We start from the raw sequence: 57,012 nt of genomic DNA on the forward strand, positions 1-57,012 counted from the left end.
TTCGCAGTCAGGTCAGCGCCTTGAAACAACGGCGCGACGACGTAAGCGAGGAAAAAGAAAATCAGGGTGATGGCCGCGAGCACCGCCAGGCCGCCGACGAGGACGTACCAACGGGTGAAGCGATCCTTGAGCGCACGAATACGGCGCTTGCGTTGCAGCTCAGGCGTATTGAAATCAATGCGCTTGGGAGGGGAAGTCGTAGTCATTGGGGAATTGGCCAGATCATTCATGCGCACACCCTAGCGATCCTGTATGACAGAAAGATGACAATGCAGTGACGCAGCAAATCCGCCAGCCGGAAGTCCGGCAGCGGAGTCGAAAATTTGGTGGTTGCAGGAGCGCGTCTGTTCGCCAAAGCGTCGGGTCAGCCACATTTATGCTGCATGTGACCACCCCTTCGCGAGCAGGCTCGCTCCCACAGGAGTCCGGCTTCAGGCCGGCCTCAGGGTGTTACTTCTTGGCGACTGCGCCGCCTTCCTGCAGACCGAGGTCAGCCAGTGCTTTGGCAGCAACCTTGGCTGGCAGCGGGATGTAGCCGTCTTTCACTACCACTTCCTGACCCTGTTTCGACAGCACCAGCTTCACGAACTCGGCTTCCAGCGGGGCCAGAGGCTTGTTCGGGGCTTTGTTGACGTAAACGTAGAGGAAGCGCGACAGCGGATACTTGCCGTTCAGGGCGTTTTCTTCGGTGTCTTCGATGAAGTCAGTGCTGCCTTTCTTGGCCAGCGGTACGGTTTTCACGCTGGCGGTCTTGTAACCGATGCCCGAGTAACCGATGCCGTTGAGCGAGGAGCTGATCGACTGCACTACCGACGCCGAACCTGGTTGTTCGTTGACGTTAGGCTTGTAGTCGCCTTTGCACAGGGCTTCTTCCTTGAAGTAGCCGTAGGTGCCGGATACCGAGTTGCGGCCGAACAGTTGCACTGGCTTGTTGGCCAGATCGCCGGTCACACCCAGGTCGCCCCAGGTTTTCACGTCGGCCTTGGCGCCGCACAGACGGGTCGACGAGAAGATCGCATCAACCTGTTCCATGGTCAGGTGCTGGATCGGGTTGTCCTTGTGCACGAACACGGCCAGGGCATCCACGGCAACCGGAATGGCGGTTGGCTTGTAGCCGTATTTCTGCTCGAAGGCCGCCAGTTCGGTGTCCTTCATCTTGCGGCTCATCGGGCCCAGGTTAGAGGTGCCTTCGGTCAGCGCAGGTGGCGCGGTAGCCGAACCTGCAGCCTGAATCTGGATGTTGACGTTCGGGTATTCTTTTTTGTAGTTCTCAGCCCACAGGGTCATGAGGTTGGCCAGGGTATCGGAACCGACGCTGGACAGGTTGCCCGACACACCAGTGGTCTTGGTGTAGCTCGGGATAGCAGGGTCAACAGCGGCGAACGCGTTGGCAGTCGCAACGCCAGCAGCGACAAAAGTCATTGCCGCCATCAAACGCTTCAGTTTCATGCCTTACTCCTAGCAGATAGGGTGTGTTAAGTCGGGGCCAAGTATCAGCAGGCCATGTGAACACTCTATGGCTGAAATATGACAATTGGATGAAAGGCCAGCATCCGGTTTTGCTGGATGATTTGTGATGTCCCCATTCGCGAGCAGGCTCGCTCCCACAAATGAAATGCATTCCAACTGTGGGAGCGAGCCTGCTCGCGAAGAGGCCGGTATTGGTGGAGCAGATCCTGGGCTTTAGCGCCCCTTCTTCCAGAGCCAGGCGCCTACCACAATCCCCATCCCGCACAACACCGCCACATAGTAAGCCGGTCCCATTGCGCTTTCCTTCAGCAGCAGGCTCACCACCATCGGCGTCAAGCCACCAAAGATCGCGTAAGCGACGTTGTACGAGAACGACAAGCCACTGAAGCGAACCACCGGCGGGAATGCTTTGACCATCACGTACGGCACCGCGCCGATGGTGCCGACCAGCAAACCGGTCAGTGCGTACAGGGGGAACAGCCAGTCCGGGTGGTCGGCGAGGCTGTGGTAGAAGGTCCAGGAGCTGATCAGCAGGCCCAGGCAGCCAAAGACGAAGACGCGACCGGCGCCAAAACGATCGGCGAGCGCGCCGGCACCAATGCAGCCGAGGCTGAGGAACACGATGGCCAGGCTGTTGGCTTGCAGCGCCGTGGTTGGCGAGAAGTGGTAGACGGTTTGCAGCACGGTCGGCGTCATCAGAATCACCACGACAACACCGGCCGACAGCAACCAGGTCAGCAGCATCGAAATGGCAATGGCGCCGCGATGATCACGCAGCACTGCGCGCAGCGGCACTTCTTCGGCCAGTGCCTTGCGCAGTTGCAGCTCAGCGAACACCGGTGTCTCGTGCAGCCAGCGGCGCAGGTACACCGAGAACAGGCCGAACACGCCGCCGAGGAGGAACGGGATCCGCCAGGCGTAATCCGCCACTTCGGCTGGCGTATAAATGCTGTTGATCGCCGTGGCGACCAGCGAGCCGAGGAGGATGCCGGCAGTCAGGCCGCTGGTGAGCGTGCCGCAGGCATAACCGATGTGCTTTTGCGGTACGTGTTCGGAAACGAAGACCCACGCCCCCGGCACCTCACCGCCAATCGCCGCGCCCTGGATCACCCGCATGAGCAGCAACAGGATCGGCGCCCAGATGCCGATCTGCGCGTAGGTGGGCAGCAGGCCCATGATCAGCGTCGGCACGGCCATCATGAAAATGCTCAGGGTGAACATTTTCTTGCGCCCCAGCAGGTCACCGAAGTGCGCCATGACGATGCCGCCCAACGGCCGCGCCAGATAGCCGGCGGCAAAGATGCCGAAGGTTTGCATCAAGCGCAGCCACTCGGGCATGTCGGCAGGAAAGAACAGTTTGCCGACGACGGTGGCGAAAAAGACGAAGATGATGAAATCGTAGAACTCCAGCGCCCCGCCGAGGGCGGACAGCGACAGAGTCTTGTAGTCATTGCGGGTCAACGGTCGTGCGGGTTGCTCGGGCTGCGCGAGGCTCGAAGGCGCTGTGGTCATGGCAAGGGCTTCTCTTATAGTCGAATCTGTCGCCACAACAACGCTGGCGGTGGCTTGGACAGGTTCGGCACCATAGCAAATTGTTCGAAAAAGCACATAGAGGCGCGTAATTGACGGTCGAAATCAGAACCGGGTGGTCGTCGCGGGGTCTATCGACCGATATACTCGCCACCTGCGCAGGATTTGTAAGAGGTTACTGTGCGAAAACGTTGTTGGCCCGTCCTTTGCTCGGGATTTAGCCTTTTTCGCAGAGTTTCCCTTTAGGCGCCTGATGGAAAACGTGACGAACGCAGTGTGTTCGGTGTTGAATCGTTTTTCTTGAAGACGGCTACCACCCGCAATACCCACGAAGAGTCACGGGTCAGAGGCCCCTCGGCATGATAGAGCTCGAACAAGAAGATCCGATCCCACAGGGCGACCTGGCCCTGCAAATCACCGCCCTTCCGCGCGAAACCAACGGCTTTGGCGATATTTTCGGCGGCTGGCTGGTCGCGCAAATGGATCTGGCCGGCACCGCGATGGCCAGCCGCGTTGCCGGCGGTCGCGTCGCCACTGTCGCCATTGACCGCATGGCGTTTCTCGTCCCGGTCGCGGTCGGCGCGCAGCTGTCCTTTTATACCCAGACCCTGGAAATCGGCCGCAGCTCGATCCAGATGATGGTCGAAGTGTGGAGCGATGACCCACTGTCCAGCGAATGGCGCAAGGTCACCGAAGCGGTTTTCGTCTTCGTCGCCATCGACGGCAGCGGTCGCACCCGTTCGCTGCCGCCACGCGCGCGTTAAACCTCGCCGCCGTTTTGCGGTCGATAGTCGTCCCCAGTGTCTGATCGAGAGTTGCCCATGAACACGCCCAACGTTGAAGCCGTCAAACAGGATGAACTGAACTGCTGGCGCATCCGCCACGGCAAGGCCGAAGTGCTGGTGGCCCAGCAAGGCGCGCACATCCTCAGTTATCAGATCGACGGCCAGCCGCCGATCATCTGGCTCAACGACAAGGCCGAGTTCAAGACCGGCAAAAGCATCCGCGCCGGTGTGCCGGTGTGCTGGCCGTGGTTCGGCAAGTTCGAACGCAACCCGCACAGCGTGCAGGCCATGTACACCGGCGAGCAGCCGGCTCCCGCGCACGGTCTGGTGCGGGCGATGGACTGGGAGTTGGGCAACATCGAATCAGAGGCTGACGGCATCAAGGTCGAGTTCAAGCTGCCCTACCCGGAAGGTGGCCTGCCGGGCTGGCCCCACGAGGTCGATCTGACCCTGACCCTGCATCTGGCGGAGCAACTGCATTACAGCCTGACCAGCCATAACCGGGGCACTGACAGCGTCACGCTGAGTCAGGCGCTGCACACCTATTTCGCCGTGAGTGACGTGCGTAATGTGCATGTCGACGGTGTGGGCGGGCTCAACTACATCGAGACCCTGGATGACTGGAACACGGCCAGCCAGAGCGGCGATCTGCATTTCGCCGGCGAGACCGACCGCATCTACCTCGACGTTCCGCCGCAATTGAACATCGTTGATCCGACGTGGGAACGACGCATTGTGCTGACCTCCACCGGCTCGCGCACGGCGGTGATCTGGAACCCATGGATCGACCGCGCCGCCGCCCTGCCGGACATGGACGACGACGGCTGGCAGCGCATGCTATGCATCGAGACGGCGAATGTGATGGATGACCTGGTCACACTGGCGCCGGGGGCGAGCCATACCATGGGTGTCAGCGTAGCTGCTACGCCGCTCTAAGCTCTAGCACCATACAAAAGGGCAAAGAGCCCTGTGGCGAGGGGATTTATCCCCGCTGGGTCGCGCAGCGGCCCCCGCTTTTTCTAAATCAAAAGCTGGGGCCTGCTGCGCAGTCCAGCGGGGATAAATCCCCTCGCCACAGATAAATCCCTTCACCACAGATAAATCCCCTCACCAAAAAGGCTCGCTCCTAAATTTATGTGCGGCGCGCTTTAGAGGTCAGCCTCCTGCACCACCCGCACTTTCTCCGCCTCCAGCGCATACGCCGCATCCGCCAGGTCATTGCTGACCTTCTCGATCTTCAGCGTGCCGGTCACCCACAGCGGTGTGTAGATATCGTCCAGCTTCAAACCCTTGGGATATCGCACCAGCACCAATTGATTGGGCGGCGGTGGCGGTACGTGGATGCAGGCGCCCGGATACGGCACGAGGAAGAACAACGTGCTGCGGCCCTTGGCATCGGACTCCAGCGGCACCGGGTAACCGCCGATGCGGATGTGTTTGTCGTTCATCGACGCCACGGTTTTTGTCGAATACATCACCGCTGGCAGACCTTTGGCCTGCTTCATCCCGCCCTTCTCGGTGAAGGTGCCGGTGGCTTCGGGCGAGTTGTGATCGATTTCAGGCATGGCCTCAAGGGCCTTTTGATCCGACTTGGGCATCAGTTCCAGCCAGTCGGTTTCCGGCAGTTCGCCGGCGTGGGCGAGATAGCTGCCCAGCAAGAGGAGAGTCAACAGAAGACGGCGCATGAAGGTGCTCGGCAGGCAAAGGAATGGACGGTGAGTCGCCGCGCATTCTAGCCCTCCCGACCGCGATGGCCGAGAGGGCTTTGTCGCTTTCGATCAGTTCTTTTTGATCAGACCGTAGATCACCAGCAACACGATCGCGCCGACCAGTGCGCCAAGGAAACCTGCACCCTCGCCCGCCTGATAGATGCCCAGAGCCTGGCCGCCGTAGGTGGCTGCCAGCGAACCGCCGATACCGAGCAGGATGGTCATGATCCAGCCCATGCTGTCATCGCCCGGTTTCAGGAACCGAGCCAGCAGGCCGACGATCAAGCCGATAAAGATGGTTCCGATAATTCCCATGGCAATTCCCTCTTGATGATAGATATGCGAAGCCTAGTCAGACTTTGGCATCCTGCCATGAGAGAACGGCGGCCCCTGAATGGTTCCGCCGCTGCCACATGAAACTGTTTTACTCGGCGATCAGCGCTTCGACCTTGATGATCTGCGCCTGCAGCGTGGCCATGTCGGCGCAGCGCAGGTTGGCGTGGCCGACCTTGCGTCCGGCCTTGAACGCTTTGCCGTAGTGATGCAAATGGCAGTCTTCGATGGCGATGACTTTCTCAACCGGCGGTACCACGCCGATGAAGTTGAGCATCGCGCTCTCGCCGACCTTCGCGGTCGAACCCAGCGGCAGGCCGGCCACGGCACGCAGGTGGTTTTCGAATTGACTGCACTCGGCGCCTTCGGTGGTCCAGTGCCCGGAGTTGTGCACGCGCGGGGCGATTTCGTTGGCCTTCAGGCCACCGTCGACTTCGAAGAACTCGAAAGCCATCACGCCGACGTAGTCGAGGTGCTTGAGCACACGGCTGGAATAATCCTCTGCCAGCGCCTGCAACGGGTGATCGGTGCTGGCTACCGACAGCTTGAGAATGCCGCTGTCGTGGGTGTTGTGCACCAGTGGGTAGAACTTCGTTTCGCCATCGCGGGCACGCACGGCGATCAGCGACACTTCACCGGTGAACGGCACGAAGCCTTCCAACAGGCAGGCAACGCTGCCCAGCTCGGCGAACGTACCGGCAACCTCTTCCGGCTTGCGCAGGACTTTCTGGCCCTTGCCGTCATAACCCAGGGTACGGGTTTTCAGCACGGCCGGCAGGCCGATGGAAGCGACGGCCGCGTCCAGGTCAGCTTGCGACTGGATGTCGGCGAAGGCCGGGGTCGGAATGCCGAGGTCCTTGAACATACTCTTTTCGAACCAGCGATCGCGGGCGATGCGCAGGGCTTCGGCGCTCGGGTACACCGGCACGAATTGCGAGAGAAACGCCACGGTTTCGGCCGGGACGCTTTCGAATTCGAAGGTCACCAGATCGACTTCATCGGCCAACTGACGCAGATGATCCTGATCGCCGTAATCGGCCCGCAGGTGTTCGCCCAGCGCGGCCGCACAGGCGTCCGGCGCAGGGTCGAGAAAAGCGAAGTTCATCCCCAGCGGAGTGCCCGCCAGGGCCAACATGCGACCCAACTGGCCGCCACCGATTACACCGATCTTCATCTCAACAACCTCAGGCAATACGTGGGTCTGGATTGTCCAGGACGCTGTCTGTCTGCTCGGCACGGAAGGTTTTCAGTACCGCGTGAAATTGCGGGTGCTTGGCGCCGAGGATGCTCGCCGAGAGCAGCGCGGCGTTGATCGCGCCGGCCTTGCCGATGGCCAGGGTGGCGACCGGAATGCCTGCCGGCATCTGTACGATCGACAGCAGCGAATCGACGCCCGAGAGCATGGCCGACTGAACCGGCACGCCCAGCACCGGCAGGTGGGTCTTCGCCGCACACATGCCTGGCAAGTGGGCTGCGCCACCGGCACCGGCGATGATCACCTCGATGCCGCGGCTTTCAGCCTCTTCGGCGTACTGGAACAGCAGATCCGGGGTGCGGTGAGCGGAAACCACCTTGACCTCGTACGGGATGCCGAGCTTTTCCAGCATATCGGCGGTGTGGCTAAGGGTGGACCAATCGGACTTGGAGCCCATGATCACGCCAACCAGTGCACTCATCGTCGCGCCTCTTCTCTCTGGAGCGCCCGCAGGCGCGTCATAAAACAACAAGCCACGCAGGTTGCGTGGCTTGATTGTACGAAAAATGGCCGGACGTGCCGGCCGAAGGCCGCGCAGTATACCGCAAAGAAAGCAATAAACAGCCCCCGAAACGACCATCTGTCAAATGAGCGAAACGCCCGGTTTTATTGACTTGAAGGTCAGCGAAACAACACTGCAAAAACTCCCACCTGTGGGAGCGAGCCTGCTCGCGAAAGCGGTGTATCAGTCGCCATCAAAATTACTGACACGACGCCTTCGCGAGCAGGCTCGCTCCCACATTTGATCTTTATAAGCTTCAGGTGCTTTGTGCAGCACCGCCCTCAAGCTTGCGCCACAGCAAGCGCACGTTGGCCTTGCGCACCAATGCGCAGCGGTACAGGCGGATCTCCAGCGGCACATGCCACTGCGGGCCGCCGCACACCACCAGCTCACCGCGGGCCAGTTCGGCGCGCACGCTCAGTTGCGGTACCCAGGCAATGCCGAGGCCTTCCAGCGCCATGCTTTTCAGGCTGTCGGCCATGGCGGTTTCGTAGATCGTGGTGAAGCGCAACTGGCGCTGGCGCAGCAGGCCGTTGACCGAACGGCCGAGAAACGCCCCGGCGCTGTAAGCCAGCAAAGGCACGCTCGCCTCGCCTTCCAGATCGAACAGCGGTTTGCCATCCAGATCCGCCGCGCACACTGGCAGCATTTCCGTCTGGCCGAGATGCAGCGACGGGAAGATTTCCGGGTCCATCTGCATCGCCGAATCCGGGTCGTAGAACGCCAGCATCAGATCACAGCCACCTTCGCGCAGTGCATGCACGGCGTCGCCAACGTTGGTGGCCACCAGCCGCGTGGCGATGTTCAGCCCTTCGTTGCGCAACTGGGCGATCCAGCGCGGGAAAAAGCCCAAAGCCAAAGAGTGCGCCGCAGCAACTTGCATCACTTCGCCCTGCCCGCCTTCCAGATGATGCAGATGGCGCAGCACTTCACCGAGTTGTTCGACCACGGTGCGCGCGGTCACCAGAAACAACTGCCCCGCCGCCGTCAGTTCGACCGGCGTGCGCGAGCGGTTGACCAGGGTCAGCCCCAGCGCCGCTTCGAGGCTGCGGATCCGCCGACTGAACGCCGGTTGGGTCACGAAGCGCCGTTCGGCCGCCTGCGAGAAGCTGCGGGTGGCGGCCAGGGCACTGAAGTCCTCGAGCCATTTGCTTTCCAGATTCATCACGTCCTCCCGGACACGCACCAAAACAGGTCACACGTCTGCCGCACAGGCGGCGTCACATGGGCATTATGCCGAATGTGCATAGGGCAGCGCTTAACAGCATTGGCCCAAAAATCCCCACAAGCCTAGCATTCGCAGCGTTCCGGCACAGACCGGGTCCTTATCGAGATGATTTCTATCATGTCCTCCGCTGCATCTTTCCGCACAGAAACCGACCTGCTTGGCGCCCTTGAAGTACCGGCCCATGCGTATTACGGCATCCAGACCCTGCGAGCGGTGAACAACTTCCGCCTCTCGGGCGTTCCGATTTCGCATTACCCGAAACTGGTTGTGGGCCTGGCGATGGTCAAACAGGCCGCCGCTGACGCCAACCGCGAGTTGGGTCACCTGAGCGAAGCCAAGCACGCTGCCATCAGCGAAGCCTGTGCCCGATTGATCCGCGGCGATTACCACGAAGAGTTCGTGGTCGACATGATTCAAGGTGGCGCCGGCACGTCCACCAACATGAACGCCAACGAAGTGATCGCCAACATTGCTCTGGAAGCGATGGGCCACGAGAAAGGCGAATACCAGTACCTGCACCCGAACGACGATGTGAACATGGCGCAGTCGACCAACGACGCTTACCCGACGGCGATCCGTCTGGGTCTGCTGCTCGGTCACGACGCGCTGCTGGCCAGTCTCGACAGCCTGATCCAGGCCTTCGCGGCCAAGGGCAAAGAGTTCGACCACGTGCTCAAAATGGGCCGGACCCAACTGCAAGACGCCGTGCCGATGACCCTAGGCCAGGAATTCCGCGCGTTCGCCACTACCATGGGCGAAGATTTGGCGCGTCTGAAGACGCTGGCCCCGGAACTGCTGACCGAAGTCAACCTGGGCGGCACCGCGATCGGCACTGGCATCAACGCCGACCCGCGTTATCAGGCACTGGCCGTTCAGCGTCTGGCACTGATCAGCGGCCAACCGCTGGTACCGGCTGCCGACCTGATCGAAGCGACCTCCGACATGGGCGCGTTCGTGCTGTTCTCCGGCATGCTCAAGCGCACCGCGGTCAAGCTGTCGAAGATCTGCAACGACCTGCGCTTGCTGTCCAGCGGCCCACGTACCGGCATAAATGAAATCAACCTGCCGGCGCGTCAGCCAGGCAGCTCGATCATGCCCGGCAAGGTCAACCCGGTGATCCCGGAAGCCGTGAACCAGGTCGCGTTCCAGGTCATCGGTAACGATCTGGCGCTGACCATGGCAGCCGAAGGCGGCCAATTGCAGCTGAACGTGATGGAGCCGCTGATCGCTTTCAAGATCCTCGACTCGATCCGCCTGCTGCAGCGCGCCATGGACATGCTGCGCGAGCACTGCATCGTCGGCATCACCGCCAACGAAGCGCGCTGCCGTGAACTGGTCGAACATTCGATCGGTCTGGTTACCGCACTGAACCCGTACATCGGCTACAAGAACGCCACCCGCATCGCCCGTATCGCCCTCGAAAGCGGCCGCGGCGTGCTGGAACTGGTGCGCGAAGAAGGTCTGCTCGACGAAGCCATGCTCGCCGACATCCTGCGCCCGGAAAACATGATCGCCCCGCGTCTGGTTCCGCTCAAAGCCTGAGCCGACGCGAACTTGCAGCACCGCTCACCAGGTCGAGGGACTAGACACCTCTCACCTTTTGAGGGCTTGGGGATTTTGTCCCCGAGCCCTTTTTTTTAACTGTTTGATCCTGAGACCCGAATGTAGGGGGACTGAACAATATGGAGGTGAGCCCTTGTGGCAAGGGGATTTATCCCCGTTGGGCTGCGAAGCGGCCCCGATACCAACAATAAGGATGTACCAGAAACACCGCGTGCAATGGTTTACGACTGCTTCGCAGCCGAACGGGGATAAATCCCCTCGCCACAAACGCCAAGTGTTTCAAAGCTTCGTTTCGTCGCTTGCACCACTACCGTGCAGACGGGCGCGCCACTGATCGGTATAGTGCCGCCCCTCTTCGCGTGAGCGGTCGTCGGTAACGAGGCCATAACCCATGCGAAACCCGAACTAATAACAAAACCCGCGATATGGATCCGGGACGAAACCTTCGCCTCGCCCGTCGTGCCGCGTGCATGCCGGTGTAACACGATGTTTCTCCGATCCAGCATTTGCACCCACAAAAAACAGCGAGGATAAATCCATGCTCGAAGTCATCAACGACTTCCTCTCAGGGAAAGTACTGATCGTGCTCATTGTCGGGCTCGGTAGCTACTTCACGATTCGCTCGCGTTTCGTTCAACTGCGTCACTTCTTCCACATGTTCGCGGTGTTCCGCGACAGCCTCAAAGGCAGCGCCGGGCAACTCAGCTCGTTCCAGGCCTTGATGCTCAGCCTCGCCGGCCGCGTCGGTGCAGGCAACATTGCCGGTGTCGGCATCGCCGTGACCCTCGGTGGTCCGGGTGCGGTGTTCTGGATGTGGGTGACCGCACTGGTCGGCATGTCCAGCAGCTTCTTCGAGTGCACCCTGGCCCAGGTCTACAAGCGCGCCGATGGCGACGGCCTGTACCGTGGTGGCCCGGCCTACTACATCCAGCACGGGCTCAAGCTCAAAGGCATGGCGATCGTTTTCTCTGTTCTGCTGCTGGTCACCTACGGCTTCGCCTTCATTGGCCTGCAGTCCTACACCGTGACCCATTCGCTGCAGAACGCCTTTGACTTCAACCCACAACACACCGGGATTGTCCTCGCGGTGCTGCTGGCCATCACCTTTATCGGCGGGATCAAGCGCATCGCCTCGGTCTCCGACCTGCTGGTACCGATCAAGACCCTGGCCTACATCGGCGTGACGCTGTACGTGATCGGTACCCAGATCGAACACGTGCCAGCCATGCTGGAAACCATCTTCAAAAGCGCCTTCGGCCTCGACCCGGCCTTTGCCGGTCTGCTCGGCAGTGCCATTGTCATGGGCGTGAAGCGTGGCGTGTTCGCCAACGAAGCGGGCCTGGGCAGTGCGCCGAACGTCGCCGCTGTGGCTGCCGTCAAGCACCCGGGCGCGCAGGGCGTGGTTCAGGCTTTCAGTGTGTTCCTCGATACCTTCGTAATCTGCACCTGCACCGCGCTGCTGATCCTTCTCTCAGGCTTCTACACCCCGGGCTTCGAGGGTGACGGTATCGTTCTGACCCAGAACTCGCTGGCTGCCGTGGTCGGTGACTGGGGTCGCATGTTCGTCAGCGTCGCACTGTCGCTCTTCGTCTTCACCTGCATCCTCTACAACTACTACCTGGGCGAAAACAGCCTGCAGTTCCTCAGCCGCAACCGCGCTTTGCTGATGCTGTTCCGTGGCTTGGTGCTGGCGTTGGTGGTCTGGGGTTCGATGCAGGACCTGACGACCGTGTTCGCCTTCGCCGACATCACCATGACCTGCCTGGCCTTCGTCAACCTGGTGGCCCTGGCCATGCTGTTCAAGGTCGGCCTGCGGGTGATGCGCGACTACGACGAGCAGCGCCGCGCCGGCGTCAAACAGCCAGTGTTTGATTCGAGCAAGTTCGCCGACCTGGACCTGGATCGCAACGCCTGGCCGGCCAACCCGCCAGCAGCAGCGGGCCAGACTGAAACTGCGCCGCAAGGCGTACCTGCAGCGCAACGCTGACAGGTGAATGACGGGCGCATCCCCTGCGCCCGTCAGTTATTGTGATGCAATAACTTGTAGGAGCGAGCCTGCTCGCGATGGCGGACTTTCAGCCAACATCATTGTTGAATGACACACCGCTTTCGCGAGCAGGCTCGCTCCCACAGGACCCTCATCGTTTCGGAGAATCCTATGAGCTCGTCGACCTATCCCGCCGCTCAACACGTCATGGTGCTCTACACCGGTGGCACCATCGGCATGCAGGCCAGCGCCAACGGTCTGGCCCCGGCGTCCGGTTTCGAAGCGCGGATGCGCGACTACCTGCACAGCCAGCCTGAGCTGGTGGTGCCGCAGTGGCGATTCCGCGAAATGTCGCCGCTGATCGACAGCGCCAACATGACCCCGGCCTATTGGCAGCAACTGCGCGAAGCGGTGGTGGATGCGGTCGATGTGCAAGGCTGCGACAGCGTGCTGATTCTGCACGGCACCGACACGCTGGCGTACAGCGCGGCGGCGATGAGTTTTCAGTTGCTCGGCCTGCAGGCGCGCGTGTGTTTCACCGGTTCGATGCTGCCGGCGGGCGTGACCGACAGCGATGCCTGGGAAAACCTCGGCGGCGCGCTGGGCGCCCTCGGCCAGGGCCTGGCGCCGGGCGTGCATCTGTACTTCCACGGCGAACTGCTGGCACCGACCCGCTGCGCGAAAGTGCGCAGCTTCGGGCGGCATCCGTTCAAGCGCCTGGAGCGTCAGGGCGGCGGCGTCAAAGCCACTTCAATTCCAGCGTCGCTGAACTATAACCAGCCGAAGCAATTGGCCAAGGTCGCCGTACTGCCGCTTTTCCCGGGCGTCAGCGCAGAAGTGCTGAACGGTCTCCTCGACAGCGGCATTCAAGGTCTGGTGCTGGAGTGCTACGGCAGCGGTACAGGGCCGAGCGACAACCCCGAGTTCCTCGCCAGCCTTGGCCGCGCACGGGATAACGGCGTGGTAGTGGTTGCAGTGACGCAATGCCATGAAGGCGGGGTGGAGCTGGATGTCTACGAGGCGGGAAGCCGCTTGCGGGGCGTGGGCGTGTTGTCCGGTGGCGGCATGACCCGCGAGGCGGCGTTCGGCAAATTGCATGGCTTGCTGGGGGCCGGGCTGGAAACGGCGGAAGTGCGACGATTGATCGAACTGGATCTCTGCGGCGAACTGAGCTGATCTGTCATAACGCAAATCCCCCTGTGGGAGCGAGCCTGCTCGCGAAAGCCATGACACATTCGGCATTCGTGTGGCTGACACACCGCTTTCGCGAGCAGGCTCGCTCCCACAAGGGATTTTTGTACGGCATATAAATTGCTGCGTCCCAGCCACCTCCAGGCTGGAAGACCCCATGCTCCACTCCCACCTCACCACCCTCAATGCGGTCTCGCTGATCCTCAACACATTCAAGGCCCAAGGTCTGTCGAGCGAAGCCTTGCTGGCTGGCAGCGGCATCGTGGCGGCGGATTTGCAGCGAGCCGATACGCGCATCACCACCCATCAGGAGATGCAGGTCTGCACCAATGCGGTCGCGCTCAAGCGTGACATCGGCCTCGAATTGGGCCGGCGCATGCACGTGTCCTGTTACGGCATGCTCGGTTACGCCCTGCTGACCTGTGCCACCTTCGGTGACGCTTTGCGGCTGGCGATCCGTTATCCGGCGCTGTTGGGCACGTTGTTCGAACTGAGCCTGGAAGACGATGGCGAGCAGGTCTGGTTCGTCGCTGCTGATTACCGTGAAAGCGCGGCGATGGCGGTGTTCAACGCCGAATTCTGTCTGGTGTCGCTGAAAGTCATCTGCGACGACTTGCTCGGCCACCCGTTGCCGCTGCGCGCCACGCGCTTCGAACATGCCGCACCGGACTACCGCGCCAGCTACGCTGAGCCCTTCAACTCGCCGCTGCACTTTTCGGCCAAGGACAACGCCTTCGCCTTCGACCGCCACTGGCTCGATCAGCCGCTGCCGCTGGCCGACGCCATTACCCATCAAGCGATGGCCGAGCGCTGCCGCAAGCAGAATCTGGAGTTCACCGGACGTCAGGCCTGGCTGGGGCGGATTCGGCAGTTGCTCAGCGCGCAATTGAATGCCGCGCCGGGCCTGGAGGGGCTGGCGCAGCAGATGAAGTGCTCACCGCGTACCTTGCGCCGGCACCTGAAAGACATGGGCAGCAGCTATCAGGAACTGCTCGATGAGCTGCGCTTCGAGCGGGCCAAGCAGATGTTGTGTGAGGATCAGTTGCCGATCTATCGGATCGCCGAGACGCTGGGCTTCAGCGAGACCGCGAGTTTCCGGCATGCATTCGTGCGCTGGAGCGGCGTGGCGCCGAGTCAGTTCCGGCCGCATTGATGCTCCCTGTAGGAGTGAGCCTGCTCGCGATGGCTATTTATCATCCAACACATTCTTTGCCTGACAGACCGCTATCGCGAGCAGGATCACTCCTACAAAGGTTCGTATTTCACCCTTGAGCCAGCGTTATCAAGGGGCGAATTTCGGTCAGAGGTTTTGGCCATATCGATCCCCTTTTGGCCGCTCCCGACGTTCTCCGATTCAAGTTGCGCCGCAACACTGAAGACCACCGAATCAGCCTTGCGGAGAACAACAAATGCTGACGATCTACTCAGACGATCACCACCTGCACCATGGCCGCTGCGAACTCATCGATGGCCAGCTCAAGCCGTGCTTCGAGATGCCGTCGCGTGCCGACCACGTACTGCAACGCGTGCACAAGCAAAACCTCGGGGCGGTCGAAGCTCCGAAGGATTTCGGCCTGGAGCCGATCGCGCGCATTCACAGCCGTGACTATCTGGAATTTTTCAAAGGTGCGTGGGATCGCTGGACCGAGTTCAACACCGACGGCGACTTGCTGCCCTACACCTGGCCGGCGCGCACGCTGCGTGCGATCAAACCGACCAGCCTGCACGGCCAGCTCGGTTATTACAGCTTCGATGGCGGCGCGCCCATTACCGCCGGCACCTGGCAAGCGGCCTACAGCGCGGCGCAAGTGGCGCTTACCGCGCAGGCAGAAATCCAGCGTGGCGCCCGCGCGGCCTTCGCCCTGTGCCGCCCGCCGGGACATCACGCCGCCAGCGATTTGATGGGCGGTTATTGCTACCTCAATAACGCCGCCATTGCAGCGCAAGCGTTCCTCGACCAGGGGCACCAGAAAGTCGCGATCCTCGACGTCGATTACCACCACGGCAACGGCACTCAGTCGATTTTCTATGAACGCAGCGACGTCCTGTTCACTTCGATCCACGGCCACCCGGAAGCGGAGTTTCCGTTCTTCCTCGGCTACGACGACGAACGCGGCGAAGGCGCCGGTGAAGGTTTCAATTTCAACTATCCGCTGCCGGCCGGTTCTGGCTGGGATGTCTGGAGCGCGGCGCTGGATCAGGCCTGCGACGAGATCGATCGCTATGGCGCGGACATCATCGTCGTCTCCCTCGGGGTCGACACGTTCAAGGACGATCCGATCTCGCAGTTCAAACTCGACAGCCCGGATTACCTGGCCATGGGCAAGCGCATTGCCGCCCTCGGCAAGCCGACCTTGTTCGTCATGGAAGGTGGCTACGCGGTAGAGGAAATCGGCATCAACGCAGTGAACGTGCTGGAAGGTTTTGAACAATGAAAAAGCGACTGATCGCCTCGGCGCTGTGCGCGGCCCTGCTGAGTGCTGGCGCCCACGCCGAAGAACGCACGCTGCGCGTCTACAACTGGTTCGATTACATCACGCCCAAGGCGCTGGACGACTTCAAGGCCCAGAACAGCCAGACCAAACTGATCTACGACATCTTTGACACCAACGAAGCACTCGAGGCCAAGCTGCTCACCGGCAACTCAGGCTATGACGTGGTAGTGCCGTCAAACGTGTTCCTCGCCAAACAGATCGAGGCCGGAGTATTCCAGCCGCTGGATCGCAGCAAGCTGCCGAACTGGAATCACCTCGATCCGAAACTGATGAAGCTGATCGAGGCCAATGACCCGGGTAACAAATTTGCCGTGCCGTACATGTACGGCACCATCCTGATCGGCTTCAACCCGGCCAGGATCAAAGCAGCGCTGGGCGATAACGCGCCAGTGGACAGTTGGGACCTGATCTTCAAGGAAGAGAACATCAGCAAGCTCAAGCAGTGCGGCGTCGCCCTGCTCGACTCGCCGTCGGAGATTCTGCCGCTGGCCCTGCAACACCTCGGCCTCGACCCCAATAGCAAGAAGCCGGCGGATTACGCCAGGGCCGAAGCGCTGCTGATGAAGATCCGCCCTTACGTGACCTACTTCCATTCGTCCAAATACATGGCTGATATCGCCAACGGCGACATCTGCGTGGCCGTCGGTTATTCCGGCAGCTTCTCGCAAGCAGCCAACCGCGCCAAGGAGGCGAAGAATGGTGTGGTAGTAGACATGCGCTTGCCAAAAGAAGGGGCGCCGATCTGGTTCGATATGCTCGCGATTCCCAAAGGTGCGAAGAACACCGAGGACGCTTACACCTTCATCAACTATCTGCTGCAACCGGCGGTGATTGCCCCGGTCAGCGATTTTGTCGGCTATCCAAACCCGAACAAGGACGCCACTGGCCTGGTCGATCCGGCGATACGCAACAACCCGAACCTGTACCCGACCGACGCTGCCATGAACACGCTGTACACCTTGCAACCGCTGCCTCGGGATGCCGAACGCGCGCGGACGCGGGCGTGGACCAAAATCAAATCCGGGACCTGATTCCCGCGCCGCATCCAGGACCCGCACACGCGGGTCTTTTTTTGCCTGGCAGATCTATGTACCGCACGCGCGAACGTAGCGCCTTTTACCTTGCCCTGATCCGCCGGCTTTCGGCGCCCGACAGAGCAGGAATCACTGATGCCCGAACTCCCCACACCCAGTGCCGTCGATATCGTGACCCAACTGGTCACCGGCCCTTCACTCCACGAAGTGGCCCCGAAAACGCTGGCCCCGGCACTGAAGACGCTGTATCCCGACCTCGAGATCGATCCGCAACTGGCCATGGTCGTAGAGCCGACGTGGGAGATCGACAATGATCAGGTCTTCGCCGGTCGGTCCAATGTTGAAACGCTGACGGATGCGCTCGTACGCCTCGGCATGACCGGCAAAACCGTGACGTACCTGGACGGCGAGCACTATCTGACCCAGCAGCCCGCGTGGCCTGCCCCCGTTCAACTGCCAGTTAAAATCGAAGCGATCAGCCTGCTGCTCAATGAACTCGCCCCCCTGTTGTTCATCGCTTACAAAGAACAGCACGTCAAATACTGGGATGAGTTCACCTACCCCGGGCAGCCGCGCTGGCAGCAATTGTCGCAAGCGTTGCGCAATTTATGGAAAGCCGATGCCAGCCTTGGCCGGGATGCCACTCAAACCGCCGTCGCCGAGGCGGTTTTCCGGGAGCCCGACAAACTGCAGCGCATGGCCACCGACAAATACACCACCCGCGCCTGCCTGATCGACCTCGACCGGGAGGGCGCCGGACAGAACGCACACATGACCCTGCTCGATATGGCGGTGCTGATTGGTACGGATGCACAACGTACCGTGATTCTCACCCACGCGGTCACCCGGGGTTTCCAGTCCTTCGATTCGCTGCAAGCGCTTGGCGAAGACCTGCAGCAACGCTTCGGCGCAACCCCCGCAGATCCGAAACTCACGTGGCGGCTGGTCGAACCGCAGGGCAACTTTTTCGACCATCAGGCCTGCACCTTGATTTCGCTCGAGGCCGACGCCCTGGGCAGAATCAATTTTTTTGCTGACCGGCCGCTCAACCGCGCCTATCCGCACACCGGTACCCAGGGCCAGAGCGCCGAACCAACCCCGCGCCTTGAGGAACATTTCGAACGTCTGCGACCGATGCTGCCGCCGTGGCTGAACGATGCGTCGGCCGTCGATCAGGCGCGCTACAGCCGGCATCTGCTGGACCTGACCACGGTGCAACATGAACACAACGGCAAAACGTTTCAAAGCGAGGTCATCGGCCTGCACGCATACACTCGTGATGCCCTGATGGAGCAGATGTCGAAGGACCAGCCGAGTGCCAAGGACATCAAGCTCGATGACATCGAGATTACGATCACCAGCCTCGTGGTCTGGGGAACGTTCGTATTGCCCGGCAATACCAGCACCCAGACCCTGACGTTGCCGGAACTGGCCCTGCAGAACCTTGCCGGCCTGCCATTGGGCAACAAGACCGTGAACTACAAAGCTGCCAGCTCAGCGCCTGACTGGATGACTGTGGCCTATCTGGAAAAACTGGTCAGCGCCGTGGATATCGGCAGGACCTATCCGGCGTACCTGAAGGCGCGCCTGATAGACGACGCCGATCAGGCGTCAGCCTTGAAAGCGTTATACACCGGCCAGCTACGCATCGAGCTGCCATTGCTGGCGTTGCAACACAAGATCCAGGGCAGAGCAGACATTGATGATGCGGGGTACCGCTACGTTGCAGCAGCACTGGCGGCGACCGACGCAGAACGATACGTCGATGGTCAGGAAATCGTGGTCCGTCCACTGGCCTTCGTTGCACACCGCAGCAGCTGCGCAGCCGACAGCGTGGCCAATATGTACGTCATCGGCCCGCGCGAGGCGAACAAAGGTCCCTGCCTGCTTTACCGTCCGCTCTTCGAGATGACGTTGATGCAATTCCCCGGATACGCCAACCTCCTCTACGCGATCCAGCATTCGCGACATCTGCGCGATTCGGTGCTGGCGTGGCTGGCCGATGATGTACGTTTCAACTACAGCCAGTTCGTCTTTACCGCCAGGCTGCCATCGATATGGACAATCCCGCAGATGCTGGTCAATCCGACGACGGCTCTGGACATGTCCGGCCCGGTCGCATTGGGCACACAAGCGCTGACCGGCAATGTGCTGGACACGCTGCATGAACGCAACGTGAAGGCCCTGCTCACCCAAGCCGACCGCCAATCGGTGTCCAACGCCGAGGCACGCTGGGCCACCCTGAAGCAGGGCGGCTGGCTGATGTTCAATGCCGCTCTGCCGTTCCTGGGACGCAGCGTCGGCACGGCGGCATGGATCTGGCAAATCATGGACGATCTGCAAGAGGTTACCGATGTCGCCAACCAGCCGTCGGGCAAGGTTGCATGGACCGCAATTGCCGACATCCTCCTGGCCTTGGGCATGGTGCTCGCACATCGAGCGGCCGTTGGCGAAGCACCGCCACGTGAACGGGTGGCCCAGGCAGAAGAAGAAACAAAGCCCATCAAAGCGGCCGCCAAAGTCGCCAAAGCACTGCAATTGCCAGATATCACCAGCGCTGAACTGCCCGGCGCCCACACTACCTCCATCGACATCATCACCGCACTGAAACGGTCGCCGCAGGCACTGGCCAAGCTCCTCGACGGATTCACCGTCGACCCTCCCAAAGGTCTCGGCGCCGCTGCAAGCAAAGGCACGCACCAAGGCCTCTACGCCCACGGTAAGACCTGGTACGCCCAGGTCGGTCGGCGCTGGTTCGAAGTGATGCGCAACGCGCTCGGCAACGTACAGATTATCGACTCGCGCCAACAACCACACCGCATCGGTCCGACGCTGGCCTATTCCGCCAGGGGCGAGTGGGTGATCGATTTGCGCCTGCGTCTGCGCGGCGGCGGCCTGGACTCGGCACTGCAAAAATCCCGGGACAGCAGGCAGGCCGTCGCGAAAGCGCTCTGCGAGAAAATTGCCAAGTTCGATACAACACTGCATACCAAGGAGACCCGCCTGAACGCCGATCGAGATGCCTTGCGCGATGCTCTGCCGCAGGCCCGTGCACAGGCACGCACCGAATATCTCGCCACACTGGATGCACAACATCAGGAGTACGCGGCGAACATTCAACAGATCAAAGAGTTGAACCTCAACCAGACTATTCCCAATTACCGCACCGTCATGACCGAGCGCTTGCAGATGCAGTTGTTTTTGGGCCAGGAGTGGCTCAGCGAGCACTCTTCTCAGTTTCAACAGAGTGTCGAGGGTATGCAGACGATGATCGCGGATGGGGCGAACGCCGATCCAGAGGCATTCAGTCTGGCGGCCGTGAGCCTGAATGACGTCACTCAAAGCATCATCGAGAAAATGGAGGCCGCACAAGCCTGCTTCGAAGAAATGAAGCTGTTGGGAAAAGACGCTGTGGAGGCAATGCGTGTGTATCAGAACGCCCTGCCTGATTACCAGTTGGATGACCTCAAGGTGCTGCAAATCAGCCTCGCCGAGCGAATATGTATCAAGCCTGGCGACACCGCGGATCATGCCAGCGCTCAACAGGCGTTGGCCGATCTGGTCGAAGACGCTGCACTGAATATCCAGAGCTCGCTGGACCTGAGCGCCGATGAAGGCCTGGGCGATCTGCGCGGACGCATTGACGCCTTGAGCAACGTTGCACAACAGTTCGACTCGGTAGACCAGCGCTTCAACGATCTGGCCAGCGAATACTCCGACCAGCTCCACACTGACCGACTCAAACATGTACAAACGCGGGTGATTGCATTCAAAGCGGCCGCCGACAAACGCCTCGCCGACCTGCTGCGCTACCGGCATTTGCTGGTGCCGCAGGCCGGAACGTCAACGTCATCCGCGTCTGCCTCGAATCGACAGATTTTCCAGACACGATCAAAAGGCACCGTGGTCGGCGAACGCAAGAAAAGCGTCGGTGATAACACGACCGACCTGATGGAAGTTCGCGCTCCTCTGACGGGTGTCATTGCCACTTTTCACGAAGAGTCGCCCGGTGTCTGGGTCGAACAGCGAACGCCGCCTGCACCGACACCAACATCCGCAGCCGACTTGAAAAAAAGCGTTCGCGACGGCCAGACGCTGATCGATGGTCTGGCGGCATTCCATCGGCGCATCGAGGCGCGCCTCAAACGCGGCGCGCGGATCCCGGTGGAGGTCGAGGAGGAATACCACCAGCACGCCGCACTTCTACGCACGGCCATTGCGGCGATCGACGAAGCCCTGACCGCCAAGAACCTTACCGCCGGCCAGCATGAACCCTCCGAAACGCTCAATCACGCGCTCGACAAGGCGGCGAAAAACCTGGAAGAGAAAGGCACCAGCACGCGCATTCGTCTGGTCAAACAGCAGCTACCCACGGCGGCGGGCGTGCAGTGGCTGAAGGAAAAGGGGGAAATAACCATCGATAAAACCGTGACCCGGCGGCCCATCCGACACCGCCAGCATGATTTCCTCGACGAGTACCGGATTCGTGATGCTCACAATGACAAGGTCCTGTGCTACGCCCATTTTCACTACAGCAGCGCCGACGCGCCTGATCCATCGTTCATTCGCGGGCACATGAAAACCGTCGCCCAACAACGGATGGGCGGCGCCTACGAGCCCAGCCAGCAAAGCAACCAGCAACTGATTGAAATCCATCGCAGCGAAATTTCCAGTCGCTCCGCCGAAGCGTTGTTCTTCAACCTCGCCAAACCTGTCGCAAGCGCGCCAGTGCCGCTGTGATCGCAGACTCCGGCACAGCGGCAAAACCCAGCACCAGGCCGGCGCGCTGGGCCATCGGTGTAGTCGAGTCCGGCAACCAGTAACTGCTCAAGCCGTTGATTTCGACATCGACCTCAGCGGCCTGGGCGATCAATTGTTGCTCGCGCTCAATGCTGTCGACAGCGACGGTCAGGTGCAGCCCGGCCGGCACGGCGGGCAGTTGACCGACGCCGGCGACCGTCGGCCAGCCTTCGAGCAGGCAGTTGCGTCGGCTCAGCGCAGCCCGGCGCATGCGGCGGATATGCCGCTGGAAATGCCCGGCGGCCATGAATTCGGCCATCACCGCTTGCGTGCTGACCTCCGAGTGCCGCACATCGACGGCGCGGCGTTGCGCGAACGCCTCGACCAGCGCGGGCGGCAGCACCAGATAGCCCAGGCGCAACGCCGGAAAAGCGACCTTGCCAAACGTGCCGACGTAGAGCACACGCCCCTGACGATCAAGTGCCGCTAACGGCGCCAGCGGTGCGCCGGTGTAGCGATACTCGCCGTCATAATCATCCTCGACGATCCAGCCGCCGACACGTTCGGCCCAGGCGAGCAGCTCCAGACGCCGGGCCAGGCTCATCACCACGCCGGTCGGGTACTGATGAGACGGCGTCACGTAAGCCACTCGACAATCGCTGAGCTGAGCCATGGCGCTGCAATCGATGCCGTCGCTGTCTACCGCCACCCCATGCAATTTCGCCCCCGCTACAGCGAAGGCATGCCCGGCGGCGCGATAGCCCGGATTCTCGATCGCCACACCGTCCCCTGGCTCGACCAGCAGCTGTGCACAAAGGCTGATGCCCTGCTGCGCGCCACTGGTGATCACAATTTGCTCAGCCGTGCACTGCATGCCCCGCGAGCTGCGCAAATAGGCAGCAATCATGCCGCGCAGCCGCGCGTCACCGGCCGGATCGCCGTAACACAGCTGCTGCAGATCCGGTTTGCGCCAGAAAGCCGCGTTGAGCTTGGCCCAGACCTCGAACGGAAACAGATCGAATGCAGGCACACCCACCCGAAAAGCACGCGGCGGACCGCTCGGTGGTCGCGGCAAATGATGCTTTTCAATGCGGGAAAATCCGTCGCTGTGGATAACTTTGCTGGATGGATTCACAGGTAAATCCAGCCAATTTGTGGATAAGGCTGTGGGTAAGCCTGTTGACAAGCCTGTGGATGAATTTGTGGATAGTTTTTTCTCAGGCGTGGATGCCTGAGCCAATTGCGCCACGTAAGTGCCGTCGCCCACGCGCCCTTCGATAAAGCCCTCGGCATACAACTGATCGTAAGCGCGCACCACGCTGTTGCGGGAAATCCCCAGCGCCGAGGCCAGATCTCGGCTGGCCGGCAATCGCGTGCCACTGGCCAGACGTCCATCCAGCACCCTCAGGCGTAACGCCTGATAGAGCTGGCGGCTCAGGCCCTGACGGCGATCTAGCTCGATACCGGCCGGGTTGAAGGGCATCGACAAGGGTGGCAGATCAGGCATGGCGAATGGACCTATGAAATGGCTCAGCAATGGCTCTTACAACGGACCAATAGCCTGCCTAGGATGCAGGCATTCGCCAAGGAAAATCTGTCCATGTACACGCCACGCGCCTTTGCCATCGAAGACTTGTCCCAACTGCACGAACTGATCCTCGCCACGCGCCTGGCCATTCTGGTCAGCCACGGCGAAAGCGGCCTGCAAGCCAGCCACGTGCCGGTGCTGCTGCATCGCGAACAGGGCGAATACGGCACGCTCTACGGCCATCTGGCCAAGGCCAATCCGCAGTGGAAAGACCTGCGTGACGGCGCCGAGGCCATGCTGATCTTTGCCGGCCCGGACGCCTACGTCAGCCCAAGCTTGTATCCGAGCAAGGCCGAGCACGGCAAGGTCGTGCCGACCTGGAACTACATCGCCGTGCACGCCTACGGCCAGGCTGAGACCTTCAGCGATGGCGGCCGCTTGCTCGACATTGTCAGCACCCTCACCGACCGTCACGAGGCAGGCCGTGCCCAGCCGTGGTCGGTGGACGATGCGCCAGCCGATTACATCGACACCATGCTCAAAGCCATCGTCGGTTTTGCCATTCCCATCGACCGCCTCGAGGGCAAACGCAAGCTCAGCCAGAACCGCAGCGCCGAAGATATTGCCGGGGTGCGCGAAGGCCTTGCCGCCAGCCCCGATGCCAACGATCAAACCCTCGCCAGCCTGATGCGCTAAGGAAATCCGCATGACTCAGATCGACATTCGCCCGGTCAGCGCCAACGACCACGCCGCTTGGCTGCCGCTGTGGCAGGCGTACCTGCGGTTCTACAACACCGAACTGCCGGACGCTGTCACCCAAAGCACTTGGCAGCGTTTTCTCGACCCGAATGAACCGACCCACGCCGCCCTCGCCTGGGCTGAAGGCAAAGCGCTGGGCATGGTGCATTACATCTATCATCGCTCGAACTGGAGCATCGAGAATTCCTGCTATCTGCAGGATCTGCTGGTGGTGCCGGAAGCCCGTGGCACCGGTGTCGGTCGGCTGTTGATCGAGCATGTCTACGCTACCGCCAAGGCTGATGGTTGCTGCAAAGTCCACTGGCTGACCCATGAAACCAACGCCACCGCGATCCAGCTCTACGAGCGCATTGCCGAACGTCCGGGATTCATCCAGTTTCGTAAAGCCCTTTAAGGAGACGCGCACATGACCGCTTCACTCGCTGACTGGAAAGGCGTCCCCGCCCCCTCCGCCACCCTGCTCGAAGGCCGTTTCATCCGCTTGGAAAAGCTAGACCCGGCGCGGCATGCCGAGCAGCTTTACGCCGCCCTCGAAGGGCCCGGTGCCGATCCGAAGCTCTGGGATTACTTGCCTTACGGTCCGTTTCCCGAGCGCAGCGCGTTCAACGACTGGCTGAACAATCATGCGGCCAACAGCGACCCGTATTTCTTCAGCGTCATCGACCGCGCGACTGGTCAGGTGCAAGGCATCCTCAGCCTGATGTCGATCGTCCCGGCGCAGGGCCGCATCGAAATCGGCCACGTCACTTTCGGTGCGCCGATGCAGCGCTCGCCGAAAAGCACCGAGGCGGTGTACCTGCTGGCCAAGTATTCGTTCGAGCTGGGTTACCGGCGCCTGGAATGGAAGTGCAACAACGGCAACGCCCGCTCCAAATACGCGGCCGAGCGTCTGGGCTTCAGTTTCGAAGGCGTGTTTCGCCAGCACATGGTGGTCAAGGGGCACAACCGCGACACCGCGTGGTATTCGATTCTGGATGGGGAATGGCCAGCGATTGGTGCTGGGTTCGAGCGCTGGCTGAGCGATGAAAACCAGACGCCTGATGGCCAGGTGAAAGGCTTGGCCGAGTGCCGTAGCTGATCGTCACAAAGCCCCTGTGGGAGCGAGCCTGCTCGCGAAGGCGCTGTGTCAGTCACTGAAATATTGACTGACTGACCGCTTTCGCGAGCAGGCTCGCTCCCACAATTGGCGGGGCTTTTCTTAACGACGCAGTTCTTGCGCCAGCACCGCAATGTGCTCCGGGCCGATCCCGCAGCAACCACCCAGATGACTGGCGCCGCGCTGTTGCCAGTCCAGCGCCCAGTGCAGATACCCAGGCGGATCGAGATCGTCACGCAACGGGTCGAGCCCGTCGTTGGCCGTGGCTTCTTTCGGTTGCGGAGGAAACGCGTTGGCATACGCGCCGATGTTGATCGTGACGCCGAGACGCTCAAAGGTTGCGCGCGCCGCGTCGATGGCCGCGCCAATCACTTCCGGCTGACTGCAGTTGAACAGCAGGGTTTCGACGCCAAGTTCAGCCGCCAGCGCAGCCGCTTCGGCTACCGGCTCACCGGAGCGCAGGCGCGGCACTTCATCGGTGTCTTCATCCTTGAGGGTGAACGACAGCCAGAACGGTTTGCCGTCCTTCGGCAACCCGGCGTGAATGGCCCGCGCCTCGATAATCGAACTCTGGGTTTCCGCCAGCCACAGATCAACATGCGGGGCCAACCCATTGACCAGCGGCGTCAGCAGCTCGGTCACGCGATCCGCTTCGAACAGATCCGGACGATACGAACCAAACAGCGGCGGCAACGAACCGGCAACACGCACTGACTTGGCGGATGCCTGCACCGCCCGCCGTGCCAACTCCCCCGCCAGTGCCGCAAGCGCCTGGCCTTCAGCCGCAAATCGCGCTTCGCCAATGTGAAATGGCACCACCGCGTAACTGTTGCTGGTGATCACGTCGGCGCCGCTGTTGATGTACGCGGCATGCACCGCCTCGACCGCCTGCGGCGCTTCACTCAGCGCCAGTGCCGACCACTCCGGTTGGCGAAACGGCGCGCCGGCGCGTTGCAACTCGCGTCCCATGCCGCCGTCGAGAATGACCCTGTTCGCTGCGCCCATATGCTTTTCACTCATATGCTTATGAAAATAACTCACTATCAGAGTCGTTCTTATAACTATTTAATACGCACCACTCGGTTAATAACAACCTCTTTTTTCAACAGGAAGTGACTGTGAAACTCCAACCGCTATTGGCCCTGGGCCTGACCATTCTGGCCTCCACCCAAGCCTTCGGCGGCGCGACGCTGGATCGTGTCGAACAGAAAAAAGAGCTGGTCGGCGTGCTCATGGAAAGCTATCCGCCCTTCTCGTTTCTCAATGAGCAGAATCAACTCGACGGTTTCGATGTAGACGTTGCCAAAGCGGTGGCGGACAAGCTTGGCGTCAAACTACGTCTCGAAACGCCGTCCTGGGACGTGATCGCCGCCGGCCGCTGGAGCGGGCGCTACGACATCTGCATCTGCTCAATGACCCCGAGCAAGGCCCGCGCAGAAGTGTTCGACTTCCCGGTCGAGTACTACGCCTCGCCAGCGGTAATCGTGGTCAATGCCAAGGACGAGCGCATCCACAGCGCCAAGGACCTGAGCGGCAAAAAGGTCGGCCTGACCAGCGCCTCCAGCTACGAAAGTTATCTGAACAAGAACCTGGTCATCGAAGGCGCCGAGGATACGCAGTTGCAGTATCCGTTCGAGGATGTGCAGATCGCTCCGTACGACACCGACAACGTCGCCTTCCAGGATCTGGGCCTGGGCGCCGGCGTGCGCCTGGATGCGATCCTCACCAATCTGGTCACCGCGCAGCCGCGCCTGAACCAGGACCAGCGCTTCAAACTGGCCGGCGAACCGCTCTACTCGGAACCCAACTCCGTGGCCATCGAAAAGGGTGACCCGCAGTGGGACGCCAAGGTGCGCGAGGTGTTCGCCCAACTGAAACAGGACGGCACCCTGAGCAAGCTGTCGCAAAAATGGATCGGCGCCGATATCAGCCGATGACTTCCTTTCCGACCCCGCCCCAGCCACCGCAACCGGTGGCTGAAACACGCCTGCAAAAGCTCTTTGGTTTCCGTACGCGCCTGTACCTGACGTGGGCGGCGCTGTTCTGCCTGTTTGCCGGATTCTTCCTCAGCTTCGACCTGAAGTTCGCGATCATCCTCGACAAGCTGCCCAACCTCGTTGGCCTGAAGCTGGCGCCGAACGGCTTCCTGCAAGGCGCAGCGCTGACGCTGTTTCTCTGCGCCTGCTCGATCATCGCCTCGTCGCTGCTGGGTTTCATCACCGCGCTGGCGCGCCTGTCGAACAGCGCCGTGGCGTTTGGCATCGCCAGTTTCTACACCTCGTTCTTTCGCGGCACGCCACTGCTGATCCAGATCCTGCTGATCTACCTCGGCTTGCCGCAACTGGGCATCGTCCCCGGCGCCATCGTCGCCGGCATCATTGCCCTGTCGCTGAATTACGGCGCCTACCTGAGCGAAATCTTCCGCGCCGGCATCCTCGGCGTCGATCACGGCCAACGCGAAGCATCCCTGGCGCTGGGCCTGCGCGAAAGCGTGATCTTCTGGCGCATCACCCTGCCCCAGGCCATGCGCACAATCATTCCGCCGGCCACCAACCAGTTCATCTCGATGCTCAAGGACTCGTCGCTGATCTCGGTGATGGGTGTCTGGGAAGTGATGTTTCTCGCCCAGTCCTACGGGCGCTCAAGCTATCGCTACATCGAAATGCTCACCACGGCGGCGATCATCTACTGGCTGATGTCGATCGGGCTGGAGCTGATTCAGGCACGGATGGAGCGGCATTACGGCAAGGCGTATGTGCGCCGTAGTTGAGGTGCATTCAAATGGTGTCCCGGCGAATCCGCACTACGCCCATTTTCATGCCGAACGGGCGGAACACCGCGTTCAGCGACTTCAGGGTCTGATTGCCTTCGCCATGTTCGATATGCACCAGCGTGCGCACTGAAATCTTGCACATCTTCGCGAACTGGGACTGATGCAGACCGGTGACTTCGACCCGTAAACGGCGCACGGCGTCACCGATTTCCAGAGTGCCTTCGGCCAATGATTGCTGAATGCTTTCGATGAGCGCCGTGCGCTCGAGGACGGTCAGACTCATTGCAGGTCCCACTCTTGCAAACGTTGCTCGAGGTTTTTCAGATGAACGCTCGGGTGATTCATGGTTCTGGCGGGCAAACCGCTGGCCGCAAGAATATCCGGCAGTGCGGCCAGACGGCGGGCATCCGCGCGCAGGCCCTCGAACAGCGCCGAGGCATCCAGCCCCGCCAACGAATCGTGCGGATCTGCGCTATCGGCCAATACCCGGCAGACACCTCGCCAATCGACATCGCCCGCCCGCTCCAACTCTCTTGGCCATTTGGTCGTACGAGTCACGCCTTCGTCATCCATGACCATCGGGGCGAGGTCATAAATCGGCGCGAGCTGGAAAGCGTTCTCTTGCCGGATGATCGCCGTGTTACGACCGTGGTTATCTGAGTTTCCGAGGATTTTATTGATCAGGTCGCGACGCAGATAATCTGCGACGAGGCCGGCAATCTGGCTGGCCTGACCCGCTTTGCGCCAGAGCCCGGCGAGCATGCGGATCACTTCCAGATGATTCATGGCGCTGCCTGGCGTCGTCACTTCTGCCAGCGAATAAATCGATTCGACGGCAAAGCGCGACACCGCCCCATCTTTCACTTGTCGATCAAAACGCCGCATCCACAAACTCGGTTTGTTCGCCTCTTCCAAGGCCAGGCCTTGTGCCGCGACCGTTTCGATGCCCAATGTTTGCAGCGCTTTGTAGTAATGGAATTCGCTGCGCAGGATGTCCTGGTCGGTCTGCCCGCCCCTGTTTCTGGCGAATTTCACAAACCAGTGCTGTCGCACTTCTTCATCGTCCAGTACCGCATCGGGATACAGAAGCCCGGCGCTGTTCTCTGCCAGTAATAGCTTCGGAGCTTCCCCACCTGCCCCCGTCGCGCCACCGATGGCCGCGCCCAGCTCGTAGACATATTCAAGAAAGCGGTTGTCGCGGCTAATGACCTCCTCGCGCTTGAATCCGATCGGCTTCCTCTCATCGACTGCTTCCGCCGATTCCTTTATTCGCATGTTGCCAATGGGAGCCGGTGTACTGCGACCCAGCAGAAACAGATCGGCACTGATCTCGGCGGGTCTTTCCTGACCCAGGCGGGCGAGCAGAAACCGCTTGGCTGCGCCTGCCGGTGCGATGTCGTGGACAAAGGCTGGTGTCTTCGCGCGCCGACCTTCCCAATCCAGCGGATACAGGGCACTCACGGCTTGGGAAAAAGCCGACCCGATCAACTCGATGTTTTCCACCAGATAGTCCGCTTCATAGCCAAAACTGCAGCGGCTTTCGAAGCCTTTTTCCGGATCATCGAAGTCAAGAATCATCGCGTCGTGCCATTGCCCGGCGGTGAAGATCTGGATTGTCAGGTTGTACATGTTGATTCCATGTGCATTTCAATGCATTTCAACGAGGAAGGATCTCTTACGCATGCAATATAGTGCATTCAAATAAGCCCATGCACCGCAAAATCTGCAACAAAATGCAGATTAACTCTTGCGATCGGATTTATGGATGCAAAATAATGCAGATACGCGACTGAGGTCACGCTGATAAAAAGTCGTTATTAGTAGAAAGCCGTAGGAAAAAGAACGGATGACGCTGCGCAAAAGCGTCGTTTGCCCAGCCCGCTGAGAGTTTTTCTACAGAGCCATCCGATGTCGCCTGCGTAGATGCGGGAAGCGGCCGACATCGGTTTTTTTCGGGCAGCAATAGAGTTGGGTCTTCTCGATAAGGAGGTCGAACTTGATGCCCACTCAAAACCTATTCGCACCAAAACACTTGGCTCTGGCTATTTCATTGGCAATGGGTGGCGTAGCGCTGGCTAACGCCGAGCAATCCACTGAAGCAATAGAGCAGCCCCCAAGCATGGAAACGACGGAGCAGCCCGAAACCAACCCCAAGCAACAGGCGATGGAACGGCTAAAGGGTTTTCTCACCGACGCGAGCACGGTACCGATAACCTTTACGACACCGGAAACCTTGTTCAAAGGGACTGACGTCAACGACCTGATTACCCTAACCGACGGCGCAAGCTTCACGGGTCGGCTGGATGGCGGCAAGGGCGATAATGTGTTGTTCCTGAATGCTGCGAATGGCGGCACGTTGAACGACACGCGCAACTTCAATGGGTTATTCGTCGCCCAAGGCAACTGGACGCTGAGCTCAAAGGGTGATTTTCATGAAGGCGTTCTGGTCAACAGCGGTGGGGCACTGACCAACCTTGGCAGCATCAAGGGTGATGTGTATATCCAGAATGGCGGCAGTTTCGCCGGTAAAGGCACGGTGGGAAATCTTGAGGTGGGTGGACTGCTCACCGTCAATGCAGCGCTTGGCGCACCGCGAGTGAAAGGTAATTTGCACTTGGCGCCTGGTGCCGAATTGGCTTACGAGGTCACTCCCGCTGGTGGTCAGACGATCAAGGTCGATGGTACAGCCCAACTCGAAGGTGCCACCCTGAAGATTGTTTCGGCTCCCGGTGAATATCCGCAGAGCAGCCAATACAAAATCATTGAGGCCCGAGAGGTAAAAGGCGAATTCGGCAGGATAGAGAACGATCTGGCCTATATGACCGCCACAGCTCAATACAACAAGAAGTCGGTTGGACTGACTTACGCTCGCAATGGTGAACCGCTTCAAAGCCTCGCTCTTACAGAAAATGCAGGCGAACTTGCAGGCAGTATTATCGAGCCAGAGCAGCCGACTTCTCCCACTGTACCGATCGCGACAACGCCCGCTCCAGCTTCAATGACAGCGGTGATCGCAGCTCCAGCCCCTGCCCTGACCTCAGTTGCGACCTTGATTGAAGACTCCGCATCGGTGGAATCATCGATACCCAACGAAATCGTAACTGCACAAACCACCGCACAGCCCGCGTCCGAGCCTGCAAAGCCCATCAACACCGCCGTCGCCGCGCTGCTGATCAGTGACAAAGCCACGGCTCCGATCGCGCTCGATCAACTCGCCGCCGGCAGCAATGCCAATCTCGCCAAAGCCACACTGAGCAGTGTCACGCCGGTCAGTGCGAGCATGCTCTCGGCGATGCGCCAACTGGACAACCGTTCCGGCTCTACTGACGGCTCGCGCAGTTCAACTCATCAGGCCTCGGGCAGCGAAGGCTCCGGGCGGGTGTGGTTTCAGGCATTGGGCCACGGCGGCAAGATTGACCGCGACGCCGACGGCATCCTTCAACATGCCACTCAAGGGCTGGTCATAGGCGCTGACTGGCGACTCGACGAGCACTGGCATGTCGGCCTGCTCGGCGGCAAATCGCAGACGAAACTCGATGCCCGCCAGTACGACGGCGACCTCGACAGCTGGCACCTCGGCGCCTACGCCGTGCGTCAGGATGGCCCGCTATCGCTGCGTCTCGGCGCTACCTACGCCAGCCATGACGGCAGCAGCACACGGCGGGTCGCGTTCAAGGGTTTCAGCGATCGGCTCAAGGGCAACTACGACGCCAATACTCAGCAAGCGTTTGCCGAGGCCGGGTTCAACCTGGGCCGCAACAACGTGACCCTCGAACCCTTCGCCAGCCTCGGCTATCAGCGTTATCAGCGCGACAGCTACAACGAAAAAGGAGGCGACGCGGCATTGAAAGTCTACGGCCAGACCCGCGACAACTTCAGCAGCAACTTCGGTCTGCGGGTTGCGCAGGTCAACACGCTGGATAACGGCATGCATTTGACCCCGCGATTGAGCGCCGGCTGGAAACATACCTTCGGCGAGATCGACAGCGACACTCGCCAACAACTGCTCAAGGGGGGCAAGCGTTTCGAAGTGACCGGCGCGGCACTGGATAGGAACGCTTTGTCGGTGGATGCGGGGGTCGATCTTGGTATTTCAGCGACGCACACGCTGGGCGTGGGCTTGACGGGTGAGCTGGGCAACGACAGCCGAACGTATGGCGTAGCGGGTCAATGGCGCATGGCGTTCTGATGGATTAAGCACGCTCCCGATGTAGGAGTGAGCCTGCTCGCGATAGCGGTGGATCACTTGCAGATGATGTTGGCTGGTCCGACGCATTCGCGAGCAGGCTCGCTCCCACATCGGCTCCTCAAGCGAGCTGAGAAATATCGAAAATCACAGGCAAAAAAAAGGGGAGCACCTGCTCCCCCGAGGTTTAAAGCGTTGGATCGCGACTGTTATCTCAGCCTTCGATCTCGACGAGGATTTCGCCCGGGTTGACCCGATCGCCCTTGGCCACATGAATCGCAGTGACCTTGCCGGCAATGGCAGCCTGGACTTCGGTTTCCATCTTCATCGCTTCGGTGATCAGTACCGCCTGGCCAGCCTTGACGGTGTCGCCTTCCTTGACCAGCACATCGACGATGTTGCCGGGCATGGTGGTGCTGACGTGGCCTGGCGCCGAGGCCTGTTTGCGTTTGCTGCTGCCACCGCCGACGAACTCGTTGAGCGGTTCGAACACCACTTCTTCCGGCATGCCATCGATGGACAGATAGAAGTGGCGCTTGCCTTCGGCCTTGACGCCGACACCGGCGATATCGACGCGGTAGGTTTCGCCGTGGACGTCGATGACGAACTCGGTCGGCACGCCCTCGCCGCCTGCCGAAGCAACGGCACCTGCTTCCGGGATCGGCAACAGCACTTCCGGCGTAAGAGTGCCGGCGGCGCGTTCTTCGAGGAACTTGCGGCCGATGTCGGGGAACATGGCGAAGGTCAGTACGTCCTCTTCGGACTTGGCCAGTGCGCCGATATCGGCACGCAACTTGGTCATTTCCGGTTTAAGCAGATCGGCCGGGCGCACGTCGATGACGTCTTCGCTGCCGATCGCCTGACGCCGCAGCTTTTCATTGACCACGCCCGGCGCCTTGCCATAGCCGCCCTGCAGATACAGCTTCACTTCGTTGGTGATGGTCTTGTAGCGCTCGCCGGCCAGTACGTTGAAAAATGCCTGGGTGCCGACGATTTGCGAGGTCGGAGTCACCAGCGGCGGGAAGCCCAGGTCTTCACGTACGCGCGGGATTTCTGCGAGCACTTCGCCCATGCGGTTCAGAGCGCCCTGCTCTTTCAACTGGTTGGCGAGGTTGGAAATCATCCCGCCCGGTACCTGATTGACCTGCACACGAGTGTCGACGGCGGTGAATTCGCTTTCGAACTGGTGGTACTTCTTGCGCACCGCATAGAAGTACAGGCCGATTTCCTGCAGCAGTTCGAGGTTCAGGCCGGTGTCGTACTCGGTGCCTTTGAGCGCGGCAACCATCGACTCGGTACCCGGGTGGCTGGTGCCCGAGGCGAAGCTGGAGATTGCGGTATCGATGTGATCGGCACCGTTTTCGATCGCCTTGAGCTGGCACATGGCGGCCAGGCCAGCGGTGTCGTGGGAATGGATGAACACCGGCAGCGACTGCTCGGCTTTCAACGCGCGCACCAGTTCACCGGTGGCGTATGGCGTGAGCAGACCGGCCATGTCCTTGATCGCCACCGAGTCGCAACCCATGGACTCCATTTGCTTGGCCTGGGTGACGAAAGCGTCGATGGTGTGCGCCGGGCTGGTGGTATAGGCGATGGTGCCTTGCGCATGTTTGCCGGCAGCTTTCACCGCTTCGATGGCGACACGCAGATTACGCACATCGTTCATGGCATCGAAGATGCGGAACACGTCGATGCCGTTCACCGCTGCTTTGGCGACGAAGGCTTTGACCACGTCGTCGCTGTAATGGCGATAGCCGAGCAGATTCTGCCCGCGCAAGAGCATTTGCAGGCGGGTATTGGGTAGTGCGGCGCGCAGTTGGCGCAGGCGCTCCCACGGGTCTTCCTTGAGGAAGCGCACGCAGGCGTCGAACGTCGCGCCGCCCCAGCACTCCAGCGACCAGTAGCCGACCTTGTCGAGCTTGTCGCAGATCGGCAGCATGTCTTCGGTGCGCATGCGGGTGGCGAGCAGCGATTGGTGAGCGTCGCGCAGGATGGTGTCGGTAACGAAGATCTTCTTAGTCATTGGTATCTCCTCATAGCGGCGAACTTCAAGCTACGAGCTGCAAGAAAAAGCCAATCTGCTTTTACTTGCCGCTTGCAGCTGAAAGCTCGCAGCTGCTTCATTCATAGGCCTGCGTGGGCGGCGATGGCGGCGGCGATGGCCAGGGCCAGCTCTTCGGGTTTGCGCTTGATCGAGTAGTTGGTCAGTTCCGGGTGGCTTTCAACGAAGCTGGTGTTGAACTGGCCGCTACGGAATTCCGGGTTACGCAGAATTTCCTGGTAGTACGCGGCGGTGGTCTTCACGCCCTGCAGACGCATGTCGTCGAGGGCGCGCAGGCCCCGGTCCATCGCCTCTTCCCAGGTCAGCGCCCAGACCACCAGTTTCAGGCACATCGAATCGTAGAACGGCGGAATGGTGTAGCCGGTGTAGATCGCCGTGTCGGTGCGCACGCCCGGGCCGCCGGGGGCGTAGTAACGGGTGATCTTGCCGAAGCTCGGCAGGAAGTTGTTCTTCGGGTCTTCGGCGTTGATACGGAACTGCAATGCAAAGCCACGGTGCTGGATGTCTTCCTGCTTCACCGACAGCGGCAGGCCGGAAGCGATGCGAATCTGTTCGCGGACGATGTCGATGCCAGTGATTTCTTCGGTGATGGTGTGTTCCACCTGCACCCGAGTATTCATTTCCATGAAGTACACCTCGCCCTCGGCGAGCAGAAACTCCACGGTGCCGGCGTTCTCGTAACCCACGGCTTTGGCCGCACGCACCGACAGGTCGCCGATGTAGGCGCGCTGTTCCGGGGTCAGTTGCGGGCTCGGCGCGATCTCGATCAGCTTCTGGTTGCGGCGCTGGATCGAGCAGTCACGCTCGAACAGGTGCACGACGTTGCCGAAGCTGTCGCCGAGGATCTGCGCTTCGATGTGCTTGGGATTGACGATGCATTTTTCCAGGAACACTTCCGCCGAACCGAACGCCTTGGTGGCTTCGGAGATGACCCGGGGGAAGTTCTGTTCGAGTTCTTCGCGGCTGTTGCAGCGACGGATACCGCGACCGCCACCACCGGAGGTGGCCTTGAGCATTACCGGGTAACCGATGCGGTCACCCTCAACCAAGGCTTCTTCGATGCCGGAGACGTTGCCCTCGGTACCGGGCGTCACCGGTACGCCGGCCTTGATCATGCTGCGCCGCGCTTCGGTCTTGTCGCCCATGCGCCGGATGACTTCCGCCGAAGGGCCGATGAATTTGATGCCGCGCTCGGCGCAGATCTCCGCCAGCTCGGCGTTTTCCGAAAGAAAACCGTAGCCGGGGTGCAGCGCATCGCAGCCGGTTTCCACCGCCAGGTTCACCAGCTTGCGCGGGTTCAGGTAGCCGGCCAGCGGCTCGGCTCCGACGCTGTGGGCCTCGTCCGCACGCTTCACATGCAAGGCATGACGATCGGCATCGGAGAAAATCGCAACCGAGCGAATGCCCATTTCGGCGCAGGCTCGTACGATTCGTACGGCAATCTCACCACGGTTGGCGATCAGGATCTTTTTTATCACTTGGAGGTTCCCTTGAGCCGGTGGCACCACGACCTGCTAGACCCAGGTCGACGCGTGACCAAATGTTTCAATTCGGTCGCAGGTCCACACTAGCGCTGCCAAGGGATTAACAAAAATGAATAATAATTGGGTCATGCATAAGTAAACACTTATAGTCGAAATATCCGACCGCCAACCGAGCCCGAATAATATGCGTAAGTCATTGATGCGTATGACCTTGCGTCAACTGCAAATCTTCAATGAAGTGTGCGATCTGCGCTCCTACAGCCGCGCCGCCGAGGAAATGTCCCTCACACAACCGGCCGTCAGCCTACAGATTCGTCAGCTTGAAGAGCTGATCGGCCAGCCGCTATTCGATTATGTCGGCAAAAAACTCTACATGACCGAGGCGGCGGAAGCGCTTCAACGTGCCAGTCGCGACATTTTCGGGCGCCTGGAAAACCTCGATATGCAACTGTCGGACATGCAGGGATCACTGCAGGGCCAACTGAAACTGGCAGTGGAATCGAGCGCCAAATATTTTGTGCCGCACCTGTTCGCTGCGTTCAAGCGCCAGCATCCGGAAGTCAATTTGCAGCTGACCGTGGTCAACCGTGGCCAAGTCATTCGCCGTCTCTCGGACAACCGCGATGATCTGGTGATCATGTCGATGGTGCCGCAGGACATGGGCCTGGAGTTTCTGCCGTTTCTGAACAATCCGATTGTCGCCGTGGCGCGCCCGGATCACCCGCTGGCGCACATGGGCCCGTTGCGCTTGCAGGATCTCGAGCCGTATACGCTGCTGATCCGCGAGCCAGGCTCGGGCACGCGTCTGGCCTGCGAGGAATACTTCAAGGAAAAGCGCGTGCACTTCACCCAGACCCAGGAAGTGGCGTCCGCCGAAGCCCAGCGCGAATGCGTGTTGGCGGGTCTGGGCCTGGCGCTGTTGACGCGCCACGCCCTGAACCTGGAGCTGGCGACCGGCGGCCTGGTCGAGCTGCCGGTCGAAGAGTTGCCGCTGATGCGCAGCTGGTGTCTGGTGCAGGCCAAAGCCAAACGGCTGTCACCGGTGGCGCACGCCTTCCTGGCGTTTATCCGCAGCGAACGGGCGCAGATTATTGCGTTGGTTGAGCGTTTCGACGGGAAGCTGCGGGCGCTGCCTGCCAGTGAGTGATCTCGGGAAAATCGCCGATCTCGGCCTGAAGCTGGCGAAGTTCGAAGCGATCTTCAATTGCGCGGCGAAATTCCATGCGGCGCTGATCTTCCTGTTGACGACGGGTTTTCGCGGCGCTGTTGCGTTCTTCGTAGGGCTGAGCCATTTCGAGTCTCCCAGGGCGAGTACGGGAGTTTCACGATAGGCGTGGGGGATGACGGTTTGGCTGCGCCGGGATGACAATGTGATGAAATGTGCGCAGGGATGTGCTGTTGTTGAAGACGCTTTCGCGAGCAGGCTCGCTCCCACATTTGATCCCGCTATGACCCAGAATTTATGTTCTCAGGAGATCCCCTGTGGGAGCGAGCCTGCTCGCGAACAAGGTCGGAACGACCTTGCTCAATCATCCAGGGCTTTCACGGCTTTTGGAGACAAACGCAAGCTGCGCAGACTGCGCTTCACGCTCTTGAGGTGATTGACCAGACTCGGCCCGCGCGCCATGGCCACGCCCATTGCCAGAACGTCGATCACCACCAGGTGGGCGATACGCGAAGTCAGTGGTGTATAGATTTCGGTGTCTTCATGTACATCGATCGCGAGGTTCACCGTCGACAACTCCGCCAATGGCGTCTGGCTCGGGCACAGTGTGATCAGCGATGCCCCGCTCTCGCGAACAAGGTTTGCGGTGATCAACAAATCCTTTGAACGCCCCGACTGGGAAATACAGATCGCCACATCGGTGGGCTTCAGCGTCACCGCTGACATCGCCTGCATGTGCGGGTCGGAATACGCCGCCGCGGTCAACAACAAACGGAAGAACTTGTGCTGTGCATCCGCTGCCACCGCACCGGAAGCACCGAAGCCGTAGAACTCGACACGCTGCGCTTGGGACATCAGCGTCACTGCGCGCTGCAACTCCACCGGGTCGAGCTTCTCGCGCACTTCCATCAGGGTGTGCAGCGTGGTGTCGAAAATCTTCAGGCTGTAGTCGGCGACGGAGTCATCTTCGTGGATCGCGAACTGGCCGAAGCTGGCGCCGGCGGCCAGGCTTTGCGCCAGTTTCAGTTTGAGATCCTGAAAGCCGGAACAACCGATCGCGCGGCAGAAGCGCACGATGGTCGGCTCGCTGATACCGACGCTGTGAGCCAGGTCGGCCATGGAACTGTGCATCACTGCCGCAGGGTCAAGCAGCACGTGGTCGGCGACCTTGAGCTCCGACTTGCGTAACAGGTGACGTGACTGGGCGATGTGTTGCAGCAGATTCAAGGGGCTGGACTCTTCTTGTGGGCAAGGATGTAGCAAGCTTGTAGTTATACTACATGAATGGGCATTTTGCCTGCTCAAAGCGTAACTCGATGTCCCGGCATCAGGCACGCTGAGCTGTATGTAGCCCTTACTGCGGATTTCCCTGATCGCGCAAAAGCCCGGCCAGACTGGCAGCGTCCACCGGCCGGCTGATCAGATAACCCTGCACCTCGTCGCAACGCTCCACGCGCAGAAATTCCAGCTGATCCTGCCGCTCAACGCCCTCTGCCACGACTTTCAGCGCCAGCCCGTGAGCCATGGCGATGATCGCGCGAGTGATCGCAGCGTCCGCACTGCCGACGCTCAAGCCGCGAATGAACGCCTGATCGATCTTCACGTAATCCACCGGAATGCGCTTGAGGTAACTCAACGAGGAATAACCGGTACCGAAATCATCGATCGCCAGTTTCACCCCCAGATCGCGCAGTTGCTGGAACGTCGCAATGATGTGTTCGACGCTGTCGAGCAAATGGCTTTCGGTCAATTCGAGCTCAAGGCAGTGCGGCGCCAGCCCGGTTTCTTCCAGCACCTGCCGCACCAGACTGACCAGCTTGCCCTGGCGCAGCTGATGCACCGACAGGTTCACCGACACGCGGATCGGCGCCAGGCCCTGGCGCTGCCATTCGCACGCCTGCCAGCACGCCTGACGCAAAACGAATTCACCGATCGGCCCGATCAGACCGGTCTCCTCGGCGAGGCCAATGAAATCCGCCGGCGGCACCTGGCCCATGCTCGGATGATCCCAGCGCACCAGCGCTTCAGCGGCATTCAGGCGACCGCTCTGCAGGCACAGTTTCGGTTGGTAGAATACGGTGAGTTGCCGTTCCTCAATGGCCCTGCGCAAGTGGTTTTCCAGCTGCAAGCGTTCGAGTGTGCTGGCCTGCAAGCTGTCGGTGAAGAACTGGAAATTGTTGCCGCCCAGATGTTTGGCGTGCTGCATGGCCATGTTCGCCTGGCTGACCAGCGCTGAAATCTCCCGCGCATTGTCCGGCAACAGGCTGATGCCCATGGAAGCGCTGACCACCAGTTCATGCCCGTCGACACTCAGCGGCAAACGCAGCTTGGCCGACAACCGCGTCGCCACCCGCGCCAGGCTCGACAGATTGCCGTAGGCATCGAACAGCACGGCAAATTCGTCACCGGACAGGCGCGCAATGGTATCGGCTTCCGGCAAGGCATTGACCAGCCGCCGCGCCATCTTCTGCAGCAGCTGATCGGCGACTTCATGGCCGAGGCTGTCATTGAGCAATTTGAAGCGATCAAGATTGATGTGCAGCAACGCCAGACTGCGGCGCCCGCCCTGCCGCACCCGCTGATGGGCTTCGTGCAGACGCTCGCGGAACAGTGCACGGTTGGCCAGGCCGGTGAGCTCGTCGTAATGGGTCAGATAGCGCATGCGCTCTTCCGATGCCCGCCGCGCCGAGAGATCGGCGAAGAAGCCGACGATATGGCTGACATTGCCGCGGGTGTCGCGCACCGCATTGAGCTGCAGCCACTGCGGATACAGCTCTCCATTCTTGCGGGTTTCCACCAGCTCACCCTGCCAACTGCCGTACTGCTCCAGCGCATGACGGATCGCCACGTAGTGACGACGGGCATCGCGGCTGCACGGCAACTCGACGACGTTGCGCCCAAGCATGTCGTCGATCTCGTAACCGCTGACACGGCTGAACGCCTGGTTGATCGCAATCAGCGCGTAGTCCGGGTCGAGAATCACGATGCCTTCGCTGGCTGCTTCGAACACCGTCGCCGCCAACCGCTGCTGCTCTTCGAGGTTTTTGCTGGCGCTGATATCGCGGCGGGTGCCGACCATGCGGATCACCCGGCCGCTGGCGCTGCGCTCCACGGCGCGACCACGGTCCTCGATCCACACCCAGTGGCCGTCGCCGTGGCGCAGGCGATATTCGACCTGATAATCCTCGGTGCGCCCTTTCAAATGCTCGACCAGGGCGAACTTGAGTGACGGCACGTCTTCGGGGTGCAGTCGCGGCTTGAGGTCGCGCAGCAGCGCGGTGACGTATTCCGGGGCGAGGCCGAACAGTTCCTGAATCTGCGTGTGATGGACTTCGTCGGTCTGCAGGTTCCAGTCCCACAGCCCGAGCTCACTGGCCTTGAGCGCCAGCGCCAGGCGCGCTTCGCTTTTGCTCAGGGCCTGATTGGCCGCATCCAGTTCGCGGCTGCGCTGGGCCACGCGATTTTCAAGATCAACCTGTGCTTCACGCAATTGCGCTTCGGCACAGCGGCGCTGTTCGATCTCTTTGCCCAGCTCCTGATTGAGTTGTTCGCTGCGCGTTTGTGCTTGCTGCAAATGCTCGATCAGGTGCTGATTCTGAAAACGCCGGAGCAAGCCGCGATCAATCAGCCGATTGACCTGCCACGCCACCACGCTCAACGAACCGAGCAGGATCAGCCCCAGCCAGCCCCAGCCCCGGGCCTGATCGTCGCCGCCCCAGAACAGGTAGCCGATCGCTGGCAGCAGGCACGGCAAGGTAAACGAGAGGAACGCCGGCAGGCTCACCGCGTACGCGACACTGGCCGACAGCGTCGCCGCGCCGATCAGGCCGAACACCCAGGCTTGCTGAATGAAATTGTCGGCGGGCACCAGCGCAATGCCGGCGCCGGCCAGGGTCAGGCCGGTCATGGTCGAACCGAGCAGGAACATGCGGAACCAGATCGGCTGGGCCTGGCGATCGGGAATCGCCGAATCGAACGCGGCCACCTGAATCACCCGCAGCGCGACCAGCGACAGCAGCCAGACCAGCCAGACGCTGACCACGAAGTAGCGCTGCGGGCTCCAGAGCAGGGCGGCGCAGACCAGACCGTTAATCAACATGAACAGCGTGGGCAACAACGAGCCCTGATACAGCAGACGCGTGCGCTCCACCGCCATTTCGACGGCATAGTGCTTGCGGATTAGCCGGGGCTCCACGGAGGGGCCCGACAGTTCGGCGCTGAGGGTCATGGGCAACGTTCTTGTTCTTATAAGGAGGGCGTGCGCCCGAAACGTGCACGGAGCATACACAAGCCGATCCCGTTGCCAAACTGCCGCGGATCACAATTTCAGGGATTTTTTCCGCCGCTTGCGCATGGAGGCAAGCCCTCAAGCGAGACGGGCCGAAGCCTGCAGCCAATGACCGACCGGTCGTCATCGGCAGCACTTTCATCGGCTAATGCAACACGCGGTTTGCCCGGGCCTGCGGCGCACCCTAGAATGCCCCGATGCGCGATGATCTCTCCCTTCTGCTGAACTCCCTCAACGATGCCCAACGCCAGGCCGTAGCGGCCCCCGTTGGCCGTCAGTTGGTCCTGGCCGGCGCCGGTTCCGGTAAAACCCGAGTACTGGTGCACCGTATCGCCTGGTTGATCCAGGTCGAAAACGCCTCACCCCACTCCATCCTGTCGGTGACCTTCACCAACAAGGCCGCTGCCGAGATGCGCCATCGCATCGAGCAGTTGCTGGGCATCAACCCGGCCGGCATGTGGGTCGGCACCTTCCACGGCCTCGCGCACCGCTTGCTGCGGGCGCATTGGCAGGAAGCGGGCCTGAGCCAGACCTTCCAGATTCTCGACAGCGATGACCAGCAGCGTCTGGTCAAGCGGGTGATCCGCGAGCTGGGCCTGGACGAGCAACGCTGGCCGGCGCGACAGGCGCAGTGGTTCATCAACGGCCAGAAAGACGAAGGTCTGCGGCCGCAACACATTCAGGCCAGCGGCGACCTGTTCCTCGCCACCATGCGCGGCATCTACGAAGCCTACGAGGCAGCGTGCCTGCGGGCCGGCGTGATCGATTTCTCCGAACTGCTGCTGCGCGCCCTCGACCTGTGGCGTGATCACCCGGGCCTGCTGGCGCACTACCAAAAGCGCTTCCGGCATATTCTGGTCGACGAGTTCCAGGACACCAACGCCGTGCAGTACGCCTGGTTGCGCCTGCTCGGCAAGGGCGGCGACAGCCTGATGGTGGTCGGCGACGACGACCAGTCGATTTACGGCTGGCGCGGCGCGAAGATCGAAAACATTCATCAGTACTCTTCCGACTTCCCGGATTCCGAGACGATTCGCCTGGAGCAGAACTACCGCTCCACCGCTGGCATCCTCAAAGCCGCCAACGCGCTGATCGCCAACAACACCGGGCGTCTCGGTAAAGAGCTGTGGACCGACGGTGGCGACGGCGAAGCGATCAATCTGTACGCCGCGTTCAACGAACACGACGAAGCGCGTTACGTGGTGGAAACCATCGAAAGCGCGCTGAAAACCGGTCTGGCCCGTAGCGATATCGCCATTCTGTACCGCTCCAACGCCCAGTCGCGGGTGCTTGAAGAAGCCCTGCTGCGCGAGCGCATCCCGTACCGCATCTATGGCGGACAGCGCTTCTTCGAACGCGCCGAAATCAAGAACGCCATGGCCTATCTGCGTTTGCTTGAAGGTCGCGGCAACGATGCGGCGCTGGAGCGGGTGATCAACGTGCCGGCCCGCGGCATCGGCGAGAAAACCGTCGAAGCGATCCGCGAGCATGCGCGACACAGCGATGTGTCGATGTGGGAAGCGATGCGCCAACTGGTTGCCAACAAAGGCCTGACCGGTCGCGCCGCCAGTGCGCTCGGTGCGTTTATCGAACTGATCGAGAACCTCGCCGCCAAATGCGCCGAGATGCCGCTGCACCTGATGACGCAAACCGTCATCGAGCAGTCCGGCCTCATCGCCTATCACGAAGCGGAAAAAGGCGAAAAAGGTCAGGCCCGGGTGGAAAACCTTGAGGAACTGGTCAGCGCCGCGCGCAACTTCGAAAACACCGAAGAGGACGAAGAACTGACGCCACTGGCGGCGTTCCTCGGCCACGCATCGCTGGAGGCCGGCGACACTCAGGCCGACGAGCACGAAGACAGCGTTCAGCTGATGACCCTGCACAGCGCCAAAGGCCTGGAATTCCCTTACGTGTTCCTGGTGGGCATGGAGGAAGGCCTGTTCCCGCACAAGATGAGCCTCGAAGAACCGGGGCGTCTCGAGGAAGAACGGCGTCTGGCTTACGTAGGTATCACCCGGGCGATGCAGAATCTGGTGATGACCTACGCGGAAACCCGGCGCCTGTACGGCAGCGAAACCTACAACAAGGTGTCGCGTTTCGTCCGCGAAGTGCCCAAAGGCCTGATTCAGGAAGTGCGCCTGTCCAACAGCGTCAGCCGTCCGTTCGGCGGCAACCAGTCGATGAGCGGCAGCAATCTGTTCAGCGGCAGCGAGATACCGGAAACCGGTTTTGTCCTCGGCCAGGCCGTGCGCCATTCGATCTTCGGCGAAGGGGTGATCCTCAACTTCGAAGGTTCCGGCGCCCAGGCCCGGGTGCAGGTGAACTTCAGCGAAGGCAGCAAGTGGCTGATGCTCGGTTATGCCAAGCTCGAGGCCATCTAACGCCTGGCTCGATTGCTTTTGTGTAGGAGTGAGCCTGCTCGCGACAGCGGTCTGTCAGTCACCAATGTGTAGCTGACACACCCTCATCGCGAGCAGGCTCACTCCTACAAGAGGCCCATATCTCTCTGAACCTATCGCCTTTTCCTACAGACAAAAGTACATCGGCTGATTGCCTCGCCAAGCTGAACGCGACCTGTCAGGCAAAAGCCCGAAACACTCTCTCGCTAGCCAGTAACACTTCAGCTGTGCAACATGGCGCGCGTGTCTCCACAAAACGGGAATACCCTTTATGAAACGTTTTCTTAGCATCGCCATGGCGTTGTGCATCGGCCTGACGATGAGCCTCGACGCCAACGCCAAGCGCTTTGGTGGTGGCAAAAGCGCCGGCGCTGCGCCGACGCACCAGACCAGCCAGATGGCTCCTTCTTCTCCTGGCGTGGGCGGCGCAGCAGCGACCGCTGGCGCTGCCGGTGCTGCTGGCGCCGCGGCCAAGGCCGGCGGTGCTTCGCGCTGGCTCGGCCCACTGGCGGGTATTGCCGCCGGTGGCCTGCTCGCATCGATGTTCATGGGCGACGGCTTCCAGGGCATGCAGATCTTCGACATCCTGATCATGGCCCTGATCGCGTTCGTGATCTTCCGCTTCATCGCCGCCCGTCGTCGCAAGCAGCAGGAGCAATTCGCTCCGGCCGGCGCGCCGATGCAGCGTGAAGTGTTCGAGCAGAAGCCTGCCGCCATGGGTTCGATCTTCGGTGGTTCGGCTGCTCCGGTTGCCGCCCGTCCAGTGATCAATGCACCGGCCTGGTTCAACGAACAGCGCTTCCTTGAAGCTGCGCGCAGCCACTTCCAGTCGCTGCAGCAGCACTGGGACGCCAACGAAATGGACAAGATCGCCGAGTTCGTGACCCCGCAAATGCTTGAGTTCCTCAAGCGTGAGCGTGCGGATCTGGGCGACGGCTTCCAGTCGACCTACATCGACAACCTGCAGGTGCAACTGGACGGCGTCGACGATCGTGCCGACAAGACCATCGCCACCCTGACCTTCACCGGCGTGTCGAAAACCTCGCGTTTCGACCAGGGCGAAGTGTTCAGCGAAAGCTGGAACATGGAACGTCCGCAGGGCGACAACCAGCCTTGGCTGGTCGCCGGTATCCGCCAGAACGGCTGATCCCTGCTGCGCTTCACTTGCGGTAACAGAACCCCGGCCTCGGCCGGGGTTTTTCATTTCACGGTTGCATCTATAGCGAGCTACTGTATAAACCGGCCCATATAAACCGCGCCATTCAAGCAAGAGGATCCCGGACGTGGAAGAAATCATCGAACAACTGCGCGAAGCCAACGAACCCGTGCCGGTTCCATTGGAATTGCCTGACGAAGACCAATTGGTGGAGATCGAAGAAGAACTCTTCATCAACATTCCGTTCGTCTTCAAAGAGTTTTTGCTGACCGTCAGCGACGTGGTCTATGGCAGCCTCGAGCCGGTAACCGTCACCGACCCGCAATCGCACACTTACCTGCCGGACGTTGCCGCCAATGCCTGGGACGCCGGCGTGCCGCGCGACCTGATTCCGATCTGCCAGGACGGCGACAATTACTACTGCGTTGAAGAAGACGGCACCGTGGTGCTGTGGTCCGGCGAAGAAGAGCTGATCACCGAAGAATCATGGGAATCGGTGTGGCACTGGGCGCGGGACGTCTGGCTGGAAAGCTGAGCCGCCAGACGCCCCTGAGGGTCAATGCCCCGACGACTCCTTGTGGTTGTCGAGGGTTTCCAGCAGCGCCACCTGCATGCGCGTATGCACGCGGATGAACCAGCGCCACAGCAGCGCCGCTACGGCGGCCGCCACGACGGCGATCAGCACCAGCAGCTTGTTGGTCGGCAGGATACTGGCCGACAAGGCTGCCAACAGCAGGAAAATCACCAGCAGCGAGAGAATCGGGATCACTTCGGCGATCACCCGGCGCACTCGCTGTGTGTGACGACCGGCCATCTCCGGCTTGACGCCCATCTCCGCCAGCAGCATCGACAGCGCCTTGAGCTTGCGATAAGCCGCGATCAGAAATGGTAGCGAGACCAGCAACGCCCCGCCCCAGATCAGTGCCTTCTGCCAGCTCGGATCGCTGATCCAGTCCTGCAGCCACAACGACATGCGCTCGGCGAAGTATGCGCCGGCAAAGAAGATCGCAATCACCAGTGCCAGATTGACCCCGACCTGCAACAGGATCCGCCGGATCATCGACGCCAGCAGCGCGCCCTCCCCTTGCGGCTGAATACTGCGCAACCATTCACCATACATGCCGAGCACCCGCCCGAGCCGCTTGGGCACGGCCGCCGAGAGTTTGATCGACAGCGGGTCCGCCGCGCGGATCAGATACGGCGTCAGCAGTGTGGTGATCACCGAAACGGCTACAGCGACCGGGTAGAGGAAGTTGCTGGTCACCTGCAAGGTCATGCCCAGCGCGGCGATGATGAAGGAAAATTCGCCAATCTGTGACAGCCCCATGCCGACCCGTAGCGAGGTTCGTCCGTCGTTGCCAGCAATAAACGCACCGAGGCCGCAGGACAACATCTTGCCGAGCACCACGGCCACCGTAATGACCGCAATCGGCCAGGCGTATTCGATGAGAATCTGCGGGTCGAGCATCAGCCCGATCGCGACAAAAAAGATCGCACTGAACAAGTCGCGAACCGGCTCGACGAGTCGTTCGATCTTCAACAATTGCCGAGACTCGGCCATGATCGCGCCGATCAGGAAAGCGCCGAGCACCATGCTGTATTCGAGCTTGACCACCAGCAGGCAGAAGCCGAAACACAGGCCGAGCACGGTGATCAGCAGCATCTCGTTGCTTTCGAACTTCGCCACATAAGCCAGCAAACGCGGCACCAACAGGATGCCGATGACCAGCGCGACGATCATGAACAGCGACAGCTTGCCGACCGTGGAAAACACTTCCCCCGAACTCACGGTGCCACTGACGGCGATGCTCGACAGCAGCGCGATGATGCCGATGCCAAGGATGTCCTCGACAATCAGCACGCCGAAGATCAACTGCGCAAAGCGCTCGTTTTTCATCTTCAGGTCATTCAACGCTTTGACAATGATGGTGGTTGAGGAAATCGCCAGAATCGCTCCGAGGAACAACGAATCCATAGTGCTCCAGTCGAACCAGCGGCCGATCTCGTAGCCGATCCAGATCATCAGGATGATCTCGAGGAACGCGGCAATGAACGCCGTCGCCCCGACCTTGAACAACTTGCGCAGGCTGAACTCCAGGCCGAGGCAGAACATCAGGAAAATCACCCCGAGTTCGGCCAGGGTCTTGATGGTTTCTTCGTCGTGGATCAGGCCGAACGGCGGTGTGTGCGGGCCGATGATAAAGCCGGCAACGATGTAGCCGAGTACCACAGGCTGCTTGAAACGGTGGAACAGCACGGTCACCACGCCTGCGACCAGCATGATCACTGCCAGGTCCTGAATAAAACTGATGGCATGCATGGCGTGGGCTCCTTGATGACGAGGCGCGCGGACAGACGTCAGAACGTTCTGCGCGAGCAGGGTAAAAATCCGCTTTTTGATGTAGGAATTGCCCGTGGGCAGGGCTTTTGCAGGTTAACACCGCGACTTCGCTCTGGAAGCCGGTGCAATATATGGAAACAGATCGATAGCGGCGTGACGGCAGCGTGTCGCCCGGCGTCCCGATAACGGTGCTTTTCGAAAAGCCACCAAGCGCCCGCAGAGGCGCTTCCAGCCATCAGCCTTGACCCGTGAGAACGTTATGGAACCCGGAAACGCCCAGCTGTCGATGACGGTACTGATGACCCCCGACATGGCCAACTTCTCTGGCAATGTCCACGGCGGCACCCTGCTCAAATACCTCGACGAAGTGGCCTACGCTTGCGCCAGCCGTTATGCCGGGCGCTACGTGGTAACGCTTTCGGTGGATCAGGTGATTTTCCGCGAGCCGATTCATGTCGGCGAACTGGTGACGTTCCTGGCCTCGGTCAACTACACCGGCAACACGTCGATGGAAGTCGGTATCAAAGTCGTCACCGAAAACATTCGCGAACGCTCGGTGCGCCACACCAACAGCTGCTTCTTCACCATGGTCGCGGTGGATGATCAGCGCAAGCCGGCCGCCGTGCCGCCGCTGCAACCGCAGAACAGCGAAGACAAACGCCGCTTCATACAGGCGCAGCAGCGCCGGCAGATTCGTCAGGAGCTGGAGAAGCGTTATCAGGAGATCAAGGGCGACGCCTGATCAGCCTTGATTGATGTTGCCTGACAAATGGCTTTCGCGAGCAGGCTCGCTCCCACATTTGGAATGCATTCTTCCTGTGGGAGCGAGCCTGCTCGCGAATAAAGACGACCCGGTCTCAGAGACTGATCGCTGTAGCCTCGAATTTCACCCGCGGATGCGCAATGCGATCCTGCGCCCGCACCAGTTGCAGCTCATAACTGGCGCACGCCTGGGTTTCCAGCAAGACCTCATGCACCGCCGCTGCGGTGAATTCGAACGCTGCCAGCAGGCTGTCGCCCAGCAGCACCCGTGCCAGGAACAGACCAGAGGTCAGATCGCCGACGCCCACTGGCTGACGCGGAAACGCCAGCAACGGACGGCGCAGATGCCAGCTGCCCTCGGCGGTCACCAGCAGCATTTCAAAACCATCCGCCGGCTTGCCCGGGTAATCCAGATGCTTGACCAGCACCGCTTTCGGCCCCCGCCCCAGCAGCGCACGGGCCATCGCCAGGCAATCGAACAACGACTGCGGCTTGCGCCCGGAAAAGCTGTCCAGCTCCAACTGGTTCGGACACATGATGTCCGCCACAGCAGCAGCCTCATCGAGCAGAAAGTCGCTGACTTCCGTCGGCACACTGCAGCCCTTCTCCGGATGGCCCATCACCGGATCACACAGGTACAGCATCTTTGGATTGACCGCTTTGATCCGCGCCACGCCGCTGAGAATTGCCCGACCCTGCGCGGCGCTGCCGAGGTAGCCGGAGAGCACCGCGTCGCAGTTGCCCAGCTCGCCAATCGCGGCGATGCCTTCGATCAGCTCGGGAATCTGCTGCGGCGCCAGCACTTCACCAGCCCACTGACCATACTGGGTGTGGTTGGAGAACTGCACGGTATTGAGCGGCCAGACGTTGACCCCGACGCGCTGCATCGGAAAAACCGCAGCGCTGTTGCCGGCGTGGCCAAACACCACGTGGGACTGGATGGCGAGCAGATGAGGCGTACGTTTCATTCGGGTCATTCCGTAAAACGATTGAAATTCAAGCCGCGCAGTATGCGACGAAACACAGCCTGTACGACAGACCGGCGAGACAGTTAAGCTGACGCCATCATTTGGAGTTCGATGTAGATGCTGACCCTGGAAAACATCTTCGTGCTGATGCTGTTCGCCGCTGCCGGTGCCTGGCTATGGCACAACCACGGCCTGCGCGAGCGCGCGCTGGAGCGGGTCAAGCAGCATTGCACCAATGTCGGCGTCGAGCTGCTGGACGGTAACGTCGCGCTGAAAAAAATCGGTTTGATCAAGGATGCCAACGGTCGCCGACGACTGGCGCGGGTCTACAACTTCGAGTTCACCGTGACCGGCGAAAGCCGCCATAACGGCACCGTCACCCAGTTCGGCGCGCACAGTGCGCAGATTGAACTGGCGCCCTACCCGGCGCCGTTCGACGACACGCCGCCGGTGCTCGAAGTGCACAAGCCTCGCGCCGAAGTCATCGAGTTGAGCCAGTGGCGCCAGGAACATACCAAGTGGAAGCCTTGAGCTGACTCACTGAATCCGGCATTCCGCCAAACCGGCTTGCAGCTGTTCGATGTTCTGCGGTTCGGCGAAGATCAGCTCGATTCTTGAGTCTTTTCGCCATTCGCTGGCTTGCCAACTCAGCTCGGCATGCTCCAGCGCATTGCCCGAAACCCAGCCATCCGTGCTGTGGATAACCAGTTTCGCCCGCTTCCAGTCCAGCGCGCTCAGCCAATAGGCGATGCGTGCTTGATCAAATACCTGCCGCGGATGCCAGCGCCAACCGATGCTCCACCCACCCTCCTGCGCCTGACTCAGGCAAATCGGTTCGGCCGGATCTCCCCAGACCGCTGGCAGCTGTGCCAATCCAGTGGGCAGCGGCAGGTTACCTGCGCCTTCGTTTGCTTTTGCTTTCAGCCCCGGCAGCTCGCTCAGAGATAGCTGGGCTTGCTGCGTCCAGATCAGCCTGACGGGCGGCAACTGGCTGGCGATTTTCTCTCGAACCGCTTCATCGAGATCTTCCGCCTTGTTCAACAACAGCAAACCCGCGCTGGCCAACGCTTGCTGCTGGGCGTCCGGCAAGGCTCTACCCGCGTGCAATGCCTGAGCGTCCAGAACCAGCACACAGGGCTGAACCGCCAGCACGCCCAGCCACGGCGCCTCGTTCAATTGCTTGAGCAACTGCGCCGGATGGCCCAGCCCGGATGGCTCGATAAACAGTCGATCTGGCCTGGCCTTGCGCAGCAGGCGGCCGAGGCCGATCTGGAATGGCGCGCCATTGACGCAACACAGGCAGCCCCCGGCCACCTCACCCAGTGCGATACCATCGTCGTCGCGAGTCAGCAACGCGGCGTCCAGACCGATCTGGCCGAACTCGTTGATCAGCACCGCCCACCGTTCGTCCGCAGGCCGTTGCGCCAGCAACAGGCGAATCAGGCTGGTCTTGCCGGCGCCCAACGGGCCGGCGATGACGTGGGTCGGAATGTTCTGCAACATGGCGGGTACTTTCTGCGGACAGTTATTGAGGAGATCGAAGATGCGCTGGTCGGGATGGTCGTTGCTGTTGGCGCTGCTGTCGAGTGAAGCGTGGGCTCAGGCCTGCGTGGTGCACACACAGGGCGAACGGCTCGACGTCAAAGTCTGTCAGCAGAACCGGACGATTCCGCAGAAATTGTTCAATGATGGCTTCTGCCAACCGACGCTGGCCGGGCAGAAGGTCGAGGTGCGATACGTCGACCAGTGCCCCAGCGGCGCTTTCGGCGTGTGCAGCAACGCGCAAGTCGCCAATATGCCCTATCGCCAGGATATCCACTATTACGGCGTGGCCACTGATGCGGCGTATCTCAAGCCGTATTGCGAAGGCCAGAGCCAGGGCGCCTGGCGCAAGCCCTGAATTTCAGCCGAGCCAGTCGAGGGTCAGCAGCAGACGGCGCTCACCGGGCGCCGGTTGCGGCGAACGATGGATCAGGCCGAAGCCTTCATTGCCGTGCCATTTTTCGCCTTTGAGCAACGCGACGTCGCCGCTGTTGAGCTGGCGAATCGACGCTGCACCTTGCGGTTCGGCATTGGCCTGGCCAAGTTGCAGGCGATCCATCGCGCCCTCCTCAAGCCATTGGCTGCCAATGCCAGCGTAAGTAGTGATCAAGCGCACCGGCACGTGATCGACGTGGAAACGCGGACACATGGCCTTGTCCAGCACACGCAAACGCACGCCGATACGCCGCGCACCGAGCAGGCAGGCGAAGGCACTGATCAGCCATTTAAGATCGCTCATGAAACCTTCGAAACCTTGCAGATCACGCAGCCCTGCAGCCAGACCGGCGAGATCCGGTTCGGCATCTTCGTCGGGCAATTCCAGACACAGCGACTCGGCCAAGGGCTCGTTGAGTGACAGCACCAATTGCGCAAAATCGGCAATGTGCACGGGCAGCTGACGTTGCCAGACGGCGAGATTGGTCTGGTCTTCCAGGATTCGCGTCAACGTTTGCGGGGTCACGCCCTGGTGCTGATGACGGGTAAGCAGCGGCTGATCTTTGAGTGCGAGCATCAGGCGGCCTCTTCGTGCCAAGGACCGAATGGATCAGGCAGCAAGCGCCAGCCTTCTACACCCGTTGCCATTTCTTCGTCGGTCAGCAGACAGGCATCGAGTTCGGCGGACAGTTGTAGGAAATCTATGTTTTGACCGATGAAAACCAGCTCCTGCCGGCAGTCTCCTACGCTTTGGGTCCAATTTTCCATGATCGTCTGGACGCTTTCCTGATCCTCGGGCCATTGATTCTTTGGCACGAAACGCCACCAGCGACCGGCGAATCCATGCCGCATCAAGCCGCCGGCCTGCGACCAGCTACCGGCATCGGTGGGTTTGCTGGCGAGCCAGAAGAAGCCTTTGGAGCGCAGCAGCTTGCCGTTCAGCCAAGGCCGATCAATGAAGCTGAAAAAGCGTTGTGGGTGAAATGGCCGGCGGGCGCGGTACGCCGTGGAGGCGATGCCGTATTCCTGTGTTTCCGGGACGTGCTCACCGCGCAATTCCTGTAGCCATCCGGGCGCTTGTGCGGCCTGTTCGAAATCGAAACGACCGGTGTTGAGGATTTTCTCCAGTGAGATTTCGCCCATCACCATTGGAATGATTTCAGCCTGGGTATTCAGGCGCTTGAGGATGGCGGTGAGTTCTTCACGCTCGTGCTGGCTGATCAGGTCGATTTTGCTGATCAGCAAGACGTCGGCGAATTCGATCTGCTCGATCAGCAGATCGGTGATGGATCGCTGGTCTTCTTCACCGAGCATTTCGTCGCGAGAGGCAAGGCTCTCGGCCGCCTGGTAATCCAGCAGGAAATTCACCCCGTCGACGACCGTGACCATGGTATCCAGGCGCGCGATGTCAGCGAGGCTTTGCCCCTGTTCATCAAGGAAGGTGAAGGTTTCAGCGACCGGAAGCGGTTCGGAAATGCCGGTGGATTCGATCAGAAGGTAATCGAAGCGATCTTCGCGGGCGAGTTTGCTGACTTCTTCCAGTAGATCTTCTCGCAACGTACAGCAAATACAGCCATTGCTCATTTCGATGAGCTTTTCCTCAGCGCGGTTCAGGCGGACATCGCGCTGGACTTCACTGCCATCGATGTTGATCTCGCTCATATCGTTGACGATCACCGCAACGCGCAAGCCGTCTCGGTTACGTAGTACGTAATTCAGAAGTGTACTTTTTCCGGCGCCGAGAAATCCTGAAAGTACGGTGACGGGCAATTTGGCTGACATTGGATAATCCTTGTTAAGGGCAGCCGATCTGTGCTTTAGATCGCTCTTGGCGTATTGCGCTTCATGTATGCGGGGCAACGAAGGCAATCGATTGATCGGCAACTCAGGCTGGTTCCTGGCTATGTTATAGTATAACAACTCAAGCTTGCCAGTCCGACCCAGGATTTCGCAAATTGCCGCACCACCGACCGTGAGAATTCCCAATGCACAACGGGTTGAAATACCTGCTCTTGAGCTTTGCTATGTCGCTGGCCGGCCAAGCCCAAGCGCAGATGCCGGCGCTCGCGCACTGCACACGCAGCGCTAATCTGCTGGCGTGCGTGGACGCCGACGGCAATGCCTATAGCGTCAATACGGTGGGCACCACGCTTTACCTGCGCGGATACGAGAAGGACGGCCATCGCTATTGGGCGCAGACCAACAGCCGTTTCGGCCAATTAACCTTTTTTACCGGAATCGCCTCCGATGGCGAGGCTTGGGTTGGCTATACCCGTCGTGTCGGCTGGACGACCATCAACCGCTTTTCCAGTTCAGGCGGTAGCAGCGCAAGGTTCACTTGTAGCCGAATGACGGGCTGCTAGTGAAAACCTTTTCATGAAAAAAGCATCGCCCAACGGATTGTTATAATGTAACGTTAAAAGAGGTCAATACGACGGTCTCAACCATGAATGCTCTTACTCTCCCGGATATCGCCGCACAATCTGCACGCCAGGCAATGCCTCTCGATTGGGTGGGAATGCGTGAGATCGCTCTGCCCGTTTTGCTTGAAGGCCAATGCCTCAGCGCCAGAGTCGACGCTGGCGTGAGTCTCGATGATAGTGAAGCGCGCGGGATTCACATGTCGCGCTTGTATTTGGCACTCGAAGCGCTCGAACAGCGGAGCCTTTCTCCCGCTTTATTGCATCAGGTACTCGAGTGTTTTTTGGCAAGCCACCGAGGCTTATCCGAGTGCGCATATCTGAATGTTCACACTGACTTGTTGCTGAAACGACCCGCGTTGGTCAGCCCCTTAGCCGGCTGGAAATCCTATCCGGCGTCCATTTCAGCGAGCCTGAAACAGCAAATGTTCCACGTGGAACTAAAAATTGAACTGCCCTATTCCTCGACGTGCCCATGCTCCGCAGCCTTGGCAAGACAGCTGATCCAACAGCAATTCATTGACGATTTCGCTAACAAGACTCTGCAACATGAAGATGTCCTGGCATGGCTCGGCTCAACCAAAGGGATCGTAGCGACACCGCACAGCCAACGCAGCTACGCACAACTGCACCTGCAACTCGACAACTTCATCGATGAGCTACCGCTGACCGCGATCATCAATGACGCTGAAGCAGCCCTCGGCACCGCCGTGCAGACCGCAGTAAAACGCCCCGACGAGCAAGCATTTGCACTCGCCAATGGGCAGAACCTGATGTTCTGCGAAGACGCCGCGCGCCGTCTCAACCTGGCACTGCAACGCACGCCCGGCATCAACCAATTCCACATTCGCGTGATCCACGCCGAAAGCCTGCATGCCCACGACGCTGTTGCAGAGAGCAGTTGGCAACGGGAGCAGCCATGATCCGCTGCCAATCGCTGGTCTGGGGCACGCCTGGCCAACCGCTGACGACGCCTCTCAGTCTTGAGTTCGAAAGCGCCAGCCTGACCGCCATCATCGGCGCCAACGGCTGCGGCAAAAGCAGCCTGCTGAAAGTCATCGCCGGTTTGCAAAAACCTTTGGCTGGCAAAGTTGACATGGCTGTTCCACGACAAAGCGGAATTTCCTTTCTGCCGCAACAGCAGCACCTTGATCGCCAATTTCCAATCAGCCTCGAAGAGCTCATCGCCGCAGGTTTCTGGGGCCGTCGGCTCTCGACACAACTGCGCACACAGCGACTGAAAAACGCATTGGAAGACTGGCACTTGAGTGGGCTCGAACAGCGCCCGTTGATGGCTCTGTCAGGCGGTGAGTTACAACGCGCCTTGCTCGCACGCCTGAGCCTCGCTAACGCCCCGGTGCTGTTGCTCGATGAACCGCACGCCGCACTCGACGAACTCGGCCAGCAACTGCTCTGGCAACACATCCACCACTGGCACGCCGAGGGCCGGACACTGGTCGTGGTCTGCCATGATCTGGCGGCTGTCCGCCAACACATTCCGAATACCCTGCTGATCAAAAACGGCCACTGCGTGTACGGAGCCAGTCGGGAAATGATCCAGCCGACAGCGCGCATGCAGGTGGCCTGATGCTCGCCACCCTCAGCCATTTCTGGCAACCCTTCGGCGACTTCGTGTTCATGCGCAGGGCCTTGCTTGGCGGCTTGGTGCTGGCGTGCAGCACGGCACCCTTGGGCGTGTTTCTGATTCTCAGACGGATGAGCTTGATCGGTGACGCTGTCGCCCACGGCATTCTCCCCGGTGCAGCGTTGGGATTCTGGTTCGCCGGTCTGAGCCTTCCCGCCCTCACCCTCGGTGGCCTGGGAGCCGGTCTGAGCATGGCCGGACTGGCGGCCTGGATCACCCGGCGTACGGGTTTGCGCGAGGACGCCAGCCTCGCCGCGATCTATCCGATCTCACTGGCCAGCGGCGTGCTGATTCTCGGCCTCGCCGGCAAACGCCTCGATCTTTTGCATCTGTTGTTCGGCTCGGCGCTAGCCGTGGATGGACCGACGCTGACCGGCATGCTTTGGGTCTCGGCGATCAGCCTCATGGCCATGGCCGCGATCTACAAACCCCTGCTGTTGGACACACTGGACCCGCTGTTCTTGCGCACGGTCAGTCGCCTCGGGCCACTGGCTCATGGCGTGTTCCTGACCCTGGTCGTGCTGAATCTGGTGATCGGCTTTCAGGCCATCGGCGCACTGATGGTAGTCGGGCTGATGATGCTTCCGGCTGCCGCGTCGAGATTCTGGAGTCGTCGTTTGCCGATACTGATTGCCGTCGCCGCCGTCATGGGCTGCGTGTCGGTGTGGCTCGGCTTGCTGCTGTCGTTCTATTACTCGCTGCCCAGCGGCCCGGCTATCGTGCTGGTTGCCGGGGCGGGCTATCTGCTGTCGGTGGTGTTGGGACCGGTTCACGGTTTGCTGCGCCGCCCGCCTTTGCTCACATCCCAATGAGGTGTTTCCCGATGCGCGCTCTACTCGTGCTGTTCAGCCTGATGCTGTCGATGTCCTTGTCGGCCGCCGAAAAACTGCCGGTGGTCACCAGCTTCAGCATCCTCGCCGACATGGTTCATCAGGTCGGCGGCGAGCACGTTCAGATCACCAACATGGTCGGCGCGGATGCCGATGCGCACACCTACGAGCCGACCCCGGATGACGCCAAGGCGTTGCTCAAAGCCAAAGTGATCATCAAGAATGGCCTCGGTTTCGAGCCTTGGCTGGATCGCCTGGTGACCAGCACCGACAGCAGGGCGACGGTGATCAGTGCCAGTCGCGGGGTGATTCCACGTTCGCTCGATGAAGACGGCGAAACCGTTCCGGATCCACACGCCTGGCACAATCTGGCGAACGCCGAGTTGTATATCGCCAACATCACCAAAGCGCTGATTGCCGCCGACCCGGCCAACAAGGCTGACTACGAGCGCAACAGCCAGACCTATCTCAAACAGATCTACACTCTGCTCGCCGAAGCCAAGAGCAAACTTGGCGCGCTGCCGCCGGGCAGTCGCAGGATTGTTACCAGCCACGACGCGTTCGGCTATCTAGGTCAGGCCTATGGCATCGACTTTATCGCGCCACAGGGTCTGTCCACCGAACGCGAGCCGTCCGCCGCCGAAGTGGCTGCGCTGATCACGCAGATTCGCCAGGCCAAGGTCAAAGCGGTATTCATGGAAAACATCAAGGACGCGCGCCTGCTCAAGCAGATCGCAGATGAAAGCGGTGCGCACATCGGCGGCACGCTGTACTCGGATGCACTGGCGGAGAGTGGACCGGCGAGCACCTTCACCGGTCTGTTCGAATACAACCTCAACACGCTGTACAAGGCGTTGAGCCAGCCATGAGCTGTGTGGTGTTCTGGCGATTCGCGAGCAGGCTCGCTCCCACAGTTGGAATGGATACCAGCCGGGGAGCGCGGCGAAGGATTTATGCGCGAGGTTTTACTGTACCGCAATCCTGACCCAGCCAGACCGCACGGGTTTCCAGACTGCCTTTCTGGTTGATGCCAATGGCGTTGAAGGTGCCATTGGCGACGGTGGTGAATTCGCGGTCACTGAGGAACGTCGCTACGCCGGTGCCTTGGGCTTTCGGGCAGCTGAAGCGGAATTTCCATTGGTTGCCGGTGCGCTCGGTGATCTGTTGTTTGCAGCCCGATTGCGGGTCGGCCAACGGAATGTCGTTGGTCGCCACTTGCTGCGGTGTCAGGCAGGCGCGGATGCCTTTGCCGCCGATATTGATGCCATTCTTCTCCAACGCCGCGCGCTGCTGCGGAGTGATCTGGCCTTGGATCTGGCCAAGAATCGATTGCACGTCCATGGCCTGATCA

The 57,012-nt window shown here is 60.5% G+C and carries 49 protein-coding genes (1 of these 49 running past the window's edge); 27 read left to right on the forward strand and 22 right to left on the reverse strand.

Going from position 1 to position 57,012, the window contains the following annotated elements:
- Nucleotides 1-450: 450 nt before the first annotated feature.
- Both ACZ0AZ_RS08515 and ACZ0AZ_RS08520 read right to left on the reverse strand, forming a co-directional pair.
- The gene (locus tag ACZ0AZ_RS08515) at nt 451-1,449 is read right to left on the reverse strand and encodes a phosphate ABC transporter substrate-binding protein PstS (RefSeq protein ID WP_038359380.1); all 999 of its coding nucleotides are present in this window, start codon (nt 1,447-1,449) and stop codon (nt 451-453) included.
- A 234-nt stretch (nt 1,450-1,683) separates the two neighbouring features.
- Nucleotides 1,684-2,982: an MFS transporter gene (locus ACZ0AZ_RS08520; protein ID WP_463537201.1), complete on the reverse strand. Its 1,299-nt coding sequence runs from the start codon at nt 2,980-2,982 to the stop codon at nt 1,684-1,686.
- 377 nt (nt 2,983-3,359) lie between these two features.
- Here ACZ0AZ_RS08520 and ACZ0AZ_RS08525 point away from each other — a divergent pair, with 377 nt between their 5' ends.
- Both ACZ0AZ_RS08525 and ACZ0AZ_RS08530 read left to right on the forward strand, forming a co-directional pair.
- Nucleotides 3,360-3,764 (forward strand): acyl-CoA thioesterase, encoded by a 405-nt coding sequence (locus ACZ0AZ_RS08525; protein ID WP_463537202.1) that lies wholly within the window; start codon nt 3,360-3,362, stop codon nt 3,762-3,764.
- Between the two features lie 57 nt (nt 3,765-3,821).
- Nucleotides 3,822-4,721 (forward strand): D-hexose-6-phosphate mutarotase, encoded by a 900-nt coding sequence (locus ACZ0AZ_RS08530; RefSeq protein WP_463537203.1) that lies wholly within the window; start codon nt 3,822-3,824, stop codon nt 4,719-4,721.
- 212 nt (nt 4,722-4,933) lie between these two features.
- Here the strand turns inward: ACZ0AZ_RS08530 and ACZ0AZ_RS08535 are convergent, their stop codons facing one another.
- The 5 genes from ACZ0AZ_RS08535 to ACZ0AZ_RS08555 form a co-directional block, all read right to left on the reverse strand.
- Entirely contained in the window at nt 4,934-5,470 is a 537-nt protein-coding gene (locus ACZ0AZ_RS08535; RefSeq protein WP_016772476.1) for a DUF3299 domain-containing protein, read from the reverse strand.
- A gap of 93 nt (nt 5,471-5,563) precedes the next feature.
- Entirely contained in the window at nt 5,564-5,809 is a 246-nt protein-coding gene (locus ACZ0AZ_RS08540) for a GlsB/YeaQ/YmgE family stress response membrane protein (RefSeq protein WP_039757291.1), read from the reverse strand.
- Nucleotides 5,810-5,918: 109 nt separating this feature from the next.
- Complete coding sequence (locus ACZ0AZ_RS08545) at nt 5,919-7,001, reverse strand: 5-(carboxyamino)imidazole ribonucleotide synthase (RefSeq protein ID WP_463537205.1); 1,083 nt, start codon at nt 6,999-7,001, stop codon at nt 5,919-5,921.
- Between the two features lie 10 nt (nt 7,002-7,011).
- Entirely contained in the window at nt 7,012-7,503 is a 492-nt protein-coding gene (gene purE, locus ACZ0AZ_RS08550; protein WP_007920220.1) for a 5-(carboxyamino)imidazole ribonucleotide mutase, read from the reverse strand.
- Nucleotides 7,504-7,840: 337 nt separating this feature from the next.
- The gene (locus ACZ0AZ_RS08555; RefSeq protein ID WP_039757287.1) at nt 7,841-8,749 is read right to left on the reverse strand and encodes a LysR substrate-binding domain-containing protein; all 909 of its coding nucleotides are present in this window, start codon (nt 8,747-8,749) and stop codon (nt 7,841-7,843) included.
- Between the two features lie 180 nt (nt 8,750-8,929).
- On the opposite strand from ACZ0AZ_RS08555, the gene aspA reads away from it, so the two are divergent.
- The 7 genes from aspA (at nt 8,930) to ACZ0AZ_RS08590 (ending at nt 21,822) form a co-directional block, all read left to right on the forward strand.
- Nucleotides 8,930-10,354 carry an aspartate ammonia-lyase gene (gene aspA, locus ACZ0AZ_RS08560; protein ID WP_016772472.1) on the forward strand — a complete coding sequence of 475 codons (1,425 nt, stop codon included), beginning with the start codon at nt 8,930-8,932 and terminating at the stop codon, nt 10,352-10,354.
- Between the two features lie 559 nt (nt 10,355-10,913).
- Nucleotides 10,914-12,362, forward strand: a complete 1,449-nt coding sequence (locus ACZ0AZ_RS08565) for an alanine/glycine:cation symporter family protein (protein ID WP_039757286.1) — start codon at nt 10,914-10,916, stop codon at nt 12,360-12,362.
- A 171-nt stretch (nt 12,363-12,533) separates the two neighbouring features.
- Nucleotides 12,534-13,538: an asparaginase gene (locus tag ACZ0AZ_RS08570; protein ID WP_039757284.1), complete on the forward strand. Its 1,005-nt coding sequence runs from the start codon at nt 12,534-12,536 to the stop codon at nt 13,536-13,538.
- Nucleotides 13,539-13,710: 172 nt separating this feature from the next.
- Nucleotides 13,711-14,706, forward strand: a complete 996-nt coding sequence (locus tag ACZ0AZ_RS08575) for an AraC family transcriptional regulator (protein ID WP_415761046.1) — start codon at nt 13,711-13,713, stop codon at nt 14,704-14,706.
- Nucleotides 14,707-14,962: 256 nt separating this feature from the next.
- A complete protein-coding gene (locus ACZ0AZ_RS08580; protein WP_039757281.1) occupies nt 14,963-15,988 on the forward strand; it encodes a histone deacetylase family protein in 1,026 nt (341 codons plus the stop codon).
- Nucleotides 15,985-17,079 carry a polyamine ABC transporter substrate-binding protein gene (locus ACZ0AZ_RS08585; protein WP_463537206.1) on the forward strand — a complete coding sequence of 365 codons (1,095 nt, stop codon included), beginning with the start codon at nt 15,985-15,987 and terminating at the stop codon, nt 17,077-17,079. The genes ACZ0AZ_RS08580 and ACZ0AZ_RS08585 overlap by 4 nt, the downstream gene beginning before the upstream one ends.
- A 138-nt stretch (nt 17,080-17,217) precedes the next feature.
- Nucleotides 17,218-21,822, forward strand: coding sequence for a dermonecrotic toxin domain-containing protein (locus ACZ0AZ_RS08590; RefSeq protein WP_463570911.1), 4,605 nt, complete (start codon nt 17,218-17,220; stop codon nt 21,820-21,822).
- Here the strand turns inward: ACZ0AZ_RS08590 and pdxR are convergent.
- Nucleotides 21,779-23,329: a MocR-like pyridoxine biosynthesis transcription factor PdxR gene (pdxR, locus tag ACZ0AZ_RS08595; protein WP_463537210.1), complete on the reverse strand. Its 1,551-nt coding sequence runs from the start codon at nt 23,327-23,329 to the stop codon at nt 21,779-21,781. The genes ACZ0AZ_RS08590 and pdxR overlap by 44 nt on opposite strands.
- Nucleotides 23,330-23,422: 93 nt before the next feature.
- Between pdxR and ACZ0AZ_RS08600 the strand changes: the two genes are divergently transcribed.
- Genes ACZ0AZ_RS08600 through ACZ0AZ_RS08610 form a run of 3 tightly spaced genes read left to right on the forward strand, consistent with a single transcriptional unit; the run spans nt 23,423 to nt 25,187 of the window.
- A complete protein-coding gene (locus tag ACZ0AZ_RS08600) occupies nt 23,423-24,046 on the forward strand; it encodes an FMN-binding negative transcriptional regulator (RefSeq protein WP_073471070.1) in 624 nt (207 codons plus the stop codon).
- A 10-nt stretch (nt 24,047-24,056) separates the two neighbouring features.
- On the forward strand, nt 24,057-24,503 hold the full coding sequence (locus ACZ0AZ_RS08605; RefSeq protein WP_024014846.1) for a GNAT family N-acetyltransferase: 447 nt from the start codon (nt 24,057-24,059) through the stop codon (nt 24,501-24,503).
- Nucleotides 24,504-24,515: 12 nt separating this feature from the next.
- A complete protein-coding gene (locus ACZ0AZ_RS08610) occupies nt 24,516-25,187 on the forward strand; it encodes a GNAT family N-acetyltransferase (protein ID WP_463537211.1) in 672 nt (223 codons plus the stop codon).
- Between the two features lie 120 nt (nt 25,188-25,307).
- On the opposite strand, the gene ACZ0AZ_RS08615 is transcribed toward ACZ0AZ_RS08610, so the two are convergent.
- Nucleotides 25,308-26,210, reverse strand: coding sequence for a homocysteine S-methyltransferase family protein (locus ACZ0AZ_RS08615; RefSeq protein ID WP_122705499.1), 903 nt, complete (start codon nt 26,208-26,210; stop codon nt 25,308-25,310).
- A 113-nt stretch (nt 26,211-26,323) separates the two neighbouring features.
- On the opposite strand from ACZ0AZ_RS08615, the gene ACZ0AZ_RS08620 reads away from it, so the two are divergent.
- Together ACZ0AZ_RS08620 and ACZ0AZ_RS08625 are read left to right on the forward strand one after the other, a co-directional pair.
- On the forward strand, nt 26,324-27,142 hold the full coding sequence (locus ACZ0AZ_RS08620; protein ID WP_323166895.1) for an ABC transporter substrate-binding protein: 819 nt from the start codon (nt 26,324-26,326) through the stop codon (nt 27,140-27,142).
- Complete coding sequence (locus tag ACZ0AZ_RS08625) at nt 27,139-27,975, forward strand: amino acid ABC transporter permease (protein ID WP_073470867.1); 837 nt, start codon at nt 27,139-27,141, stop codon at nt 27,973-27,975. The genes ACZ0AZ_RS08620 and ACZ0AZ_RS08625 overlap by 4 nt, the downstream gene beginning before the upstream one ends.
- A gap of 7 nt (nt 27,976-27,982) precedes the next feature.
- Here ACZ0AZ_RS08625 and ACZ0AZ_RS08630 read toward each other — a convergent pair whose 3' ends face one another.
- Nucleotides 27,983-28,261, reverse strand: a complete 279-nt coding sequence (locus ACZ0AZ_RS08630) for a helix-turn-helix domain-containing protein (RefSeq protein ID WP_071171374.1) — start codon at nt 28,259-28,261, stop codon at nt 27,983-27,985.
- Nucleotides 28,258-29,607, reverse strand: a complete 1,350-nt coding sequence (locus ACZ0AZ_RS08635) for a HipA domain-containing protein (protein WP_463537212.1) — start codon at nt 29,605-29,607, stop codon at nt 28,258-28,260. The genes ACZ0AZ_RS08630 and ACZ0AZ_RS08635 overlap by 4 nt, the downstream gene beginning before the upstream one ends.
- Before the next feature lie 370 nt (nt 29,608-29,977).
- Here ACZ0AZ_RS08635 and ACZ0AZ_RS08640 point away from each other — a divergent pair, with 370 nt between their 5' ends.
- Entirely contained in the window at nt 29,978-32,167 is a 2,190-nt protein-coding gene (locus ACZ0AZ_RS08640; RefSeq protein WP_463570909.1) for an autotransporter family protein, read from the forward strand.
- Between the two features lie 211 nt (nt 32,168-32,378).
- On the opposite strand, the gene oadA is transcribed toward ACZ0AZ_RS08640, so the two are convergent.
- Complete coding sequence (gene oadA / locus ACZ0AZ_RS08645; protein ID WP_463537213.1) at nt 32,379-34,187, reverse strand: sodium-extruding oxaloacetate decarboxylase subunit alpha; 1,809 nt, start codon at nt 34,185-34,187, stop codon at nt 32,379-32,381.
- A 101-nt stretch (nt 34,188-34,288) separates the two neighbouring features.
- Complete coding sequence (locus ACZ0AZ_RS08650) at nt 34,289-35,704, reverse strand: acetyl-CoA carboxylase biotin carboxylase subunit (RefSeq protein ID WP_024014853.1); 1,416 nt, start codon at nt 35,702-35,704, stop codon at nt 34,289-34,291.
- A gap of 190 nt (nt 35,705-35,894) precedes the next feature.
- On the opposite strand from ACZ0AZ_RS08650, the gene ACZ0AZ_RS08655 reads away from it, so the two are divergent.
- Nucleotides 35,895-36,857, forward strand: a complete 963-nt coding sequence (locus ACZ0AZ_RS08655; RefSeq protein WP_039757269.1) for a LysR family transcriptional regulator — start codon at nt 35,895-35,897, stop codon at nt 36,855-36,857.
- On the opposite strand, the gene ACZ0AZ_RS08660 is transcribed toward ACZ0AZ_RS08655, so the two are convergent.
- The 3 genes from ACZ0AZ_RS08660 to ACZ0AZ_RS08670 all read right to left on the reverse strand — a co-directional run bounded on the left by ACZ0AZ_RS08660 (nt 36,799) and on the right by ACZ0AZ_RS08670 (nt 41,103).
- Complete coding sequence (locus ACZ0AZ_RS08660) at nt 36,799-37,002, reverse strand: PA3496 family putative envelope integrity protein (protein WP_080769340.1); 204 nt, start codon at nt 37,000-37,002, stop codon at nt 36,799-36,801. The genes ACZ0AZ_RS08655 and ACZ0AZ_RS08660 overlap by 59 nt on opposite strands.
- 233 nt (nt 37,003-37,235) lie before the next feature.
- Nucleotides 37,236-38,102: a transcriptional regulator HexR gene (gene hexR / locus ACZ0AZ_RS08665; protein WP_007962240.1), complete on the reverse strand. Its 867-nt coding sequence runs from the start codon at nt 38,100-38,102 to the stop codon at nt 37,236-37,238.
- A 127-nt stretch (nt 38,103-38,229) separates the two neighbouring features.
- Entirely contained in the window at nt 38,230-41,103 is a 2,874-nt protein-coding gene (locus ACZ0AZ_RS08670; RefSeq protein ID WP_463537214.1) for a putative bifunctional diguanylate cyclase/phosphodiesterase, read from the reverse strand.
- A 257-nt stretch (nt 41,104-41,360) separates the two neighbouring features.
- On the opposite strand from ACZ0AZ_RS08670, the gene uvrD reads away from it, so the two are divergent.
- From uvrD to ACZ0AZ_RS08685, 3 genes are all read left to right on the forward strand, one after another.
- Complete coding sequence (gene uvrD, locus ACZ0AZ_RS08675; protein ID WP_064365169.1) at nt 41,361-43,544, forward strand: DNA helicase II; 2,184 nt, start codon at nt 41,361-41,363, stop codon at nt 43,542-43,544.
- Between the two features lie 289 nt (nt 43,545-43,833).
- A complete protein-coding gene (locus tag ACZ0AZ_RS08680; protein ID WP_039757261.1) occupies nt 43,834-44,709 on the forward strand; it encodes a Tim44 domain-containing protein in 876 nt (291 codons plus the stop codon).
- Between the two features lie 136 nt (nt 44,710-44,845).
- Complete coding sequence (locus tag ACZ0AZ_RS08685) at nt 44,846-45,253, forward strand: SMI1/KNR4 family protein (protein ID WP_024164487.1); 408 nt, start codon at nt 44,846-44,848, stop codon at nt 45,251-45,253.
- A 21-nt stretch (nt 45,254-45,274) separates the two neighbouring features.
- Here the strand turns inward: ACZ0AZ_RS08685 and ACZ0AZ_RS08690 are convergent, their stop codons facing one another.
- Entirely contained in the window at nt 45,275-47,038 is a 1,764-nt protein-coding gene (locus ACZ0AZ_RS08690; protein WP_129997989.1) for a cation:proton antiporter, read from the reverse strand.
- Between the two features lie 280 nt (nt 47,039-47,318).
- On the opposite strand from ACZ0AZ_RS08690, the gene ACZ0AZ_RS08695 reads away from it, so the two are divergent.
- On the forward strand, nt 47,319-47,801 hold the full coding sequence (locus ACZ0AZ_RS08695; RefSeq protein ID WP_094469908.1) for an acyl-CoA thioesterase: 483 nt from the start codon (nt 47,319-47,321) through the stop codon (nt 47,799-47,801).
- A 115-nt stretch (nt 47,802-47,916) separates the two neighbouring features.
- On the opposite strand, the gene pdxY is transcribed toward ACZ0AZ_RS08695, so the two are convergent.
- On the reverse strand, nt 47,917-48,789 hold the full coding sequence (gene pdxY / locus ACZ0AZ_RS08700) for a pyridoxal kinase PdxY (RefSeq protein WP_463537215.1): 873 nt from the start codon (nt 48,787-48,789) through the stop codon (nt 47,917-47,919).
- A gap of 117 nt (nt 48,790-48,906) precedes the next feature.
- Between pdxY and ACZ0AZ_RS08705 the strand changes: the two genes are divergently transcribed.
- Nucleotides 48,907-49,320: a DUF3301 domain-containing protein gene (locus ACZ0AZ_RS08705; protein WP_039757257.1), complete on the forward strand. Its 414-nt coding sequence runs from the start codon at nt 48,907-48,909 to the stop codon at nt 49,318-49,320.
- Between the two features lie 6 nt (nt 49,321-49,326).
- Here ACZ0AZ_RS08705 and ACZ0AZ_RS08710 read toward each other — a convergent pair whose 3' ends face one another.
- On the reverse strand, nt 49,327-50,292 hold the full coding sequence (locus ACZ0AZ_RS08710; protein WP_463537216.1) for a CobW family GTP-binding protein: 966 nt from the start codon (nt 50,290-50,292) through the stop codon (nt 49,327-49,329).
- Between the two features lie 40 nt (nt 50,293-50,332).
- On the opposite strand from ACZ0AZ_RS08710, the gene ACZ0AZ_RS08715 reads away from it, so the two are divergent.
- Entirely contained in the window at nt 50,333-50,689 is a 357-nt protein-coding gene (locus ACZ0AZ_RS08715) for a hypothetical protein (RefSeq protein WP_039757255.1), read from the forward strand.
- 3 nt (nt 50,690-50,692) lie between these two features.
- Here the strand turns inward: ACZ0AZ_RS08715 and ACZ0AZ_RS08720 are convergent, their stop codons facing one another.
- Both ACZ0AZ_RS08720 and zigA read right to left on the reverse strand, forming a co-directional pair.
- Nucleotides 50,693-51,343: a DUF1826 domain-containing protein gene (locus ACZ0AZ_RS08720; protein ID WP_039757254.1), complete on the reverse strand. Its 651-nt coding sequence runs from the start codon at nt 51,341-51,343 to the stop codon at nt 50,693-50,695.
- Nucleotides 51,343-52,548 carry a zinc metallochaperone GTPase ZigA gene (gene zigA, locus ACZ0AZ_RS08725; protein WP_463538770.1) on the reverse strand — a complete coding sequence of 402 codons (1,206 nt, stop codon included), beginning with the start codon at nt 52,546-52,548 and terminating at the stop codon, nt 51,343-51,345. Before zigA ends, ACZ0AZ_RS08720 begins: the two co-directional genes overlap by 1 nt.
- A 203-nt stretch (nt 52,549-52,751) precedes the next feature.
- On the opposite strand from zigA, the gene ACZ0AZ_RS08730 reads away from it, so the two are divergent.
- The 5 genes from ACZ0AZ_RS08730 to ACZ0AZ_RS08750 all read left to right on the forward strand — a co-directional run bounded on the left by ACZ0AZ_RS08730 (nt 52,752) and on the right by ACZ0AZ_RS08750 (nt 56,530).
- A complete protein-coding gene (locus tag ACZ0AZ_RS08730; protein ID WP_310402893.1) occupies nt 52,752-53,129 on the forward strand; it encodes a glutamine synthetase in 378 nt (125 codons plus the stop codon).
- 83 nt (nt 53,130-53,212) lie between these two features.
- Entirely contained in the window at nt 53,213-54,109 is an 897-nt protein-coding gene (folE2, locus tag ACZ0AZ_RS08735) for a GTP cyclohydrolase FolE2 (protein WP_463537217.1), read from the forward strand.
- Nucleotides 54,106-54,774, forward strand: a complete 669-nt coding sequence (locus ACZ0AZ_RS08740; RefSeq protein ID WP_463537218.1) for a metal ABC transporter ATP-binding protein — start codon at nt 54,106-54,108, stop codon at nt 54,772-54,774. Before folE2 ends, ACZ0AZ_RS08740 begins: the two co-directional genes overlap by 4 nt.
- A complete protein-coding gene (locus ACZ0AZ_RS08745) occupies nt 54,774-55,643 on the forward strand; it encodes a metal ABC transporter permease (protein ID WP_310402887.1) in 870 nt (289 codons plus the stop codon). Before ACZ0AZ_RS08740 ends, ACZ0AZ_RS08745 begins: the two co-directional genes overlap by 1 nt.
- An 11-nt stretch (nt 55,644-55,654) precedes the next feature.
- Nucleotides 55,655-56,530: a metal ABC transporter substrate-binding protein gene (locus ACZ0AZ_RS08750; RefSeq protein WP_463537219.1), complete on the forward strand. Its 876-nt coding sequence runs from the start codon at nt 55,655-55,657 to the stop codon at nt 56,528-56,530.
- A gap of 82 nt (nt 56,531-56,612) precedes the next feature.
- On the opposite strand, the gene ACZ0AZ_RS08755 is transcribed toward ACZ0AZ_RS08750, so the two are convergent.
- Nucleotides 56,613-57,012 carry the 3' portion of a DUF3617 domain-containing protein gene (locus tag ACZ0AZ_RS08755; RefSeq protein ID WP_129997997.1) on the reverse strand. It continues 119 nt past the right edge of the window, so the window shows 400 of its 519 coding nt (coding positions 120-519); its start codon lies off the right edge, out of view; it ends in the stop codon at nt 56,613-56,615.

The organism is Pseudomonas sp. AC239, assembly GCF_979258545.1.

Coding starts and splice junctions, on each gene's coding strand:
- ACZ0AZ_RS08585 (WP_463537206.1), top strand. CDS start 15,985: ATGAAAAAGCGACTGATCGCCTCGGCGCTGTGCGCGGCCCTGCTGAGT.
- ACZ0AZ_RS08655 (WP_039757269.1), top strand. CDS start 35,895: ATGCGTAAGTCATTGATGCGTATGACCTTGCGTCAACTGCAAATCTTC.
- uvrD (WP_064365169.1), top strand. CDS start 41,361: ATGCGCGATGATCTCTCCCTTCTGCTGAACTCCCTCAACGATGCCCAA.
- ACZ0AZ_RS08630 (WP_071171374.1), bottom strand. CDS start 28,261: ATGAGTCTGACCGTCCTCGAGCGCACGGCGCTCATCGAAAGCATTCAG.
- ACZ0AZ_RS08635 (WP_463537212.1), bottom strand. CDS start 29,607: ATGTACAACCTGACAATCCAGATCTTCACCGCCGGGCAATGGCACGAC.
- ACZ0AZ_RS08615 (WP_122705499.1), bottom strand. CDS start 26,210: ATGGGCGCAGCGAACAGGGTCATTCTCGACGGCGGCATGGGACGCGAG.
- ACZ0AZ_RS08640 (WP_463570909.1), top strand. CDS start 29,978: ATGCCCACTCAAAACCTATTCGCACCAAAACACTTGGCTCTGGCTATT.
- ACZ0AZ_RS08580 (WP_039757281.1), top strand. CDS start 14,963: ATGCTGACGATCTACTCAGACGATCACCACCTGCACCATGGCCGCTGC.
- ACZ0AZ_RS08590 (WP_463570911.1), top strand. CDS start 17,218: ATGCCCGAACTCCCCACACCCAGTGCCGTCGATATCGTGACCCAACTG.
- ACZ0AZ_RS08525 (WP_463537202.1), top strand. CDS start 3,360: ATGATAGAGCTCGAACAAGAAGATCCGATCCCACAGGGCGACCTGGCC.
- aspA (WP_016772472.1), top strand. CDS start 8,930: ATGTCCTCCGCTGCATCTTTCCGCACAGAAACCGACCTGCTTGGCGCC.
- ACZ0AZ_RS08530 (WP_463537203.1), top strand. CDS start 3,822: ATGAACACGCCCAACGTTGAAGCCGTCAAACAGGATGAACTGAACTGC.
- pdxR (WP_463537210.1), bottom strand. CDS start 23,329: ATGCCTGATCTGCCACCCTTGTCGATGCCCTTCAACCCGGCCGGTATC.
- ACZ0AZ_RS08520 (WP_463537201.1), bottom strand. CDS start 2,982: ATGACCACAGCGCCTTCGAGCCTCGCGCAGCCCGAGCAACCCGCACGA.
- oadA (WP_463537213.1), bottom strand. CDS start 34,187: ATGACTAAGAAGATCTTCGTTACCGACACCATCCTGCGCGACGCTCAC.
- ACZ0AZ_RS08555 (WP_039757287.1), bottom strand. CDS start 8,749: ATGAATCTGGAAAGCAAATGGCTCGAGGACTTCAGTGCCCTGGCCGCC.
- ACZ0AZ_RS08740 (WP_463537218.1), top strand. CDS start 54,106: ATGATCCGCTGCCAATCGCTGGTCTGGGGCACGCCTGGCCAACCGCTG.
- ACZ0AZ_RS08575 (WP_415761046.1), top strand. CDS start 13,711: ATGCTCCACTCCCACCTCACCACCCTCAATGCGGTCTCGCTGATCCTC.
- ACZ0AZ_RS08515 (WP_038359380.1), bottom strand. CDS start 1,449: ATGAAACTGAAGCGTTTGATGGCGGCAATGACTTTTGTCGCTGCTGGC.
- pdxY (WP_463537215.1), bottom strand. CDS start 48,789: ATGAAACGTACGCCTCATCTGCTCGCCATCCAGTCCCACGTGGTGTTT.
- ACZ0AZ_RS08690 (WP_129997989.1), bottom strand. CDS start 47,038: ATGCATGCCATCAGTTTTATTCAGGACCTGGCAGTGATCATGCTGGTC.
- ACZ0AZ_RS08545 (WP_463537205.1), bottom strand. CDS start 7,001: ATGAAGATCGGTGTAATCGGTGGCGGCCAGTTGGGTCGCATGTTGGCC.
- ACZ0AZ_RS08625 (WP_073470867.1), top strand. CDS start 27,139: ATGACTTCCTTTCCGACCCCGCCCCAGCCACCGCAACCGGTGGCTGAA.
- ACZ0AZ_RS08610 (WP_463537211.1), top strand. CDS start 24,516: ATGACCGCTTCACTCGCTGACTGGAAAGGCGTCCCCGCCCCCTCCGCC.
- folE2 (WP_463537217.1), top strand. CDS start 53,213: ATGAATGCTCTTACTCTCCCGGATATCGCCGCACAATCTGCACGCCAG.
- purE (WP_007920220.1), bottom strand. CDS start 7,503: ATGAGTGCACTGGTTGGCGTGATCATGGGCTCCAAGTCCGATTGGTCC.
- ACZ0AZ_RS08660 (WP_080769340.1), bottom strand. CDS start 37,002: ATGGCTCAGCCCTACGAAGAACGCAACAGCGCCGCGAAAACCCGTCGT.
- ACZ0AZ_RS08750 (WP_463537219.1), top strand. CDS start 55,655: ATGCGCGCTCTACTCGTGCTGTTCAGCCTGATGCTGTCGATGTCCTTG.
- ACZ0AZ_RS08695 (WP_094469908.1), top strand. CDS start 47,319: ATGGAACCCGGAAACGCCCAGCTGTCGATGACGGTACTGATGACCCCC.
- ACZ0AZ_RS08540 (WP_039757291.1), bottom strand. CDS start 5,809: ATGGGAATTATCGGAACCATCTTTATCGGCTTGATCGTCGGCCTGCTG.
- ACZ0AZ_RS08730 (WP_310402893.1), top strand. CDS start 52,752: ATGCACAACGGGTTGAAATACCTGCTCTTGAGCTTTGCTATGTCGCTG.
- ACZ0AZ_RS08670 (WP_463537214.1), bottom strand. CDS start 41,103: ATGACCCTCAGCGCCGAACTGTCGGGCCCCTCCGTGGAGCCCCGGCTA.
- ACZ0AZ_RS08710 (WP_463537216.1), bottom strand. CDS start 50,292: ATGTTGCAGAACATTCCGACCCACGTCATCGCCGGCCCGTTGGGCGCC.
- ACZ0AZ_RS08715 (WP_039757255.1), top strand. CDS start 50,333: ATGCGCTGGTCGGGATGGTCGTTGCTGTTGGCGCTGCTGTCGAGTGAA.
- ACZ0AZ_RS08720 (WP_039757254.1), bottom strand. CDS start 51,343: ATGCTCGCACTCAAAGATCAGCCGCTGCTTACCCGTCATCAGCACCAG.
- ACZ0AZ_RS08605 (WP_024014846.1), top strand. CDS start 24,057: ATGACTCAGATCGACATTCGCCCGGTCAGCGCCAACGACCACGCCGCT.
- zigA (WP_463538770.1), bottom strand. CDS start 52,548: ATGTCAGCCAAATTGCCCGTCACCGTACTTTCAGGATTTCTCGGCGCC.
- ACZ0AZ_RS08745 (WP_310402887.1), top strand. CDS start 54,774: ATGCTCGCCACCCTCAGCCATTTCTGGCAACCCTTCGGCGACTTCGTG.
- ACZ0AZ_RS08565 (WP_039757286.1), top strand. CDS start 10,914: ATGCTCGAAGTCATCAACGACTTCCTCTCAGGGAAAGTACTGATCGTG.
- ACZ0AZ_RS08600 (WP_073471070.1), top strand. CDS start 23,423: ATGTACACGCCACGCGCCTTTGCCATCGAAGACTTGTCCCAACTGCAC.
- ACZ0AZ_RS08705 (WP_039757257.1), top strand. CDS start 48,907: ATGCTGACCCTGGAAAACATCTTCGTGCTGATGCTGTTCGCCGCTGCC.
- ACZ0AZ_RS08570 (WP_039757284.1), top strand. CDS start 12,534: ATGAGCTCGTCGACCTATCCCGCCGCTCAACACGTCATGGTGCTCTAC.
- ACZ0AZ_RS08535 (WP_016772476.1), bottom strand. CDS start 5,470: ATGCGCCGTCTTCTGTTGACTCTCCTCTTGCTGGGCAGCTATCTCGCC.
- ACZ0AZ_RS08680 (WP_039757261.1), top strand. CDS start 43,834: ATGAAACGTTTTCTTAGCATCGCCATGGCGTTGTGCATCGGCCTGACG.